Annotated in this window: 61 protein-coding genes (1 of these 61 only partly in view); 30 read left to right on the top strand and 31 right to left on the bottom strand. The window is 43.0% G+C overall.

Features of this window, described 5'->3' with window-relative positions; all coding sequences use genetic code 11:
• Nucleotides 1–50 precede the first annotated feature (50 nt).
• Together B6N13_RS00285 and B6N13_RS00290 are read left to right on the top strand one after the other, a co-directional pair.
• Entirely contained in the window at nt 51–440 is a 390-nt protein-coding gene (locus tag B6N13_RS00285; protein ID WP_169458091.1) for a VOC family protein, read from the top strand.
• Between the two features lie 227 nt (nt 441–667).
• Nucleotides 668–1,459 carry a class III extradiol ring-cleavage dioxygenase gene (locus B6N13_RS00290; RefSeq protein WP_169458092.1) on the top strand — a complete coding sequence of 264 codons (792 nt, stop codon included), beginning with the start codon at nt 668–670 and terminating at the stop codon, nt 1,457–1,459.
• On the opposite strand, the gene B6N13_RS00295 is transcribed toward B6N13_RS00290, so the two are convergent.
• The 3 genes from B6N13_RS00295 to B6N13_RS00305 all read right to left on the bottom strand — a co-directional run bounded on the left by B6N13_RS00295 (nt 1,456) and on the right by B6N13_RS00305 (nt 3,564).
• Nucleotides 1,456–1,791, bottom strand: coding sequence for a hypothetical protein (locus tag B6N13_RS00295; protein ID WP_011978205.1), 336 nt, complete (start codon nt 1,789–1,791; stop codon nt 1,456–1,458). The two genes, B6N13_RS00290 and B6N13_RS00295, sit on opposite strands and share 4 nt — an antisense overlap.
• 120 nt (nt 1,792–1,911) lie before the next feature.
• Nucleotides 1,912–2,793: a phytanoyl-CoA dioxygenase family protein gene (locus tag B6N13_RS00300; protein ID WP_169458093.1), complete on the bottom strand. Its 882-nt coding sequence runs from the start codon at nt 2,791–2,793 to the stop codon at nt 1,912–1,914.
• Between the two features lie 117 nt (nt 2,794–2,910).
• Nucleotides 2,911–3,564 (bottom strand): glutathione S-transferase family protein, encoded by a 654-nt coding sequence (locus tag B6N13_RS00305; RefSeq protein WP_169458094.1) that lies wholly within the window; start codon nt 3,562–3,564, stop codon nt 2,911–2,913.
• Between the two features lie 233 nt (nt 3,565–3,797).
• On the opposite strand from B6N13_RS00305, the gene B6N13_RS00310 reads away from it, so the two are divergent.
• Entirely contained in the window at nt 3,798–3,980 is a 183-nt protein-coding gene (locus B6N13_RS00310; protein WP_169458095.1) for a hypothetical protein, read from the top strand.
• A 37-nt stretch (nt 3,981–4,017) separates the two neighbouring features.
• Here B6N13_RS00310 and B6N13_RS00315 read toward each other — a convergent pair whose 3' ends face one another.
• Nucleotides 4,018–4,926: a LysR family transcriptional regulator gene (locus B6N13_RS00315; protein ID WP_169458096.1), complete on the bottom strand. Its 909-nt coding sequence runs from the start codon at nt 4,924–4,926 to the stop codon at nt 4,018–4,020.
• A gap of 182 nt (nt 4,927–5,108) precedes the next feature.
• On the opposite strand from B6N13_RS00315, the gene B6N13_RS00320 reads away from it, so the two are divergent.
• On the top strand, nt 5,109–5,837 hold the full coding sequence (locus B6N13_RS00320) for an SDR family oxidoreductase (RefSeq protein ID WP_169458097.1): 729 nt from the start codon (nt 5,109–5,111) through the stop codon (nt 5,835–5,837).
• 322 nt (nt 5,838–6,159) lie between these two features.
• Nucleotides 6,160–6,342 (top strand): hypothetical protein, encoded by a 183-nt coding sequence (locus B6N13_RS00325; protein ID WP_048813876.1) that lies wholly within the window; start codon nt 6,160–6,162, stop codon nt 6,340–6,342.
• Between the two features lie 106 nt (nt 6,343–6,448).
• Here B6N13_RS00325 and B6N13_RS00330 read toward each other — a convergent pair whose 3' ends face one another.
• From B6N13_RS00330 to B6N13_RS00355, 6 genes are all read right to left on the bottom strand, one after another.
• The gene (locus tag B6N13_RS00330; RefSeq protein WP_011978208.1) at nt 6,449–8,173 is read right to left on the bottom strand and encodes an ABC transporter substrate-binding protein; all 1,725 of its coding nucleotides are present in this window, start codon (nt 8,171–8,173) and stop codon (nt 6,449–6,451) included.
• A gap of 104 nt (nt 8,174–8,277) precedes the next feature.
• Nucleotides 8,278–8,550 (bottom strand): DUF2160 domain-containing protein, encoded by a 273-nt coding sequence (locus tag B6N13_RS00335; RefSeq protein ID WP_011978209.1) that lies wholly within the window; start codon nt 8,548–8,550, stop codon nt 8,278–8,280.
• 11 nt (nt 8,551–8,561) lie between these two features.
• The gene (locus B6N13_RS00340) at nt 8,562–9,455 is read right to left on the bottom strand and encodes a carbohydrate ABC transporter permease (RefSeq protein WP_248280178.1); all 894 of its coding nucleotides are present in this window, start codon (nt 9,453–9,455) and stop codon (nt 8,562–8,564) included.
• Nucleotides 9,456–9,464: 9 nt separating this feature from the next.
• Entirely contained in the window at nt 9,465–10,334 is an 870-nt protein-coding gene (locus B6N13_RS00345) for a sugar ABC transporter permease (protein ID WP_011978211.1), read from the bottom strand.
• The gene (locus B6N13_RS00350) at nt 10,324–11,478 is read right to left on the bottom strand and encodes an ABC transporter ATP-binding protein (RefSeq protein ID WP_169458098.1); all 1,155 of its coding nucleotides are present in this window, start codon (nt 11,476–11,478) and stop codon (nt 10,324–10,326) included. The genes B6N13_RS00345 and B6N13_RS00350 overlap by 11 nt, the downstream gene beginning before the upstream one ends.
• A 2-nt stretch (nt 11,479–11,480) precedes the next feature.
• Nucleotides 11,481–12,569 carry an ABC transporter ATP-binding protein gene (locus tag B6N13_RS00355; RefSeq protein WP_169458099.1) on the bottom strand — a complete coding sequence of 363 codons (1,089 nt, stop codon included), beginning with the start codon at nt 12,567–12,569 and terminating at the stop codon, nt 11,481–11,483.
• Between the two features lie 315 nt (nt 12,570–12,884).
• On the opposite strand from B6N13_RS00355, the gene B6N13_RS00360 reads away from it, so the two are divergent.
• Nucleotides 12,885–14,876, top strand: coding sequence for a sigma-54-dependent Fis family transcriptional regulator (locus B6N13_RS00360; protein WP_211172722.1), 1,992 nt, complete (start codon nt 12,885–12,887; stop codon nt 14,874–14,876).
• A 54-nt stretch (nt 14,877–14,930) separates the two neighbouring features.
• Here B6N13_RS00360 and B6N13_RS00365 read toward each other — a convergent pair whose 3' ends face one another.
• Together B6N13_RS00365 and B6N13_RS00370 are read right to left on the bottom strand one after the other, a co-directional pair.
• Entirely contained in the window at nt 14,931–15,332 is a 402-nt protein-coding gene (locus B6N13_RS00365) for a RidA family protein (RefSeq protein WP_011978215.1), read from the bottom strand.
• A 99-nt stretch (nt 15,333–15,431) separates the two neighbouring features.
• Entirely contained in the window at nt 15,432–16,319 is an 888-nt protein-coding gene (locus B6N13_RS00370) for a LysR family transcriptional regulator (RefSeq protein ID WP_169458100.1), read from the bottom strand.
• Nucleotides 16,320–16,430: 111 nt separating this feature from the next.
• On the opposite strand from B6N13_RS00370, the gene B6N13_RS00375 reads away from it, so the two are divergent.
• Entirely contained in the window at nt 16,431–16,958 is a 528-nt protein-coding gene (locus B6N13_RS00375; protein WP_169458101.1) for a hypothetical protein, read from the top strand.
• Nucleotides 16,959–17,124: 166 nt separating this feature from the next.
• Here B6N13_RS00375 and B6N13_RS00380 read toward each other — a convergent pair whose 3' ends face one another.
• Nucleotides 17,125–17,538: a hypothetical protein gene (locus tag B6N13_RS00380; protein ID WP_169458102.1), complete on the bottom strand. Its 414-nt coding sequence runs from the start codon at nt 17,536–17,538 to the stop codon at nt 17,125–17,127.
• Between the two features lie 51 nt (nt 17,539–17,589).
• A complete protein-coding gene (locus tag B6N13_RS00385; RefSeq protein WP_011978219.1) occupies nt 17,590–18,237 on the bottom strand; it encodes a hypothetical protein in 648 nt (215 codons plus the stop codon).
• 619 nt (nt 18,238–18,856) lie between these two features.
• Here B6N13_RS00385 and B6N13_RS00390 point away from each other — a divergent pair.
• Entirely contained in the window at nt 18,857–19,831 is a 975-nt protein-coding gene (locus B6N13_RS00390) for a DUF1852 domain-containing protein (RefSeq protein WP_169458103.1), read from the top strand.
• Nucleotides 19,832–19,888: 57 nt separating this feature from the next.
• Nucleotides 19,889–20,947 (top strand): methionine synthase, encoded by a 1,059-nt coding sequence (locus B6N13_RS00395; protein ID WP_169458104.1) that lies wholly within the window; start codon nt 19,889–19,891, stop codon nt 20,945–20,947.
• A 104-nt stretch (nt 20,948–21,051) separates the two neighbouring features.
• Here the strand turns inward: B6N13_RS00395 and B6N13_RS00400 are convergent, their stop codons facing one another.
• Nucleotides 21,052–22,101: a peptidase M42 gene (locus tag B6N13_RS00400; protein WP_169458105.1), complete on the bottom strand. Its 1,050-nt coding sequence runs from the start codon at nt 22,099–22,101 to the stop codon at nt 21,052–21,054.
• An 81-nt stretch (nt 22,102–22,182) separates the two neighbouring features.
• On the bottom strand, nt 22,183–23,133 hold the full coding sequence (locus B6N13_RS00405) for an AraC family transcriptional regulator (RefSeq protein WP_169458106.1): 951 nt from the start codon (nt 23,131–23,133) through the stop codon (nt 22,183–22,185).
• A 146-nt stretch (nt 23,134–23,279) separates the two neighbouring features.
• Between B6N13_RS00405 and B6N13_RS00410 the strand changes: the two genes are divergently transcribed.
• The 5 genes from B6N13_RS00410 (at nt 23,280) to B6N13_RS00430 (ending at nt 29,333) form a co-directional block, all read left to right on the top strand.
• Nucleotides 23,280–25,292: a TonB-dependent receptor gene (locus tag B6N13_RS00410; protein ID WP_169458107.1), complete on the top strand. Its 2,013-nt coding sequence runs from the start codon at nt 23,280–23,282 to the stop codon at nt 25,290–25,292.
• Between the two features lie 13 nt (nt 25,293–25,305).
• Nucleotides 25,306–26,349 (top strand): class I SAM-dependent methyltransferase, encoded by a 1,044-nt coding sequence (locus B6N13_RS00415; RefSeq protein WP_169458108.1) that lies wholly within the window; start codon nt 25,306–25,308, stop codon nt 26,347–26,349.
• The gene (locus B6N13_RS00420) at nt 26,349–27,581 is read left to right on the top strand and encodes an MFS transporter (protein WP_248280206.1); all 1,233 of its coding nucleotides are present in this window, start codon (nt 26,349–26,351) and stop codon (nt 27,579–27,581) included. The genes B6N13_RS00415 and B6N13_RS00420 overlap by 1 nt, the downstream gene beginning before the upstream one ends.
• A complete protein-coding gene (locus B6N13_RS00425; protein ID WP_169458110.1) occupies nt 27,578–27,856 on the top strand; it encodes a hypothetical protein in 279 nt (92 codons plus the stop codon). The genes B6N13_RS00420 and B6N13_RS00425 overlap by 4 nt, the downstream gene beginning before the upstream one ends.
• A 160-nt stretch (nt 27,857–28,016) precedes the next feature.
• Nucleotides 28,017–29,333: a PAS domain-containing methyl-accepting chemotaxis protein gene (locus tag B6N13_RS00430; protein WP_169458111.1), complete on the top strand. Its 1,317-nt coding sequence runs from the start codon at nt 28,017–28,019 to the stop codon at nt 29,331–29,333.
• A gap of 88 nt (nt 29,334–29,421) precedes the next feature.
• Here B6N13_RS00430 and B6N13_RS00435 read toward each other — a convergent pair whose 3' ends face one another.
• Nucleotides 29,422–30,540: a PA0069 family radical SAM protein gene (locus B6N13_RS00435; protein ID WP_169458112.1), complete on the bottom strand. Its 1,119-nt coding sequence runs from the start codon at nt 30,538–30,540 to the stop codon at nt 29,422–29,424.
• Nucleotides 30,541–30,705: 165 nt separating this feature from the next.
• Between B6N13_RS00435 and B6N13_RS00440 the strand changes: the two genes are divergently transcribed.
• Nucleotides 30,706–31,467: a helix-turn-helix transcriptional regulator gene (locus B6N13_RS00440; protein WP_169458113.1), complete on the top strand. Its 762-nt coding sequence runs from the start codon at nt 30,706–30,708 to the stop codon at nt 31,465–31,467.
• A gap of 23 nt (nt 31,468–31,490) precedes the next feature.
• On the opposite strand, the gene leuA is transcribed toward B6N13_RS00440, so the two are convergent.
• The 5 genes from leuA to pspF form a co-directional block, all read right to left on the bottom strand.
• A complete protein-coding gene (gene leuA, locus B6N13_RS00445; RefSeq protein ID WP_169458114.1) occupies nt 31,491–33,167 on the bottom strand; it encodes a 2-isopropylmalate synthase in 1,677 nt (558 codons plus the stop codon).
• A 135-nt stretch (nt 33,168–33,302) separates the two neighbouring features.
• A complete protein-coding gene (locus tag B6N13_RS00450; protein ID WP_169458115.1) occupies nt 33,303–34,361 on the bottom strand; it encodes an iron ABC transporter permease in 1,059 nt (352 codons plus the stop codon).
• A complete protein-coding gene (locus tag B6N13_RS00455; protein WP_169458116.1) occupies nt 34,358–35,341 on the bottom strand; it encodes an ABC transporter substrate-binding protein in 984 nt (327 codons plus the stop codon). The genes B6N13_RS00450 and B6N13_RS00455 overlap by 4 nt, the downstream gene beginning before the upstream one ends.
• A gap of 24 nt (nt 35,342–35,365) precedes the next feature.
• Complete coding sequence (locus B6N13_RS00460) at nt 35,366–36,217, bottom strand: ABC transporter ATP-binding protein (protein WP_011978237.1); 852 nt, start codon at nt 36,215–36,217, stop codon at nt 35,366–35,368.
• A gap of 234 nt (nt 36,218–36,451) precedes the next feature.
• The gene (pspF, locus tag B6N13_RS00465; protein ID WP_169458117.1) at nt 36,452–37,468 is read right to left on the bottom strand and encodes a phage shock protein operon transcriptional activator; all 1,017 of its coding nucleotides are present in this window, start codon (nt 37,466–37,468) and stop codon (nt 36,452–36,454) included.
• Nucleotides 37,469–37,684: 216 nt separating this feature from the next.
• Between pspF and pspA the strand changes: the two genes are divergently transcribed.
• From pspA to B6N13_RS00490, 5 genes are read left to right on the top strand one after another with little or no spacing between them, the layout of a single operon-like run.
• Nucleotides 37,685–38,356, top strand: coding sequence for a phage shock protein PspA (gene pspA / locus B6N13_RS00470; protein WP_011978239.1), 672 nt, complete (start codon nt 37,685–37,687; stop codon nt 38,354–38,356).
• Between the two features lie 43 nt (nt 38,357–38,399).
• Nucleotides 38,400–38,648 carry an envelope stress response membrane protein PspB gene (gene pspB, locus B6N13_RS00475; RefSeq protein ID WP_011978240.1) on the top strand — a complete coding sequence of 83 codons (249 nt, stop codon included), beginning with the start codon at nt 38,400–38,402 and terminating at the stop codon, nt 38,646–38,648.
• Nucleotides 38,649–38,699: 51 nt separating this feature from the next.
• A complete protein-coding gene (gene pspC, locus B6N13_RS00480; protein WP_248280179.1) occupies nt 38,700–39,146 on the top strand; it encodes an envelope stress response membrane protein PspC in 447 nt (148 codons plus the stop codon).
• A gap of 32 nt (nt 39,147–39,178) precedes the next feature.
• A complete protein-coding gene (locus B6N13_RS00485) occupies nt 39,179–39,361 on the top strand; it encodes a hypothetical protein (protein ID WP_048813878.1) in 183 nt (60 codons plus the stop codon).
• Nucleotides 39,362–39,384: 23 nt separating this feature from the next.
• Nucleotides 39,385–40,494 carry an MbnH family di-heme enzyme gene (locus B6N13_RS00490; RefSeq protein ID WP_169458119.1) on the top strand — a complete coding sequence of 370 codons (1,110 nt, stop codon included), beginning with the start codon at nt 39,385–39,387 and terminating at the stop codon, nt 40,492–40,494.
• 69 nt (nt 40,495–40,563) lie between these two features.
• Here B6N13_RS00490 and B6N13_RS00495 read toward each other — a convergent pair whose 3' ends face one another.
• Nucleotides 40,564–42,180 (bottom strand): methyl-accepting chemotaxis protein, encoded by a 1,617-nt coding sequence (locus B6N13_RS00495; RefSeq protein ID WP_011978243.1) that lies wholly within the window; start codon nt 42,178–42,180, stop codon nt 40,564–40,566.
• 229 nt (nt 42,181–42,409) lie between these two features.
• On the opposite strand from B6N13_RS00495, the gene B6N13_RS00500 reads away from it, so the two are divergent.
• The gene (locus B6N13_RS00500; RefSeq protein WP_169458120.1) at nt 42,410–42,877 is read left to right on the top strand and encodes an OsmC family protein; all 468 of its coding nucleotides are present in this window, start codon (nt 42,410–42,412) and stop codon (nt 42,875–42,877) included.
• A 47-nt stretch (nt 42,878–42,924) separates the two neighbouring features.
• Here the strand turns inward: B6N13_RS00500 and B6N13_RS00505 are convergent, their stop codons facing one another.
• Nucleotides 42,925–43,536 carry a glutathione S-transferase family protein gene (locus B6N13_RS00505; RefSeq protein WP_011978245.1) on the bottom strand — a complete coding sequence of 204 codons (612 nt, stop codon included), beginning with the start codon at nt 43,534–43,536 and terminating at the stop codon, nt 42,925–42,927.
• Nucleotides 43,537–43,603: 67 nt separating this feature from the next.
• Here B6N13_RS00505 and B6N13_RS00510 point away from each other — a divergent pair, with 67 nt between their 5' ends.
• Both B6N13_RS00510 and B6N13_RS00515 read left to right on the top strand, forming a co-directional pair.
• Complete coding sequence (locus B6N13_RS00510) at nt 43,604–44,512, top strand: LysR family transcriptional regulator (protein WP_169458121.1); 909 nt, start codon at nt 43,604–43,606, stop codon at nt 44,510–44,512.
• Nucleotides 44,513–44,613: 101 nt separating this feature from the next.
• Complete coding sequence (locus tag B6N13_RS00515; protein ID WP_169458122.1) at nt 44,614–45,342, top strand: hypothetical protein; 729 nt, start codon at nt 44,614–44,616, stop codon at nt 45,340–45,342.
• Here B6N13_RS00515 and B6N13_RS00520 read toward each other — a convergent pair.
• Together B6N13_RS00520 and B6N13_RS00525 are read right to left on the bottom strand one after the other, a co-directional pair.
• The gene (locus tag B6N13_RS00520) at nt 45,326–45,607 is read right to left on the bottom strand and encodes an antibiotic biosynthesis monooxygenase (protein ID WP_169458123.1); all 282 of its coding nucleotides are present in this window, start codon (nt 45,605–45,607) and stop codon (nt 45,326–45,328) included. The two genes, B6N13_RS00515 and B6N13_RS00520, sit on opposite strands and share 17 nt — an antisense overlap.
• Nucleotides 45,608–45,618: 11 nt before the next feature.
• Entirely contained in the window at nt 45,619–46,536 is a 918-nt protein-coding gene (locus B6N13_RS00525; RefSeq protein ID WP_169458124.1) for a DMT family transporter, read from the bottom strand.
• A gap of 157 nt (nt 46,537–46,693) precedes the next feature.
• Between B6N13_RS00525 and B6N13_RS00530 the strand changes: the two genes are divergently transcribed.
• Nucleotides 46,694–47,155 carry an Lrp/AsnC family transcriptional regulator gene (locus tag B6N13_RS00530; RefSeq protein ID WP_169458125.1) on the top strand — a complete coding sequence of 154 codons (462 nt, stop codon included), beginning with the start codon at nt 46,694–46,696 and terminating at the stop codon, nt 47,153–47,155.
• 22 nt (nt 47,156–47,177) lie between these two features.
• Here the strand turns inward: B6N13_RS00530 and B6N13_RS00535 are convergent, their stop codons facing one another.
• The 3 genes from B6N13_RS00535 to B6N13_RS00545 all read right to left on the bottom strand — a co-directional run bounded on the left by B6N13_RS00535 (nt 47,178) and on the right by B6N13_RS00545 (nt 49,946).
• Nucleotides 47,178–48,596 carry a HAMP domain-containing sensor histidine kinase gene (locus B6N13_RS00535; RefSeq protein WP_169458126.1) on the bottom strand — a complete coding sequence of 473 codons (1,419 nt, stop codon included), beginning with the start codon at nt 48,594–48,596 and terminating at the stop codon, nt 47,178–47,180.
• Nucleotides 48,526–49,215, bottom strand: coding sequence for a response regulator transcription factor (locus tag B6N13_RS00540; RefSeq protein WP_011978252.1), 690 nt, complete (start codon nt 49,213–49,215; stop codon nt 48,526–48,528). The genes B6N13_RS00535 and B6N13_RS00540 overlap by 71 nt, the downstream gene beginning before the upstream one ends.
• 122 nt (nt 49,216–49,337) lie before the next feature.
• Nucleotides 49,338–49,946, bottom strand: a complete 609-nt coding sequence (locus tag B6N13_RS00545; RefSeq protein ID WP_011978253.1) for a PepSY domain-containing protein — start codon at nt 49,944–49,946, stop codon at nt 49,338–49,340.
• Nucleotides 49,947–50,152: 206 nt separating this feature from the next.
• Between B6N13_RS00545 and B6N13_RS00550 the strand changes: the two genes are divergently transcribed.
• The 3 genes from B6N13_RS00550 to B6N13_RS00560 all read left to right on the top strand — a co-directional run bounded on the left by B6N13_RS00550 (nt 50,153) and on the right by B6N13_RS00560 (nt 51,622).
• Nucleotides 50,153–50,605 (top strand): MarR family transcriptional regulator, encoded by a 453-nt coding sequence (locus B6N13_RS00550; protein WP_211172723.1) that lies wholly within the window; start codon nt 50,153–50,155, stop codon nt 50,603–50,605.
• 137 nt (nt 50,606–50,742) lie between these two features.
• Complete coding sequence (locus B6N13_RS00555; RefSeq protein ID WP_011978255.1) at nt 50,743–51,165, top strand: organic hydroperoxide resistance protein; 423 nt, start codon at nt 50,743–50,745, stop codon at nt 51,163–51,165.
• A gap of 148 nt (nt 51,166–51,313) precedes the next feature.
• Nucleotides 51,314–51,622, top strand: a complete 309-nt coding sequence (locus B6N13_RS00560; protein ID WP_169458127.1) for a 4a-hydroxytetrahydrobiopterin dehydratase — start codon at nt 51,314–51,316, stop codon at nt 51,620–51,622.
• Nucleotides 51,623–51,667: 45 nt separating this feature from the next.
• Here the strand turns inward: B6N13_RS00560 and B6N13_RS00565 are convergent, their stop codons facing one another.
• On the bottom strand, nt 51,668–52,300 hold the full coding sequence (locus tag B6N13_RS00565; RefSeq protein WP_169458128.1) for a helix-turn-helix transcriptional regulator: 633 nt from the start codon (nt 52,298–52,300) through the stop codon (nt 51,668–51,670).
• A gap of 233 nt (nt 52,301–52,533) precedes the next feature.
• Here B6N13_RS00565 and B6N13_RS00570 point away from each other — a divergent pair, with 233 nt between their 5' ends.
• On the top strand, nt 52,534–53,550 hold the full coding sequence (locus B6N13_RS00570; protein WP_169458129.1) for an alpha/beta fold hydrolase: 1,017 nt from the start codon (nt 52,534–52,536) through the stop codon (nt 53,548–53,550).
• Here B6N13_RS00570 and B6N13_RS00575 read toward each other — a convergent pair.
• Entirely contained in the window at nt 53,547–54,596 is a 1,050-nt protein-coding gene (locus tag B6N13_RS00575) for an AraC family transcriptional regulator (RefSeq protein ID WP_169458130.1), read from the bottom strand. The genes B6N13_RS00570 and B6N13_RS00575 overlap by 4 nt on opposite strands.
• A 220-nt stretch (nt 54,597–54,816) precedes the next feature.
• Here B6N13_RS00575 and B6N13_RS00580 point away from each other — a divergent pair, with 220 nt between their 5' ends.
• Complete coding sequence (locus B6N13_RS00580) at nt 54,817–55,170, top strand: DUF805 domain-containing protein (RefSeq protein ID WP_169458131.1); 354 nt, start codon at nt 54,817–54,819, stop codon at nt 55,168–55,170.
• Nucleotides 55,171–55,183: 13 nt separating this feature from the next.
• Nucleotides 55,184–55,562 carry the 5' portion of a hypothetical protein gene (locus B6N13_RS00585; protein WP_169458132.1) on the top strand. The gene runs 197 nt beyond the window's last position, so only the first 379 of its 576 coding nucleotides appear in the window; the start codon lies at nt 55,184–55,186; the stop codon falls past the right edge of the window.

Genomic DNA, 55,562 nt, shown 5'->3' on the forward strand with positions numbered 1-55,562 from the left:
AAGTACTAAACTTTTAACGTGAAATATAAACAGCGAATAGGATTATCAGTATGGATCTTTCAAATTTCACCATCTTATATGTCGACAATGTACAACGCAGCGTGAATTTTTATCGCCCTTTATTTGAGCGCGAACCGGTAGAAGCTACCGAAAGCTTTGCTTTGTTTGTTTCGGAAACGGGCGCGAAGTTTGGTCTGTGGGTACGAGAAGATGTTTTGCCAACCGCTACGGATGTGCCCGCGGGCAGTATGGAAGTCGCGCTTTCTCTTGATAATTTAATTACTTTGCAAATTCACTATATCAAGTGGCGAGAGTTGGGCGTCGACATTATTCAAGAGCCAACAGTGATGGATTTCGGGACGACTTTTACAGCGCTTGATCCAGATGGTCATCGATTACGTGTGTACACCTACGAAAAAGCCGAGCAAGAGAAAGTCTAATGGCTGAGAAGTTACCTTCATAAATCAAATGATGAAGGTTTTCTTTTTTTAATCTAAAAGAAACTCAAATAGTCTTTTTTCTTGGATTATTGATTAAAATGAAATGATGGGTTAACTGGATGCATATTGATCAAGTTGAGCTGCAACCCTAAACTGATCACATCAAATAAAGCCAATTCAGTTTTTAGCGAATTGGCTAATTATTCTAGTTTTAGAGGTGAACAACTATGTTACCCACGTATTTTATTTCCCACGGTGGCGGCCCTTGGCCTTATATCCCAGACATGCGAGCCATGTTTTCTAATCTTGAAGCGTCTTTGGTTCGCATGACGGAAGAATTGCCTGAAAAACCAAAAGCGATTTTGATGATTTCAGGTCACTGGGAGCGCAAAACCTTTGGTGTTCAGTCTAACTCTGCACCGGGCATGGAATACGACTATTACGGTTTTCCGGCTCATACCTATGAAGTGAAATATCAAGCACCTGGTGCTCCAGACGTGGCCGCTCGCGTAGCTGAACTGATTAAAGGGGCCGGTTTTCCAGTAGATTTGGATGATAAAAAGGGCTTCGACCATGGTGCCTTTGCGCCAATGGCCGTGATGTACCCAGAAGAAGACATGCCGCTGATTCAGTTGTCCCTTAAATCGAACCTAGATCCAGAAGAACACCTAGCATTAGGGCGAGCATTGGCTCCATTGCGTGAAGAGGGTGTGCTGATTGTGGGGAGTGGTTTGAGTTTTCATAACCTTGGGTTAAGAGGCCCACAAGCCATCAAACCTTCTAATGCCTTTGATGCTTGGTTACAGGAAACCTTATTAGAAACGGCTCCGACAGAACGCAGTGCAAATTTGGTTGAGTGGGACAAAGCGCCGTATGCGCGAATTTGTCATCCAAGAGAAGATCATCTAATCCCTCTCATGGTGGCTCTTGGTGCCGCCGAAGATGGCAAAGCCACCTGTGTTTATCATGACGAAGGATTGTTTGGTGGTTGGACGGCCTCTAGTTTTCGTTTTGATTAAACGCTCTTAGGCTTTTTAGTCGCGTATTTTTTGGTGGCTCTGGATCGAAAGCCTGATCTAGCGCCAACCTGTTTGATTCGACCTTTCATCTCCAGCATGGCGATTTTGACTTTTTTGTTCGAAGCCGCCAGCCCCTTTAATTGCTCAATTTCTTTTAATGCCTCGGCAAATTGTTTCTGCTTCAGCAAGATGTCCACAATGGCCTGCATGTGACTGACTACTTCAGTGTGATCTTGTTCAAAGGTAGATAAGCTGACGGCAAATGCCTTTCGATTTTGTTCTAAGGATTCTGTGGGTTGCTCTAATGGATCTGTCTGTGTGAATGTGGCCATGAATACCTTACAAATAGTGAGTTGCGTCAGCCTTGTATTTTACTGAGAAATTCTAGCGAGTGCCTTTGTTATTCTTTGTTTGAGTCAAAAAGACTCGCTAGATGTTGATGGTGGCCGATATCATTGGCGTCTAAAATCGATCCGTAATAATTGTCGAGGAAGGCCAGAAACATTGGCGGAAAAAGTGTGAAGACAGCGTGGATCAAACACAATAATGTCGCCAGCGACGCCGGTTAAGGTGACCGCTTTTTGTTCAATATCATCCAGTGTACTGCCTTCTTTCATGAAGCGCTGGATGCGTTTATCAGCAGAGTCTTCCTTTAGCAGTGCCTGAAACCAAGGATCTTGTTGAATAAGAGGTTCTAACACCTGATCCATAGGTAAGAGTTTTACGTCTTTTGGGCTTTCAAAGAGTCCGCTATTAACAGATTTAAACGCGTCTATGAGCGCCTCGTTATGGCATGTTCCAAGTGTGTTTGCGAGGGAGGCTATACGGCGATGGGAGCCAGAAACGACGCTTGTTGCGCCCATTTCTGTTCTCACCTCATCGAGAAATACAAAGACAAACAGGCTCCAAGGATCGGCATCTCCGACAACCGTTGGTTCATCATTATGCCAAGATTTATGAGGCACATTCCAAGCCGATTCTGAGCCCGGAAAGCTCAATAAAGAATACCAAAGGTCGAGTGGTTGCCAAGATTGAGCGCCGAATACCTGATCAATAGCCGATTGAATTTCGCCTTCAATCTCATCTAATTTACCTGAGGCTTTGAGGTCTCGCATAATCGACCCCATTCCGTTTAGGCGCTTTGCACGAGCGTCTCCGATAGGATTGCTTGGGTTGGCAAACCATGTACTGGGTTCGTCGATATCAATGTTAAATTTGTGTTTTACTTCTTGCCAAAGAGAGCTTTGCACTTCGACAATTTTTTCCATATCGATGACATTGGAAAGCTTAAGAACACCCTTGTTCCGGAAGTCTTCTCGTTTAGATAATATCATCGAATTGATATCCCTTTCAGTGTTAGTGTCTTAGTGATTTTTATCTTAGACACATAATACCATTAGCCTTTGTTGAAAGAAGTCCTGTCATTAGAAAAAGCATGTTTCACAAAAGCATTAAACCGCTTCGCCTGTTTCAGCTTGAGAGACTATTTCCACTTCTGCCACAGAATCTTTAAACCAAGCTTGCATATCTGGGTGCGCTAGCATGGTTTTGCAGTAGGCGCTGGCGGCGTCTGACAGTGTGATTCCGTAGGTTGAAAAACGAAAGACAACAGGAGCAAAGAATACGTCAGCTAAGCTAAAAGTACCGAATAAGTAGTCGCCATTTTGGGCGTGTTTGCTGCGTAAATCGGACCAGAGGGCGTCTAGGTTAGCGACTTCCTTTTGCGCATTATTACTGAGCTCAACACGACGTTTCGCACGACAATTCATTGGCATTTCGTTACGAATACCAAATAATCCAGAGTGCATGTCGGCCACAATAGAACGTGCTATGGCACGGCTATTTTTGTCTTCGGGCCACCCTGTACCATCCAAATAGTTTTCATTGATGTATTCGCAAATGGCGAGAGAATCCCACACGCTCAGATCGTCATCCACTAAAACTGGCACTTTACCGGCGGGTGAATATTTGGCAAGTTCGCTATGAAACTCCTCACTAAACAGGCTGAGCTTTATTTCTTCAAATGGAATGTTAAAAGCTTTTAACGCCAACCAACCCCGTAACGACCAAGATGAGTAATTTTTATTTCCTATGATCAGTTTCATTATGCAAGGCTCCTTATTGGTGTCTGGTTCAATGTCTCTTTTTTTATAGCGCTCATTGTTGCAGTTTGTTTTTGTAATGACTAACGAATAGTTGAGCTGATTAATATTTTTTCTGAAAAGATAAGGTTAGTGATCTTTGAATAGTGAAAATCACCGTCATGATTTTGTAAGGCTGGGGGTTGAGTGAAAAGTACTTTGTTATGCTTGCCCATTCGAAGAATGAGGAGCTAAAAATGAGAGCCACTTTACTGATTATTGCCGTCAGCTTGGTATCGTTAACTGGTTGCGAGATAAACCGAGTAGGCGGAAAATTTGCTGGTATTGATATTGAAGCCAAAAGTGAAGGTGCGCATCAAGATGGCGGTAAAAACGGAGCATTTTGTCCGCCTGGTCAAGCTAAAAAAGGCAGTTGTTAGTTTTCTATTACGCCAGATAAGCATTTCAACTCATGCACTAATCAAATTTGAGTCTTTGCGAAAGGGCCTCCCAGATGCTGCTGGAGGCGCGACTGCGGTAGTTTTTTCCTAGACAAACAAGGTTGATTGGTTGGTTATCTGGATGTTGCCATTCGGTTAAGATTGGCACCAATTGTCGACTTTCGATTTCCGCTTTGATCAACAGAGGGTCGATCATAATAATGCCCAAACCAAGTCGTGCCATTTCCACTAAAGCGCGGCTGTCATCAGTACTTAGTTCAGTGTTTACAGGGATGCTTTTAATCTTGTTATCTGTTTGGCGAAAAGGCCAATGATCTAGGGTGATATTATTGTTTTTAAAGACAATACATTGATGTTCAGTAAGTTCATCTGGGTGTAGAGGAATGCCCTGCTTTTGGAGATAGTCTGGGCTTGCATACCAGCCCCAGCGCTTTTCTCCTATCTTTCTTGCGACTAAAGATGAATCTGGTAAATGGCCGATACGGATGGCAATGTCGATCTCTTGTTCTATCAAATCTACATACTCATCGCTCAGGCAAAGTTCCAATGAAATAGCTGGATAGGCGTTTCGCAGAGTGCTGATTAAGGGTAAGAGAAAATGCTGACCAATCAATGATGAACAGCTGATTTTGACTTTACCAGAAGGTTTAGTTTCATGTTCATCTATGACTCGTTGAGAATCTTCTAGTAATTTATTTAATGGGGCTGATGCGACTAATAAAGCGCGCCCTGCCTCGGTGAGACTCAGTTGACGTGTACTTCTTTGAATCAGGCGTTGGCCAATTTTATCTTCAAGTTGTTGGATCTTTTTACTCACCGAAGATCGCGGTAAACCATATTTTGTCGCCGCGGCTTGAAAGCTGCCCAGACGAGCCACGTTTTGGAACAAATACAAATGTGAAAGATGGTTATGCAGAGCGTCCATTGTGTTCACCGTACAGTCAAAAGCGAAAGAGTATAAGACAAAATAACACGAATAATTGTTTCTATAATAGAAACCAATTGTTTATTTTTTGGTATCTAATAAGAAACCATAGAGGGTAATAAGATGTTTGCATACTAAATCCTGTTCATCCTATCGGAGAGCACATCATTGGAGTAGATAACATGCAATCAAAAACCATCTTAATTACCGGCGCAACTTCTGGAATTGGTTTAGCCTTAGCAAAGAAGTGCGTAGCCTTGGGGAATCAAGTCATTATCACGGGACGAAATCAAACTAAGTTAGATCAGGTAGCATCGCAACTAGGGGTGAAAGCCTACTTGGCCGATAGTGCGGATTTGGCACAATTGGTATTACTAGGGGAAGCTTTGCAACAAGACGGTATTGTTTTGGATGGGGTAGTCCTTAATGCGGGGGTCTTTTATCCCAGTTCTTTTGTGGAAACCACAGCTGCAAATTTTGATGAAACGATAGGCATTAATACCAAGGGACCATTTTTTACCTTGCAGGCACTTTTGCCAAGCTTAGCGCAGCCTGCAAGTGTGGTGTTTATTTCTAGTATTGTTGTGACTAAAGGTTTTGCAGGCTGTTCAACGTATGCAGCCAGCAAAGCCGCATTTGAGGCGACAATCCGAGTGTTGAACATTGAATTAGCGGATCGTGGTATTCGCATAAACTCTATTCGCCCTGGTATTACGGCAACTGATATTCAGGCTAAAGCTGGAATGACGAAAGAGCAGGAAATGGCGTTATTTGAGAGTTTAAAGGCCACGCCAGTTGGTCGTGAATTAAACGCAGATGATCACCTTGGTGCTGCGTTATACCTTCTTGATGATGCGTCTCTTGCTTTGCGTAATGCCGTGATTGAAGTGGATGGTGGTTATACCCTGTAATAGAAAGTGGTTAATGTTATAAAAAACGAAAGCCATGATTAGCTTTCGTTTTTTATTTTGTTAGTCCATCCCATTGAAAAACATAGAATTTTATTGATGCCATCAAAGGCAATACTTAGAACAAGAGGATAAAAGCCTAACGATCTCATTTGCGTAGAGTAAACAAAGTGTAGGTGCTGTCTTCGCTGTATAAGGATGGTGAAACAACGGCTCCATTGATGATTGCTTCAATTTTTTACATAACTTTTCTTATTTATGACAGAGTAATTAGGAAAAGTTGTCTATGGTTAGAGGTCACCATGCATCTATGGAGAGAACCCGCATGAACAGAAAAGATGAGCGCATACAGCATTTAGTTAGTTTGCTCGAAAACTTAGAAAAAGTTTCGCTTCAGGATATTGCGCAAATACCACCGTCACAGCAGCATATATTGGCTGAAAAAATTGAAAGCTTACAGGATGAGTTAAAAGCCTTGATGTCGGACGATGAACCAATGACACATTAACTCGATTCTTCTATCTTTGTATCAAATACTTCTATCTAACTTTATCTACCTTCTCAAAAAAAGACCGGCCTAAGCCGGTCAAACGTTCAGAGAGTGTTGTGTGAGATTATTCCCAAGAACGAAGTAGGTCGTCGTAAGAAACCGTGACACCTTGTGGTTTCTCATTGGCCAATTTCGGTTTTGGTGCGCCAGGTTGAGCCAACCAGTAGGCTTCATCACGTGGCTTGTTCATTTTTGGTCCACAGATAGGTTGTACATTGGCGCGCTCTAAACGCTCCATGACTTTATCCTGCGCTGCGGCTAGACCATTAAGCGCTTCTTGTGGTGTTGCTTCTCCGCTTGCTGCTTGAGAAATATACTGCCACCAAAGCTGAGCGAGCTTAGGATAATCTGGTACGTTGATCCCAGTTGGCGACCACTCTTTACGCGCTGGCCCTTTGTAGAATTCAACCAAACCGCCCAATTTAGGCGCTGCAGCGGCCATTTCAGGTGAGTTGATATCGGATTCACGAATCGGTGTTAATCCCACTAATGTTTTCTTCAAAGAAACGGTTTTGGCCGTGGTGAACTGAGCGTACAACCAAGCTGCTAAGCGACGGTCTTCTGGTGTGGAGTTCATGAAAGTCCAAGCTCCAACGTCTTGATAACCTTTCTTCATACCTTCTTCCCAGTATGGCCCAACTGGAGAGGGAGCCATACGCCATTTTGGCGTGCCGTCTTCGTTGACAACAGGTAGGCCTTTGGCCGTCATGTCAGCGGTGAAAGCGGTGTACCAGAAGATTTGCTGAGCCACAGCACCTTGTGCTGGTACTGGGCCAGATTCAGAGAAGGTCATACCTTGCGCTTCTGGTGGTGCGTACTTACGTAACCAATCCACGTATTTGGTAGTGGCATAAACCGCAGCGGGTCCGTTGGTAGCACCACCACGGGACACACTTGAGCCAACCGGTGAACAGGCATCTTTGATACGAATCCCCCATTCATCCACAGGCAAACCATTCGGAATCCCTTTATCGCCCGCACCGGCCATAGAGAACCAAGCATCAGTGAAGCGCCAACCTAGAGAAGGGTCTTTTTTACCGTAATCCATGTGGCCATAAACACGCTCGCCGTCGATATTTTTCACCTTGTCTGTGAAGAACTCAGCGATGTCTTCATAAGCAGACCAGTTAACGGGAACGCCAAGGTCATAGCCATAGATGGATTTGAATTTCGCTTTTAGATCGGGGCGTGCAAACCAGTCAGCACGGAACCAATAAAGGTTGGCAAATTGCTGAGTGGGCAGTTGATAAAGTTTGCCATCTGGCCCTGTGGTGAAATCCAAACCAATAAAGTCAGCCAGATCTAAGGTTGGGGAGGTAAAATCTTTACCATCGCCTTGCATCATGTCAGAGATTGGCACCACTTTACCGTAACGGAAATGCGTACCGATCAAATCAGAGTCATTGACGTAAGCATCGTAAATATTACGGCCAGACTGCATTTGCGTTTGCAGTTTTTCGACCACATCGCCTTCTTGGATCAGGTCATGGTTGACTTTGATGCCAGTGATTTCGGTGAAGGCTTTTGCCAACACTTGAGACTCGTATTTGTGAGTCGTTAACGTCTCAGATGCCACGTTGATTTCCATACCACGGAATTTTTTCGCGGCTTCGGTGAACCAGTGCAACTCATCAAGCTGTTGTTGCTTGCTTAGAGTAGAAACGGTGAATTCAGTATCTACCCACTTTTCTGCTGCATCTGAATATGCGTCAGCCCATAACGTGGCTGAATGCATCATGACAGCAAAGGGTAAGGCGGCGAGTGCAATTTTTTTCTTATTGTAGTGCATGTTTTACCTCAACTAAGTTTGGTTTTTCTGTTTAAGTTTTTATATTTGGCTTCCTTGCCTTCTGTACCAGATGGTCCATCTGTGCTTACTGAGAGCGACGCTGACTAGCCCCAACGCATTAGGATAATCATCCAAAATGCACATAGGACGGTTGCCACCGCGATGTTCACATCCGTTAACGCAACGAATGCAAGGTGGATAAAAGCACTGCTAAGCAGGCCAATGAATAAGCGATCACCACGTGTAGTCGCCAGCGGCAAAAAGCCACGACGCTCTACACAAGGTGAGATCAGCTGCCATGTGGTCATACCAACTAAGATCACGGCAATACCGATAAAAAACAGGGCGGTAGGTAATGTCCAAGACATCCAAGCCATAATAATTCTCCTTACACTCGACCAAGGGCAAAGCCCTTCGCCACATGGTTACGAACGAAGTAAATGACCAACATCCCCGGTAGGATTGTCAGCACACCAGCTGCGGCGAGTAGCCCCCAATCCATCCCCGACGCAGAGACGGTTCGAGTCATGATGGCGGCGATGGGTTTGGCATCGACAGAGGTTAATGTCCGTGCCAACAGCAGCTCGACCCAAGAGAACATAAAGCAGAAGAAGGCCGTCACCCCGATCCCTGAACGAATCAATGGAATGAAGATGCGGACAAAAAATTTCGGGAACGAATAGCCATCGATATACGCCGTTTCGTCTATTTCTCGCGGTACGCCGCTCATAAAACCTTCCAAAATCCATACCGCCAATGGCACGTTGAACAGACAGTGCGCTAGCGCCACAGCAATATGTGTATCGAACAAACCCACTGACGAATACAGTTGGAAGAAAGGTAATAAGAACACGGCTGGCGGTGCCATGCGGTTAGATAGCAGCCAGAAGAACATGTGCTTATCGCCAATGAACTTATAGCGGCTAAAGGCATAAGCAGCAGGCAAGGCAACCACAAGGCTGATTACCATGTTCATGGAAACGTAGAAAATGGAGTTAACGTAACCCATATACCAGGTTGGGTCGCCAAAGATCTTGGCATAATTCGCTAAGGTGAAATTTTCAGGGAAGAAAGACAATCCGCTGAGAATTTCTGTATTGGTTTTGAATGACATGTTAACTAGCCAATAGATTGGTAGTAATAACAACACCACGTACAACACCAAGCCAAAGCGACCTCTAAGGTGAGCATTACGGGTTTTGCGTTCCGCTTTACTGTAGACCGGAGCCTGTTCTTTTTTTGCCGTGTTTTGGCGTGTCATTGTCGTATTTGATTGCGTCATGATCCGCTCCTACTTGTCTTTTTGCATGTTCATGATGGTGGTGTAGAACACCCAACACACGAGCAAGATGATTAAGAAATACACCAGCGAGAAAGCCGCCGCAGGACCAAGATCAAACTGACCGATGGCTTGCTGTACCAAGGACTGACTCAAGAAGGTGGTAGAGCTACCTGGGCCGCCACCGGTTAGTACAAACGGCTCGGTGTAAATCATGAAGGAATCCATAAAGCGCAATAACACACCAATAATCAGTACGTTAGTAAGCTTAGGTAGTTGGATATAGCGGAATACGGCCCAGCGTGATGCTTGGTCGATTCGCGCTGCTTGATAATAAACTTCAGGGATCGCCCGCAGACCGGAGTAGCACAGCAAGGCGACCAAAGGTGTCCAGTGCCACACGTCCATCAAGACCACGGTTAACCAAGCATCGGTAGGATCAGACGCGTAGTTGTAATCGACACCGATGCTGCTCATGAAGGCACCGAACAAACCGATGTCCGCACGGCCGAAGATTTGCCAAATGGTGCCTACCACGTTCCATGGAATCAGCAGGGGAATCGCCACCAAAATCAACGCCAAAGACGCGCCACGACCTTTGGTTGGCATCATCAAGGCCACGCAAATACCCAATGGCACTTCAATGATCAGAATGGTGAAGGAATAGATGAATTGGCGTAGCAAAGCTTCGTGCAAGCGGCTGTCTAGCATCACTTGCTTGAACCATTCTGTGCCAACAAAGTAGCGAGTATAAGGATCAAAAATATCCTGTACTGAATAGTTCACCACCGTCATCAGAGGAATGATGGCAGAGAAAGCTACGATGAGAAAAACAGGCAGAACAAGGAACCACGCCTTATTGTTTTCGACTTTAGTTTGCATGGCCAGTCTCCTTTTTTGGATCTTCTGAGTGGGCTTGATCACTTACATCAACCAGATACTCATCTACATAGACCTTAGTCCATTGCTCAGGGAAGCTTACGTAGATTTGCCCTGAAGGTACTTTCTGGTCTTCACTTAGGCGCGCTTTCATCACCTGCCCTTGGAATAAGAAAGATAGGATCTTGTATGTACCAAGGTCTTCCACATAATCCACATCGACTGAGAAAGCGTCGTCATTTTTGCCATCCCACACATGGACAAATTCAGGGCGAATCCCCAAGGTGACCTTGTTGGCACCCATGGCTTTTAAGCGCGTTAACATGGCGTCACTGACAGAAATTTCATGATCGCCAAACATCAGCGCTTCTTTTTCGCCTTGGCTTTTCAGTTCTGCTTCAAAAAAGTTCATACCTGGGCTACCGATAAAGTAGCCAACGAAGGTGTGGGCTGGGTTTTCGAATAACTCTCGTGGCGTGCCGAACTGGACGATTTGTCCGTTGTACATAACCGCGATTTTGTCGGCGAAAGTTGACGCTTCGAGCTGGTCGTGGGTCACATACACCATGGTGATGTTGAACTGCTCATGGATTTGCTTGAGCTTACGACGTAGTTTCCACTTCAACTGCGGGTCGATAACGGTGAGTGGTTCATCAAACAAAATCGCCGACACATCGTCACGAACTAAGCCGCGCCCCATGGATACTTTCTGTTTTTGATCCGCGGATAAACCCTTGGCTTTGCGCTTTAGTTGATCAGACAGCTCTAGAATTTCAGCAACTTCGTAAACTTTTGACTTCACCTTGTATTCCGGCACGCCAATATTGCGTAATGGAAAAGCCAAGTTATCGAACACTGTCATGGTGTCGTATACCACTGGGAACTGGAAAACCTGTGCGATATTGCGTTCTTCGGGTTTAAGCTCGTTCACACGTTTGCCATCGAACAAGACTTCCCCATGGGAAGGTTCCAGCAATCCTGAAATGATGTTCAGTAGGGTGGATTTTCCGCAGCCTGATGGACCGAGTAAGGCAAACGCGCCGCCTTGTTCCCATACGTGGGACATTTCGCGGATGGCGTAATCTTCTGGCTTGGTTGGGTTGTCAGTATAGGTATGCGCTAAGGCATTTAGAGTAATAGAAGCCATGATTATTGATCCCTCATTCTTGCTGGGGAATGCACCATCTTGCCTTGGGCGTCAAAGGCATAAAGCTTGTGCGTTGGAAAGTAGACCTTAATTTCTTGATCTACTTGGTAGGCATGAACACCAGATAGATGCAGCACCAAATCAAAATGTGGATTGTGAACATGTAGAAAGGTTTCAGAGCCACTGATTTCCGCTAAGTCGACTCGTACTGGTAGTTCTAAGTCATCATCAGAATGGGGAACCAAGCCGATGTGCGAGGCGCGCACACCAAACTGATATTCACCGGGCGTTAAGCGACGTAAATCGCTGTTTAAACGAAAATGTACGGTGTCGTCAAAGGTGACTTCTTCTTCGCTGACGCGGCCGGGTACCACATTGATAGGTGGTTCAGAAAACATTTCCGCGGTGATGATGTCTTTGGGCTGATGGTAAACCTCAGCGGTTGGTCCCATTTGCAGTAAACGCCCTTCGTTCAATACAGCTGTATTGCCACCCAAAGCTAAGGCTTCGTTAGGTTCGGTGGTGGCGTAAATGGCGATACAATTACGAGCTTTGAACAAGGCGCGCAATTCTTGGCGTAGCTCTTCGCGTAATTTGTAATCGAGGTTAACCAGTGGTTCATCGAACAAGATGATTTGCGAGTCTTTCACCAAGGCTCGCGCCATGGCTGTACGTTGTTGTTGACCACCAGACAATTGCAATGGCAAACGATCAAGAAAGGGGTCGATACGCAGCATGGCGGCGGTTTCACGCACACGGCGGTCGACTTCCTTTTCATCCATCTTGGCCAAACGCAGTGGCGAGGCGATGTTTTCGTACACCGTGAGGTTGGGGTAGTTGATGAACTGTTGGTACACCATGGAAATGTTGCGTTCGCGAACAGGAACACCTGTTACGTCCACCCCATTCATGAGGATTTTGCCTTTGGTTGGTCGATCAAGACCGGCCATTAGGCGCATAAGCGTGGTTTTGCCGGACAGTGTGCGGCCAAGCAAAACGTTGAAAGAGCCGGGTTCGAGGGACAAATTAACATTGTCGATCCACGTCTCGCCTTCAACAACGCGCGATACATTCTGCAGCGTCAGAGACATTGTAAGTACCTTTTTGTTGTTATTGTTTTTAGTGCCAATTCTTTCTAGCTTCTGAGAAGCTCAAAAATGAATGCACAGTAATCTTGTCTGTATGCGCTAAGTACTTACAAAAGCCATGCCAAAATTATTTTTATGTTCTTTATTAATTCTAAAATTTTGAAAAATAAAGATTTTATCGGTTTCTGTTAGTGTTTTTTATGGTTTTCACTTTCGAAAAAGGACTGTTCACGAGTGTTCAAAGTGTTTACAGTCTTGTAATTACAATGAACATTTCATGCACACTCTAGGGCTTTTTCCAGTGTGTTGGAGTTGGAAATGCAAGACGAAGAAAAGCAAAAACAACAAAAAAATGAGGCTGCAGCAGAGTCTGGTTTGACGCAAACGCATAAGGAACGAATTCAGGCGTCTTGGTATCGTTGTGAGCAGTTTGGCTTGGATCACAGCAGCCGTCCGGATTTTGCCACCCTGCCAAAGGGCACCTTGAATGATTTAATCGATCAACATCGAAGCTTGCTCGAAACCACTGAAAATGAAGTGCTGCCGTACTATGAAAATATTCTTAGTAATTCGGCGTGCATGATCGTTTTAGCAGACAGACAAGGTCATGTCCTCAACACATGGGGACAGCCTCGTTTTGGCAGTGCATCGCAACATGGCTTAGTTGGTGGAAACCAGTGGACTGAAATGGGCGTTGGCACTAATGCCATTGGTACGGCGTTGATTACAGGAGAGGCTATTCAGGTTGGTCGAGATGAGCATTTTTTACGAGCCAATCGCTTTATGGTTGGCTCGGCTTCGCCTATCTACAACACGAAGAACGATTTGGTTGGCGTGTTGGACATTTCCTCAGACGCTTATCTTCCACAAGATCATACCTTTGGCATGGTTAAGCTCATGTCATTGAGTGTGGAGAATCGACTGATATTTTCCGCTTTTCAACAAGAGCATTTCATTCTCAGTTTTAATACCAATGTGGTCAGTTTGGACAGTCATTGGTCTGGTATTTTGGTGCTTGATGAAAACGGCACGATTGTGTCGGCGAATCGTCGTGCAGAAGTGGTATTGGCACAGGATTTAGCCTTACTCAATATCAATCAAATATTTGATATTGAAATGCGTGAAATTAAACATCATCCCTATAGTTTGCCGATGAAGTTGATCGCCATGGGACGGTATCAATTTTATGTCAAAGTGATTCCTCCTGTGCAGCAAATAATGCGTATTCCTGATTTTCGTCAGCGTGCAGATTATGTTGCTCCTCCACAAGCAGAAGCCATTGTTATGAATGAAAAAAGTCCTCCAGTTGAAAAGGTGAAAAGACAGGAAAACGTGCCAATATCAACCATTCCCGATAACGTTATTCCTCTGGCAGAATTACAGCATGGCGACGAGCGAGTGGCGCGATTAGTACGCCAAGCCCATAAGATAATGGAGAAAGACATTCCTATCTTGATTCATGGTGAAACGGGGGCGGGGAAGGAAATTTTTGTGCGCAGTTTGCACTACCATAGTTCTCGCTCAAAAGAGATGTTGGTGGCGGTAAATTGTGCGGCAATTCCAGCTGAGCTGGTGGAGTCTGAACTTTTTGGTTATGAAAAAGGCGCATTTACTGGGGCACAAAATCGTGGCTCTATAGGCCTGATTCGTCGTGCCCATCACGGTACGCTATTTCTTGATGAAATTGGTGAAATGCCAATGGCGGTACAGTCCCGTTTGTTACGTGTTTTGCAAGAACGAGTGGTGACGCCGCTGGGCTCAACCGAAGCCTTTCCAGTGGATATCAAACTGATTTCTGCTACCAATCGAACTTTAAAAGATGAAGTGAAAGAAGGGCGTTTTCGTCAAGACTTATACTACCGAATTTCAGGTTTGAACATCGAATTGCCCGCATTACGAGAACGAATAGACAAAGCAGAACTAATCAAATACCTACATGAACGTTTACGCAAAGAAGAGCCTGGTCCTGCTTTGTCGCAAGCTATGCTGGATTTACTGGTGACTCATCCATGGCCGGGAAATATGCGCCAACTCGCTCATGTATTAAAAGTCGGCATGGCAATGGCCGATGAGGAAGAGTTGGAAGAATGGCATTTACCTGATGATTTCTTTGATGATCTTGATGTCATTACACAAGCAGATGATTCAGTGGAAGGAGGCTCTCAGAGAGAACAGGAAGAGCCACTAGAACAGTTGATTCCGCGATTACTGAATGAATTCAAAGGTAATGTTTCGCAAACCGCGAAAACAGCCGGTGTTAGTCGAAATACGGTTTATAAATATTCGAGGCCTAAAGGAAATGATGTCTAAGCTGATAATGTCGTTCCTGTTTTAAGCTCTGTGGTTAAAACAGGAATCGGAATATTATCGAGCGACTTTTGCGACCGCTTCAATTTCAATTAACGTCTCTGGAGAGGCTAAAGAGGCGACGCCAATTCCCGTTAATGCTGGGCGTGAAGTGCCTAATGTGCTGGCGATAATAGGGACAATTGCTTCCATATGGTCGGCAACCTCACCGCGAACGTAGACACGTAACTGCAAAATATTCTCGACTGAAGAATTTGCTGCTTTTAAAACCGTAATTAAGTGTTTTGCTGCATTGGCAGTTTGCGTTTTCATATCGTGATTATTGGTTTGAAAATCAGTGTCCCAATCGACTTGGCCTGAAATAAAAACCAACCCTGTGTCAGTATCGACCGTGGCTTGTGACATGCCAGTAGCTGTACCGTCATACAAAGATGGTGGGTTAATGCGTTTAATGGACATAATGACCTCTACATAGTGTTTAAAGTGACGCTAGAGTAGAGTTGAGTGGGTCGTTTGACTATAAAGCCTAGCTTGTTACCGATACAAGTTAAGGTCTCTTTAATTAGTAAACTTTTTCTGAATGCTATCCAGTAACCAGCTAATTAATAGATCATTTTTGGCATTTGGGTGATGGGCGGCTACGACTTGATAACCCGGTGGGTATTTTTCTAATGGAAGCTCAAATAGTCCTTCATACGGTAGAAGTCTAGAAGGAATGAATCCCACCATATCTGGATATTTTAAGATCTCTTTAGCCATATGAAAGGATGGGGCGGATACGGTAACTTGACGTGGAAAGCCTTGTTGTTCGAACCAAGTATCAGCAGAACCTATAAAACTACCAATGCCTGGCGAAACGATGACAAAGTCGTGTTTAGTTAATTGCTCTAGTGATAGGTCATGAGTACGTTTAATGGCTGTATTCGCTGTCACACATAAGTACTTCTCTGTAAATAATGGAGTGGAAATCAACCCTTCGGGAACATAGGCGCTGGTGGTAAAAACAAGGTCTATTGTGCCTAGATGGATTTTTTTGGTTAGATTGGCGTGTTCGATATTGGTAATGATCACTTTGATTTTTGGTGCATATTGTCTAAGTTCTTTAATTAGGTCTGTTACTATCACTTCTTGTGTGTAGTCTGTTGCACAGATAACCAAAGTCCTTTCTATTTGCTGTGGAGAAAGTGTCTTTGCCGGAGGGATGCTATTTATTTGAATCAATATCTGTTGAATGTGCGACTCTATCTCTTTGGCATAGGGCGTTGGAATCATTCCGTGGCCTGTTCTAACAAAGAGCTGATCGCCAAGAATGATTCTTAATTTTTTAAGTTGGAGACTGATAGCCTGTTGAGAAACGCTTAGATGTTCAGCAGCGACTGAAATATTGCTGAACTGATAGAGCGCATTTAATGTTCTAAGGTGATTTATTTCAAGTTTATCTATCATGCGCGTCTCGTTGGCTATTAGCGGTCTAAATAAGTTAGTAGATAGTATTAATAGCCGTTAATTGGTGGTTTTCAATGATCTTTCCGTTTAAAACACTCTGGAGTGAATGGTATGTTGCGTCAATGTCTCTTAGGAATTGTCTGTGTTTTGTTATTGGCATCTTGTAGTAGTTATTCTGTTAAAAATAAACAGGTGCCACAGAGCACAATCAGTTTACCTTTGCTGCATGGCTGGCATGAAGGCAAAGAAGTACTTTATATAACGACGGATGTTTCTGATCAGGCTGTGGCAAAAGCAAAAAATGCCAATTATGCGCCTCGTTTGCGTGACTCTGTGCCTTATTATCCTAAACCACCACAAGTGAAGACCGTGTTAGAGCGTGTGTATGCATTTCCGAATCAAGAGCAAGCGTGGAGCGTATTTGCTTCCGTTCCTGAACCATTGGGCTATGAGAGTCAAAATACGCATTACTCACCGCTTTGGTTGATGTACGTCGTGGTGTGGAAAGACCCAAGTAAGGCAACAGAGCTGAGGTCTGAAGAAGCAATTCTGACAGCGGAAGATCAGGGTTTGGTCACCATTGAAAGAACCGATATCGTGCTCAATTGTCCGGTTATTCCTTTTGTAAAAAAGAAATAAAAATGCGGCGTATAACACACACAAAACTAATTTTGGTCGTTTGATTTTTGCTGAGCTTCAAATAGCTGAGATCGATTTTGAATAGAAGGGGTTGAGGCGTTTTTCTATTATTAAGAAGATTAAAAGCACTACTCATTTATGAGTAGTGCTTTTAATAAGCTTTTAATTAAAGCGCGTCTTCTACAGTATCTTGTAGTGCTTTAGCGCGGTCTTCAATTTGATTTTCTGCATTGGCAATTGGTGAATGGTTTAATGTCAAAACACCATTGCTGTAAGAAGAATATTTATTAGCATTGCTGATGTCGCCAATGTTCTGAATAACAACTTTCTTCAGATCATCTTGGATTGCTTCTTGAGAGAAACTGTCTGCACACATTTTGCTAAATGCAATAATCATTGGCTCAAAGTAAATTTGAGTCCAAGTTTGGTTGTATAGGTGAGAGTAGTTGTCAACAGAGATACTATCCCAGTCAATTTCAATCTCAAATTCAAATTTAGCTGCGTCAAACACTTTCTTTTTAAGTGCTTCAAGATTATTTTCTTGAAAATCTCTAGCCGCTTTTTTCTCTTTAAGTCCCATGATCAATCCTTATTTTTGAGTTGAAAAGTACAAATTTAAAAAATTGAAAAATTAGAATGCGTCATTTATTCCATTTTCAATCTTTGTTTGAAGATCAGCGGGTAGCTCTTCTTCAAAATTGAATCTAACCAAAATAGTAGTATTTGTTTTTCTAAAACGAATACCATCTCTTGCTTCATTTTTTATATAAAAATCAGTTATTTGGCTAAGGTACTCTTTGCTGAAGTCATCACTGGCAACTTCCATTAAAGTGTCGCCCAGAGCTTCAAGAATGGCTTTGATTTTGTCGAGGTTGGCAGGTTTCACTTCATCGACAGTGAAGTTGAAATCAAGCGAGTGTGTTTTTTGAAGGGTCGACTTAAGCAGTGCTAAACAGTCTTCAACAGTGTCTGCTTTAAATGCGGACACTTGTTTAATTGGCTCTTGACCTAGTAGGAAACGTTCATGTTTTGCAAAGTCATAAATGGCAATGTTTACAATGCTGTCCGTATCAATAAAAGATATTTCATGTTCTTTGTCTGTGAGTAAAACAATTTTAAGCTCTGAATCAAACTTAACAAAGAAGCCTGAGTAACGATTATTGTATCTATCAGCAATTGTTATATGAAATTCTGTGCCATAGTCAGATTTACTTTGTTGAAATCTTTCTAATAACTGTTTAGGAGAGGATAAAACGATATCGTTAATATAGTTCTTCATAACTATCCATGTATTTTGAAATGTATAAACACTATTTTTCAAATGCAGTTTTCGACACGAAAATTCTAAGTGTAATTTTAAATAACTTGGAAAGATTTTACATCCCAAAAGTTAATAAAACAACACCTGAAATATGCATAAAATTCTCATCTTCGGTCATTTTTTTGTATTGGTGAAGTATTTGTTTGCAGTTCTTTGGGCTTCAAGCAGAGCCGAGCAAAGTAGAGTTGAGTTGTTAGCTTCTCAATACGGCGGTACCTTGATGATCTAAAAGTCAGGGCTTAGCACAATCGAAAGAACCAATATCGTGCTCAATTATCCGGTTATTTCATACTCTCTTTTTGATTAGCGTCCGATAAAATAGCGCTCTATCTAGGGTGTTATTACCTTCCAACAGCCTCTCTTACTCTTGCTTGAAAACTCCTATCTCAGAATATTGTTCGTTTTTTTATGAATAATATTCATGATTATTAAAATAAATTCATTTTTGTTCATGATTGTGATTGCGTATAACTGTACTCACTTAGTAACTAGGCTGATCGCCGCCAATCGAAAACTGGCAAGTGAAAACAAGGAATAGATCCTTATTTCACTTCAGAAAATAGGATACCAGATCACCATGAACAACAGCTTTACTTTTACCATTAAGAGCATTTGCTTCGATGAAAGCTACCGCCCTTCAGATAATACTCGCATTACAACCAATTTCGCGAATTTGGCCAGAGGAGAGCGACGACAAGAGAATTTACGCGACGCATTAAGGATGATTAACAATCGTTTTAATGCATTGGCGCATTGGGATAACGCAAAGGGAGATCGTTATTCTGTTGAACTTGAAATCGTTTCGGTTGATGTGGATATCGAAGGGAATGGCCAGACCTTCCCAACCATTGAAATTTTGAAGACGAATATTCTTGATCACCACACTGATCAGCGTATTGAAGGGATTGTAGGAAACAATTTCTCTTCTTATGTCCGCGATTACGACTTCAGCGTCGTGTTGCCAAACCATAACAAAGGTCAAAAAGAATTTAGCATTCCTGATAATTTTGGCGACCTGCATGGAAAGCTCTTTAAAAGCTTTGTGAAGTCAGACAGCTTTAAAGAAAAATTTACCAAGCCGCCAGTGATCTGTCTGAGTGTTTCAGACAATAAAACCTATCAGCGAACAGGAAATCAGCATCCAGTACTGGGGGTTGAATATCAGCCAAATAGCACGTCTTTGACCGAGCAATATTTTCACAAGATGGGCTTACAGGTTCGATACTTTATGCCTGCCAACAGCGCCGCACCATTAGCGTTTTATTTTGTAGGCGACTTGCTTAACGATTACAGCAATCTTGAGCTGATTGGCACCATCAGTACGATGGAAACCTTCCAGAAAATCTACCGTCCAGAAATTTACAACGCCAACGCGGTTGCTGGAAAGAGTTATCAACCGAACTTGAACAACTCGGATCATTCTCTAACACAAATTGTTTATGACCGTGAAGAACGCAGTCAATTGGCGAGTGAACAAGGCAAATTTGCTGAGCAGCATTTTATAAAGCCATACCAAAGGGCTCTTGAGCAGTGGTCTGCTAATTACGCATAGACGCAAGCCCCAATGGTTATTTTCCAACATTACATTTAATAGACGGCATTCTTTATTATGAAAACAGTTATTGAAAAAACAGGTACTAATAACACGCTACTACCAACATCAACGGCAGGCAGCTTGCCTAAACCTACATGGCTTGCAGAGCCAGAAACACTTTGGTCTCCTTGGAAGCTGGAAGGAGATCAACTCATTGATGGTAAACAGGATGCACTGCGTATCTCGTTACAAGAGCAGCAGCAAGCGGGCATTGATATCGTCAGTGACGGCGAACAAACACGCCAACATTTCGTTACCACCTTTATTGAACACCTTAGTGGCGTGGATTTTGAGAACCGTCAGACGGTAAGAATTCGTGATCGCTATGATGCGAGCGTTCCTACTGTCGTTGGCCCGGTTAGCCGCATCAAGCCCGTTTTTGTTGAAGACGCTAAGTTTTTACGTCAACAAACCAATCAACCGATTAAGTGGGCGTTACCAGGACCAATGACCATGATTGATACGCTGTATGATGATCATTACAAAAGCCGCGAAAAGCTCGCGTGGGAATTTGCCAAAATTCTCAACCAAGAAGCCAAAGAGTTAGAAGCAGCGGGTGTGGATATCATCCAATTTGATGAGCCAGCATTTAATGTGTTTTTTGATGAGGTCAATGATTGGGGTATTGCGACGTTAGAAAGAGCCATTGAAGGCCTTAAATGCGAAACCGCAGTACATATTTGTTATGGCTACGGCATTAAAGCCAATACTGATTGGAAAAAGACGCTTGGCTCTGAATGGCGACAATATGAAGAAGCCTTTCCTAAGCTGCAAAAATCCAATATCGATATAATTTCACTGGAGTGTCATAACTCTCATGTGCCAATGGAATTGCTCGAACTTATTCGCGGCAAAAAAGTCATGGTCGGCGCAATCGACGTGGCGAACCATGCCATAGAGACACCAGAAGAAGTGGCCAATACTCTGCGCAAAGCCCTGCAGTTTGTCGATGCAGACAAGCTCTACCCTTGTACTAACTGTGGTATGGCTCCGCTGCCTCGTGCGGTAGCAAGAGGCAAGCTACATGCCTTAACGGCAGGTGCAGAGATCATTAGAAAAGAGCTCTCTTTGTAGTATTGATTTGTTTTAATCTATAAAAAAATCCCGCTTCGTGTTCATGCATCGAAACGGGATTTTTATGTGTTGCTTCAGATAGTAATAAATAGAATCTGGAGAATCTAAATATTCGACACAACTTTTAGCATATCAATAAAGGCGTCCACCGATTCCACCGCTGCCGACTCGTGCATGGTGTGGTAACCAATGGTTGGGATTTGAATGGTCGTGCCATCTACCAAGCCATTTGATGCGGCGATAATGCGGCCAAGCTCTGTACTACCAAGGGAGCTTGGTGGTAAGCCTTGCTCAGCACGTTTGGCGTTTTCGTTCTCCACGTAACGGTTTTTATACAGGTAACTGATGTTATTTTTTTCACACAATTCTTCGAGGAGTTTTGTGCTGTCTTTATTAAATGTGGCGTTGGCGTCCTTCTCTCGCAGTACCAGCAGTTGTTCATTGGCAGCATCAAGATTCGGGAAAGGGCTGGTATCCACTACGAATAAACGGTTGGTCGAGCCACCAAAGCGACGGAACCATTCAAGCAAATAGCGCCAGCTTTTTCCGGCTTCTTCTTGCGCGGTAAAAAAGGCGGTGCCTTTAAAGCCATGATCAAAAAGATGTACCAAAGCCGCGGCAGAAATAACGTTATCAAGCTGGCCTTCCAAGCGATTGTCGACCACATGTAATTGGTCTTTAAAGGCGATTGGTGTTCCGGCCACAACACCTTCTAATCCTTCGGTTTCGAAAATTAAGTTGTTACGGAATTCACAAACGTAAGAGCTTTTAATGGTTCCTTTGCCACGGTATACGCCAGACCAAGGCTCGTAGGCGTAGATCTCTTCATGGTTGAAACGTTCTGTGACCTTGGTCATCAACTCTTCAGAAACTGAGTTGTTCAATAAGTCAGTGCGGTTTGCCGAAACAAACGCTGCGTATTGGAATTCATTTGGGCCAGTACACACCAAACCATGACGATCTATATGAGCTGAAAACATGGTACTAAACGGATCGCTGCCTTGGGCAACCAACAAACCTTCGTACCAAGTGACTTTTGCCCCTCGCTCTTCCAGTTCGCGTTGTAAAACACGGAAAAATGAATGCTCTGCGCCAACCACACTGGGTGCGCGAATGAGCAGTTTGAGCAGATCGATAAAGTCATCACTAGGCATGCAAATAGGTTCCAATAAAAAGGGGGAAATCGGAATCTTGTTTATAAACGTTAATGTGTGATTTACATAACGTTTTTTTATTTATTTTGATGAAGTTATAGACTTTGGTGGGCAGCCATAAAAGCGATTAAAAGCCGCGCTGAAATTGGATGGGTGTTCGTAACCTACTGCATAGGCTGTTTGAGCTACCTGATAGCCTGATGTGAGTAATTCCCATGCCTTGTGCATTCTGGCTTCTAATAGCAATTTATAAGGGCTGGTATTGTAAATGGCATTAAACCCTTGTTTAAGTTTGCTTTCGCTAATTCCAATTTTTTGACAGATAAAAGCAATGCTCAAAGGTTGGCTCATATGTTGAATCATGAACAACCGAGCTTGCGCGATTTTATGTTCATCCTCAAGGCTAGTGCCTAGACTTTGGGGTTCGATCATAGTGTTTGTTTGAAGTCGCTCAAGCTGTTCGCTAAGTAAGTTGAGCACCAGAATATTTTTTTCTAAAGGTCGTTCAGTATGAGCAGATAACGCTAGATGTATCAGTCTATTTATATAGTGTTGGGTATTTTTAGACGTTTTTATATGTTGATGTTGGCGAGGTAAAGGAATTTTGTCTGCCTGAAACTCGAATGGGATTTGGTAGCGTTTAAAGACACTACCGTCTACTAATATTCTTAATTGGCTGGTGGTTTTATTCGCGGTGTATACGCGTTTTCCCGAGCTATTACCAAAGGTAGTAATAGTGGTGTAATTGGGTTCAAAAATGAAATCTTCAGTATTGTTCTGCTTTGGCTGATAACGAGAATACCCTTCTAAACCATAAGTAAGACTAAGCGTCGATGAGTCTTTTTCTATGGTGCTTTCTTCAATTAAATCTTGCGTTGGTGTGTAACGAGAATAAGCAATAGATAGTCCAGGTTCTATAACAAACCGGTCTATATAACATTCACCTAATTGAGAAGAAATAGCCTGTCTTTGCCAACCAGATTGAAGGTTTGTGACAGCTGTTAATGCATTTTTATTCACTAGAAAGGCCATGATTTTTCCCGCTCTTTATGCAATTTGAACGTATTGAATATGAATTTTAACGAAATGAATAAGTAATTAAATGATAATCAATCTCAATCAATATTATCATCTTTCTCTATAGCGTAAAGAATTAATTACGAGAAAGAGAGATTGAGATGAAACAAAAAACATTATCCAAAATTGAGTTAATGATCGGTGCTTTAGCGCTGCTTCCTGTATCTGTTCTTGCTCAAGAAGATACAGGACAAAAAAGTACGACGTTGTTACCTGAATTGATGGTGACAGCGGATAAAAAGCAGCAAACCTTATCGAAAGCAACACCGCATGCAACTGTCTACGATACCGAAGTATTGCAGCAAGATGGCGTAGATAGCTTAGCGAAACTGGAAGGTCGAGTTGCTGGTTTGAGCTTTCAACCATTTGGGCAGTCTGGTATTAACTCGCCTGTTATTAGAGGCTTGACGGCAAATTTTAATGCGCTGTCTAGTTCTACTTTGCTAATGGTTGATGGTGTACCCACGTTAACAGCTCAGGGGTTCGAAAATAATCTTGTTGATATCGATCGAGTTGAGGTGCTGCGTGGCCCACAATCAACCGTGTATGGTCGCAATGCTGAAGTTGGTGTGATTTCTATCTTTAGTAATGATCTCGTTGGGGAAGATAGGACAATATTGGGCGTTGAAGCTGGCAGTCGAGATAAACAAAGGGTGCAGCTTTCAACTAGCCAGACCTTGGTTGAAGATGAGGTCTATATCAGCTTATCAGGGGAGTTTCTTAAACAAGATGGTTTTATTGATAATGCCACGAAAGGAAGCAAGGCTGATGATAAAGAACGGCGGAACTTAAATGCAGGACTACGTTGGTTAATCTCTGACAAGACAGACGTGGTTGTTCGTTATCGCCGACAAGCCTATGACGATGGTGCGATGTTATGGGGGGCACCCAGTGGAAAACGGGCCACAGTAGCATCAGCAACCGACAGCTGGAATCATTCGGTGGGTCAAACGTTCTCGATTAATGCCAATCATGAATTGCCATCAGGAGTGCGTCTTAACTCGGTCACGGCGTATAACGATTATAGAGATAAAGTACAGCAAGATACGGATTTTCAACCAGCAGAACGTACTTATATTGGTCGAGATCATCATCTTCGGACTTTATCCCAAGAGTTTCGTTTAGAAGGAAATTTGGGTGAAGCAGACTGGTTATTTGGTGCTTATTTAGAACGCCAAGATCATGATTTGCGTACGCTGTCCAAAACTTTTTTTGGTTTGAGTGATTTACAAGCCCAGCAAACGGGTAATTCCTATGCGCTTTTCACAAATTGGACAATGCCGATCAGCTCGGATCTTTCAGTTATTGCGGGTATTCGAGCTTCGCGAGACGAGGTAAAGCTAAATCCTTCTATCGCACAAGAAAAGTCTGAAAGTTGGACTGATCTAACGCCTCAGTTAACTCTAAAATACGATATTAATTCTGACCATATGCTTTACGCCAGCTATGCAGAAGGGATTCGCTCTGGTGGTTTTAATACTGTTTCTCCGGCCGTTAATTATTCATCTTATGATCCAGAAAAAAACCAAAGTTTTGAGCTTGGGTTAAAGGGCGATCTATCAGATAAACCGCTACGTTACACCCTGTCTGCCTATCATATGGATATAAAAAATATGCAAGTTAGTCAGATGCCAACCGTAGGTTTGATTTATTTGACTAACGCAGCTGATGCTACTTCAGATGGTTTTGAAGCCTCTCTTGAGTATTACTTCAATGAAAGTTGGAGCACAGAGATTGGTGTGGCTTGGAGTAAAACACGCTTCGATCGTTTTATTGATGGTAACAATGACTATTCAGGTAATCGAAATCCTTTTGCTCCTGAAATGAATGGCCATTTATCGCTGCGTTATGAGGATGTAGGTGGTTGGTCTGTGGCAGCTAGTTTAGTTGGAAGCAGTGCAGTCTATCTTGATGCGGCGAACAAGTATCAACAAAAAGGTTATGAGCTTGTCCATGTCTCCGCGAGTTATCCACTGACGGATAAGGCCTCTTTGTCAGCGTATGTTAATAATCTGCAAGACCGTCAATATGATGCTGTTGGTTATCAAAACGGCTACGTGACAGTTTACAGCCCGCCAAGAGAATATGGCGTGAAATTTACTTTGGAGCTTTAACGGAGGTATGGATATGACTAAGTTGGATTGTCATGAGTTGGATTGTCATGAGTTGCAAAAGTTTTGGGATCTGGCCGGTTCTCAAGTGAAGATAAAAGCGCTTGAAGTTGCGTTATCTCGATCTTTGTTTGATCTATTGTTAGAGCCTTGCTCGATAGAAGAGATAGCTCATAAATTGGCGATGCCATCAACGAATATCAAGGGATGGATAGACCTCTTATGGAGTATGGGCTGCGTTGATACAGCTATTGATAATAAATATATAACGAGTGCTTTAGCAAAACGTTATATGACGAGTGTTTCAGCAATGGATTGTTCGCAAGCTTTGCAATTTCGCTTTCAAACGTTAAGACACTTTACTGAACAATTTGAAGCACTACTGTATGTGCCAAAGAATCGTAACGCTTTATCTTCAGAGATGGCGCCATTATGGGCAAAAGCAGCTAAAGCGCAGATTTTTCAAGAGCAGCGTGCGGTGACTGTACCAGCGCTCGATCGTATTCTTGATCGTGTGCTAAACGTGACTATTGCTGAAGAAACACCACTGCATTTTTTAGATTTAGGTGGCGGACCTGGGTTGGTTGCTCTGTCACTTGCACGACGCTTTCCAAACTCCACTGGCGTGTTATTTGATTTCCCTGAAACGGTAAAAGTCGCATACAAAAATATCATGGCGGAAGGGTTGGAGCATCGTATTGAAGTGCAGGCGGGGGATTTGAATAAACAATCACCAAATGGGCAATTTGATTTGATTTGGTGTTCTTCTGTATTGCATTTTTTAGACGATGCTAATGCAGCGATAAAACGGATCTCGGCGTTACTTAAACCGAATGGCATCTTATTGATTCTTCATGCCGAGCAAACCGCTGAAAAGAAACAGTGTGAAGGTGTTTTACCCTTTTATTTACCTATGGTTATGAAAGGCAACTATCTACCAAAGCAAGGTGAAATTGCTGCGTTGTTAGATCAAAACGGGTTAGACGTTCTGCAATCAGAGGAAATAACAGACTTCCCAATGTCGTCTGTGTGGCTTTATTGTGGGAGAAAAGTACAGTGATGAAATCCCCTTACTTTTATCTCCATTGGGTTATTGGATGGTGTAATTTCACTCTGACGGCTTCATCAATTTACCTCTATCTTGGTGTGCCATTGATGATGAGAGAATATGGTTGGAGTGGAACAGAAATTGGCTTGTTTCAAGTATCAGGTCTGCCAGTCATGCTTAAATTTTTAATGGCATCGCCGATTGATATTTTTCGTTTTCGGCAGTCGAACTATCTTAAGTGGAGTGTATTGCTTGGTGGCGGCTTCATTGGTTGTCTGACGATGTTATCTCTAGCGGATATTGAAATAACAACTTTTAAGACACTGTTTGTTATTGCCGTGTGTACCACCTTGATAACGTCTTGGCTGGATGTGCCTATTAATGCGTTTGCTATTCAGCGATTCCCAGAAAATGAACGACCTAAAACAGGCGCTATACGTTCGGCTGTGACGGCATTAGCTTCGGTTGTTGGTGGGGGAGCCATGCTATTGGTGTACTCACGTTTTGGTTGGGCATGGCCATTTTATATCTTCGGCTTAATGGCTTTGCTTTGTGGTGTTCTGTTGTATATAGCCCATGTTCGTTATCCGCTGATAGAAAGTGAAAGTTTTAATTCAGAAAATCCCTCAACAGTTACATCACGAGGGTCGCTTTTTGTCATGTGGAAAGGTTATTTTCAACGACCCGATATGGTGATGTGGAACATTATCCTTGTGCTCTACTTTCCTTTTATTGGTGCTGCTTGGCTGTATCTTAAACCCGTTATGTTAGATCTTGGACTGAGCATAGATAGCATTGCATGGATTGCTAGTTGCAGTGGTGTGTTCGCAGCGATATCTGGTTTTTGTTATAGCCTGTGTATTGCTCGTATATCACCTTATCGAGCCTTATTCGCCTTTTCTGTGATGAATGTGATTGCATTGTTAGGAATGTGTCTTGCTGTCGCTATGGAGTGGTCGGATTGGCGTCTTATATGTGCTGTGTTTGTTGTGGCAATTGCGCTTGGCCTTTCATCTGGCGTGTTGTTTGGCTTGATTATGATTCACAGTCGTCCGCATTTGTCTGCCAGCGATTATGGCTTACAGACCAGCTTATTTTCTTTGTCTCGTATTTTGGTGCCTATTTCTGCTGGCATAATTCTCGATCGCACGGGGTATGTTGGCATGTTTACCTGGCTTGTAGCTGGGGCATTGGTAGCTTGCTGCCTGTCATTTTATTGGATGTTTAAAAAGGAAAAATCATGATAAACGATAAAAATAGTCAATTAGACTCATTGATGCTTAATGAACCAACAAGGCAAGAGTTAATGAAAGTTGCCCCTAAAAAATGGAAGATGATGTTACTCGTTTGGGTATCTATCTACCCACTATTGAATATTTTTTTCCCCTTACTAACTCCTTATATTAGCGACTTTTCTTTACCAATCAGACTCTTGATCATGACGATTGTTATAGTACCAATTATGAGCTTTATTTTGGGGAGTTTACAAAAACGCTTCTTTTTCTGGTTGCGTAAATAGAGTAAAGGCTTGGTTATGAACGAAATTAGCAGACGTACATAATGTATTAGTCCAAATAGGATTGTTTTTTTCTTTATGCGGAAAAAATAATGTCGTGTTCGTGTAAAACATCCGCTACTCTTTAATAAAAATTGAATTGAGATACTTAAGGAAGAAGTAAATGTTATTTGGTAACAATAAATTATTGACCCGAATTACTGAATTGGAAAAAGAACTTGTTTCCTTTCAAGAGACTCAAGCCGATCTTAGACAGGAAATGCTGTATTTCGCTATGACATCAGACGGAAAAATAGTCGATGCAAACTCGCTTTTCATAAAGTCCTGTGGTTTCGAAAAAGCTGAATTAACAGGTAAAAATATTCAAGATTTCATTCTTGGCAAGTCTTTAGACAAAGATCATTGTCAAAAAATGTTGGCTGCTATTAGTGGGAAGAAGCACTGGCATGGCGCTTTACAGCTAGAGACCAAAAAAGGTCATGAAGCATGGTATCGTTCGATTATCCAGCCAAGAAAACAAGCAGAAGATGGGCGCGTGATATTAGAAGTCTACTCTGCTGAGCTTACGCGAACGATTTCTCAATCTAAAGAAGTTGAAGACATGTTAGCTGCATTGAACCGCTCGTCTGCAGTGATCGAATTTAGTCTAGATGGCATCATCTTAAATGCTAACGACAACTTCCTTAATAGTATGAGCTATTCAAAAAGCCAAATTATTGGTAAACATCACAAAATGTTTTGTGATTCGAAAGAAGTTGAGTCTTCAAAATATCAGGATTTCTGGAAACAGTTGCGATCCGGTGTATTTGTTTCCGATCGGTTTAAGCGATTTGATAGCAAAGGTAATGTGGTGTGGCTAGAAGCTTCTTATAACCCTGTTCATGATGACAGCGGAAAATTGTACAAAGTCATCAAGCTAGCAACGGTGATCACCGAGCAAATGGAGAGGGAGTTTGCGATTTCTGAGACTTCCAAAATTGCCTATGATATTTCAAAGAAAACAGATGAAAATACGTTGAAAGGGATGAGTGTTTTAGAATCTACTATTCAGACCATGGATGAACTTTCAGTGCAAATGAGCAGTGCTAGCAAAGGAATAATTGAACTCAATACTCAGTCATTAAAAGTGGCTGCTTTGGTAGAAAGTATCCGCGGTATTGCAGATCAGACCAACTTGCTTGCTCTGAACGCTGCAATAGAAGCGGCGCGAGCAGGCGAGCAAGGCCGAGGCTTCGCTGTGGTGGCTGATGAAGTTAGACAACTTGCTTCTAGAACAAGCTCGGCCACCGAAGAAATTATCAAGGTTGTAGGTGAGAATAAACACCTGACAGAAAAAGCCGTATCTCTTATTGAAGAAAGCATGGATAAAGCTCATAAGGCATTAGACCTTTCTACCGAAGCGGGTAATGTGATGAATGATATTCAGATCGGTGCAAGACAAGTCGTTGATGCGGTGGGCCAATTTAACAACAAACTATAGTTGTTCTCGAAACAAAGACTCGACATTCAAATTCCCTTAAGAGTTATGCTCTTAGGGGAATTTTGCGTTAATCAGACTGCTTAAGTTACTAAAACAACGCCATCTGGTCGCCTTCTTTTGGCGGAACCGAAAAGTGGCGACAATCCAAATAGCTCAAGCGATGGTTATCCAGCCCATGTTTGCGTCGTGCGATATGAAATCGTTGATTAATTAAATCCGCGAAAATACCTTCTCCCGTCATGCGTTTGCCAAATTGGCTGTTGTAGAGTTTGCCACCGCGCATATCCATAAGGCGCTGCAAAACGTGTTCTGCTCTATCTGGGTAATGCTGGTGGAGCCAGTCCGAAAACAAAGGCGCAACCTCATGAGGCAAACGCAACATGATGTAATTGACGGATTGTGCGCCAACTTCCGCGCAAGCAGCGACGATTTCTTCAAGCTCGTTATCGTTGATAAAAGGAATCACCGGCGCGACAAGAACCGAAACCGGAATGCCTGCTTCTCGTAAGGTTTTAATCACCTGTAAACGTGTTTTTCCAGACGCTGTTCTGGGTTCCAAAATACGCTTTAAATCGTTATTGAGCGTCGTCACACTGATCGCTACATGAATCAGTTTTTTCTCTGCCATTTGCGTGAGCAAATCAATGTCTCTGAGTATCAAAGTGCTTTTGGTTATTAGCGAGATTGGCTGATGATGCGCCAAGGCGATTTCCAATAATTGACGAGTGATCTTGAGCTGCTTTTCAATGGGTTGATAAGCATCTGTATTGATGCCTAATGCAATGGGTTCACAGCGGTAATTAGGATGCGCCAGTTCTTCTTCAAATAAAAACGGAGCGTTCGTTTTAGCAACCAGCTTGGTTTCAAAATCCAACCCTGGCGATAAATCCAAATAGGCATGAGTGGGTCGAGCAAAGCAATACACACAGCCATGCTCGCAGCCTTTATAAGGATTCACCGACAGGCGAAAAGGAATATCAGGAGACGAATTGCGACTAATAATGCTTTTGGCGCGTTCATGACGAACCTCAGTCTTAGGCGAAGAGGTTTCCAATAAGGCAATAGCTTCGTCGTTTTCATCTACTTCAACCAGCGTAATAGCAAAGCGCCCCGCCATATTATTGGCTGTGCCGCGCCCCTTGATAGGATTATTTAAAGGAGATTTTTCGCCGTTTTGATCGCTGTTATTGGTAAAAGAAGCCGACATAAAAATACCCAAAATACTGTATATATAAACAGTATTTTGGGTGCTGGAATGCAATAAATCAAGCTTGTTATTGTGGTTTTTTAAATAGTCTAACAGCATGTGTTGAGATCTGTTTATTCACAGGTACACTCGATTGAATGATCGATGAGTTTCTAGGAGAGCTGCGTGTTGTTTCAAAACAATCATTTACCAAATAGTGTTGTGGCTTACGCACAAGATTATGAACATGGTAAATTTGAGCCTTATCATGCTCATAACTGCGCACAGCTGATTCACACGTTAAGTGGTGTGATACGTGTGGAGACTCGTTTGGGTAGTTGGGTTATTCCTCCAAATCGAGGAATGTGGATTCCAGCTGGAGTGGAACACAGTCTTTCTATGACCGGTTTGGTAAAAGTCAGAACCTTGTTTATTGATCCTCTTGCGCGGGCCGATTTGCCCCATGATTGCTCTGTCATTGATGTCTCTATGTTGTTAAAGGCACTGATTATTGAAGCGTTAGAACTTCCTGATGATATTGTTTCAGGGGGACGTGATGAGCGAATTGTTGAGCTGATTTTAGACGAATTACGGCGTTTATCGAACGTGTCTTTTTATGTTCCGTCGCCAAGTTCCGATGCTTTGGTTTCTTTGTGTGAGCACATAAGTCAGCGTATTGCTCATGATTGGACAAATGCCGATGGTGCTCATATTTTAGGGATCAGTGAGCGTTCTGTTACTCGAAAGTTCCAGCAAGAAATGTCGCTAACATTCGCTGAATGGTTGCGGCGGAAGCGCTTATTATTGGCTTTGGAGTATCTTGCTAGCGGCAAAAGCGTCTTAGATACTGCGATTCTGATTGGATACGATAGTCCTAGTGCTTTTAGTGCGATGTTTAAAAGTCGAGTCGGCGTATCACCGACTGACTATTTACTGCAATCTCAATAGACGTAATGAAAATTACCGCCTTGCTAAGCTTCTTTGTATAAAGGATGGCAAGCGTTGATTAAGGCTTGTAGCGAGGCTTTAGTTGAGTCTTCGTCAATGGCTACGCCAAAGCTTGGAGTAGCTTGATCGGATTCAATTTGAACATAGCTCACCGCTTTGCTTTTCGTTTGTTGTCCTAAGGTGTGTTCATGAAAGTCGCTGATGTTTATCTGCCAGTTAAAACGCTTTCTTAACGCATCAAGCATGGCTGATAACAATCCTTTGCCTTCGCCAACCAGTTGCCATGTTTTTTCCTGATAGCGTAATGTAGCGCGAATCTCCTGTAATCCGTTTGAGCTATGGCTGCGATAATCCATTAATTTCATTTGGCCTTTGTCATCTGGGTTCAGCCTGTAGGATTCTCTGAATAAACGCCAAACATCGGCTAGAGGCATTTCGTGACCAGTTTGATCCGTATGATTTTTGACTCTCTTGCTAAAGTCTATTTGTAATTTACGTGGTAAAAACAGCCCGTGATTTTCCTGTAATAACCAAGCGGCCCCACTTTTTCCCGATTGGCTATTTACTCGAATGACTTCTTCATAAGTACAGCCAATATCTTTCGGGTCTAATGGTAAATAAGGAATTTGCCAAACAGTCGATGAGGTTAATTTTTGTGCGGCAAAGCCTTTTTTGATCGCATCTTGGTGTGAACCTGAAAACGCCGTAAAAGCCAATGCGCCAGCATAAGGATGCCGAGGATGAACGGGAAGTTCATTGCATTCTTCGACCAACTCTACCGTGCGGCGCATGTCAGAAAAATCCAAGTTAGGATAAACGCCTTGGCTATAAAGATTCATTGCCAAGGTAACGAGATCGACATTGCCGGTACGTTCCCCATTACCAAATAGGCAGCCTTCCACTCTCTGCGCGCCAGCGAGTATTGCCATTTCCGCTGTGGCAACGCCAGTCCCTCTGTCATTGTGAGGATGAACACTGATGGTTATGTTCTCTAAGGAAGAAAAAGACGTTATAAAATGCTCAATCTGATCAGCAAATACATTGGGGGTGTTCACTTCCACTGTCGTTGGTAAATTCAAAATCATCGGACGTTCTAGACTCGGTTGCCATGTTTTTGCCGCTGCTTCACATACTTCTAAGGCAAAGTCAGGTTCGGTAAAACAAAAGGTTTCTGGCGAATATTGAAGCGTCCATTCTGTCTCTGGATATTGTTCACATAATTGGCGAATGTGTTTAACGCCTTGTACGGCTAATTCAAGGGTTGCTGGTTTGTCTTGGCAAAAAACAATTTCCCGAAATACCGGCGCAGTGGCGTTGTAAATATGCACTATGGCTTTTTTAGCGCCAACGAGAGACTGTATGGTGCGTTCAATTAAATCCACACGAGATTGTGTCATCACCTGAATCGTCACATCATCAGGAATATGCTTACCTTCTATAAGCAAGCGAACAAAATCAAAGTCCGTTTGTGACGCCGCAGGAAAAGCGACTTCAATTTCTTTAAAACCACACTCAATTAAATGCTTAAAGAAAGCCATTTTCTTCACGTGATCCATAGGGTTTGCAAGCGCTTGATTGCCGTCGCGTAAGTCAGTTGAGCACCAACGAGGCGGAGCTTTCAACTGCTTTGACGGCCAAGTGCGGGCTGGAAAATCGATAATTTTAGCTGGCTGATATTTTATTGAGGGTTGGGTTAGCATGATGTTTTCTCTTTAGCATTAAAAATTGAATCCTTATGCTAAAGAGAAGTTTTTTGGCTGTCTGAGCTGCACATGACAACTATCGTCGCTAAATGGACAGAGCCATCTACAAAAAAGCAATCCACAAAAAGCAGCTTACAAAGAGACGTTACGCTTTTGTCGCATCAAAAAGACGAAGGCGATACCACCGACTAGGCCGGTAAGTATGCCGATTGGCATGTCTTCAGGAGGCATGATGATTCTGGAAGCGATGTCGGCTGCTACTAGAAACAAGGCACCGACTAAGGCCGATAAAGGTAAGACTTTGCGATAATCGCCACCCACTAATAGACGTACAATGTGTGGCACCATCAGTCCGACAAAGCCAATCACTCCAGAAAAAGCCACCGCCGCGCCAGTAAGTAGGGCGCAGACCACAATGACGATCAGGCGGAAGCGTTCTACTGGAACACCCAAGGTGCTGGCGCTTTCATCGCCTAGTGTCATGGCATTCAAATAACGGGCGTTGTAAATCAGATAGCCGGAGCCAAGTACCAGTGCCACCAAAGGAAACCATAGTTGTCCCCATTGAGCCAGACCCAAACCACCAAGCATCCAGAATATCACCGTATGAGAAGAGCGGTGATCTCCTGTGAAAATGAAAAGGTTGCCTAAAGCTGTCAGCACAAAAGCCACGGCGACCCCCGCCAGAATCAAGCGTCCAGCACTGTGTGCTGAGGAAAAGTTTGCCACTGCCAATACTAAAACCATGGCTAATAAGGCACCAAGAAAGGCAAATACGGGAACGGTTACCACGCCTAAAATCATGCCGGTGTGAAGCAAGGCGATGATCGCTCCTAGCGCGGCACCAGAGGACACACCGAGTAAATGAGGGTCGGCCAAAGGATTGCGAGTGACGGATTGCAGCGCCGCGCCCACAATGGCTAAAGCGGCACCCACCATGGCGGCGAGCAAAGTACGTGGTAAACGCACGGCCCAGATAATGTTCTCGCGCCCCATCGACCAGCTTGGAGTGGTGTTGGTGATTGATAATTTGTGGCCTATCACACTCCACACGGTGGATTGTCCAATAGACACAGAGCCAACACCAATCGCCACGCCCATTAACAACAGTAGCGAGATACTTAGCATAATTAATAGCGCTGGTAAGGGAACTCGTCCCATGATGGTTAGCTTTTTGTGGGCAGGCTTCATAACGTCGTTCTAAAAGCCTCGGCTAAGCGCTTTATGGCTTTAATATTACGTGGCCCTGGTGTGGCTTCCACATACTCTAAGACCACGAAATGATTGTTTTTCACCGCTGGGATATTTTCGAAAGCGGGATTACTGCGTAAGAAATTAATTTTTTGTTCAGCTGTCACATCGCCATAGTTGACGATAATAATCACCTCTGGTGCTCGATCAATAACGGCTTCCCAACCAATTTGAGTCCAGCTTTTCTGCACATCATCGACGATGTTTTTACCGCCAGCAGCTTCGATCAGCGCTGTTGGCATGCCGAAGCGACCGGAGGTGAAGGGTTGTTCTTCACCGGAATCGTAAACAAAGACTTTTGGAGCGGTTTTTAATGGCGCTAGATTAGCTTGGAAATTAGCGAGATCTTCTTGATAGCCTTTTACCAAGCGTTGGGCTTGTTCTTCTTTGCCAAAAATTCGGCCTAAGTTGAGCAAGTCTACGTACAGGTCATCCATGGAAACTTTCGGTTTGTCCATGATGTGAATGCAGCTTTCGGTTAACTCGTAAACCTTGATGCCGAGTGGTGCCAAGGTATCAGGGGTAACGCCGCCACCGACGCGCATGCCGTAGTTCCAGCCTGCAAAGTAAAAGTCCGCATCTGCACCTAAAAGCACTTCTTTGCTAGGATATTTTGGTGACAATTCTTTTAATTCGCCGATGCCATTGCGCAGCGTTGGATCAAGGGTTTTCCAGCCTGAAACACCAGTAAATCCAGCCATGTGATCCTGCAAGCCAAGTGCTAACATCATTTCGGTTAAGTTCACATCGTTTGAGACAGCGGCTTTTGGTGCGTGATCGAAGGTCACTTGGCGATCGCAGCTTTGTACCGTCACAGGATAGCCAGATGCGCTGGCCAATCCTGTGTGTAAAATGCCAAATAATGCGCCGCTGATAAGTAATGAAGTTCGCTTGATGGTTGTTTTGACGTTCGCTGTCATGTGTTTATCCTGTTAATCATTCCGTTAATCATTAATAAAAAAAGAAAATCTGGGTCTTTGCGTGATTGGATGCTCATCAATGATGGTTTCCACATCAAATACTTGTTTTATGCGTTGTTTGGTAAACACATGGCTAGGTGGCGCGCAGGCTTGCATTTCACCTTCCAGCATTACTAAAACTCGGTCGGCATACGCTGAAGCAAGTGCTAAATCATGTAAGGACACGATCAGCGTACAAGGCAATTTTGATAATAAGGCAAGTACATCGAGCTGGTGGCGAATGTCTAGATGATTGGTTGGCTCGTCTAGAATCAATATGTCGGGGCGTTGTGCCAAGGCTCTGGCTATCATAACCCGCTGGCGTTCACCGCCGGACAAAGAATCAAAAGATCGTTCTGCTAAATGCGCCACATCAAGCAAAGCCAATGTGCTTTCAATAATGTGGGTGTCTTCTTCGGAGCGTCCCCAGACTAGAGACTTTGGTGTCAGACCTATTTCCACCATTTCGAAAACGCTTAGACCAAATTCGCCGCCAGTGTCTTGTAAAACCGTCGCGATACGTTGTGCACATTGGCGAGGTGACAACGACCATAGATCTTTACCATCAAGCAAGACAGTGCCGTTGCTCGGTTTATTGGTGCGATAAAGACAGCGTAATAGACTGGTTTTTCCTGAACCATTTGGTCCGACAATCGCAAGAAACTCACCTGGCTGGATATTCACCGTGATTGGTTTGAGTAACGCCTTGTCCCTATAAGGAGACCAAGCGACGTCCTTCAGCTGCATGCCAGCGGGCAGGCAGCCAGAAAAAAACGCGTAAGAAGCATCGTCTTTTTGTTTGTCATTTGGAGAGGTTGAAGGTGTTGCACTAATCAAGGCTAGTCAGGTTCCGTTGAATGTTTGTTACATAATAACATTTTATATTATAAATACAGTAAATCCTTCTTGTTGCGGAGGATAAATAGCATCAAAAAGTTGCTTGTATTAGAAAGCACAGACTATACGGAAGGGCGTTTAGCTCAACAAGGTTTGTTGGCTGGTGAATTTTCATCTTCACATGTGTGAATTGAATACAGTGAAACAAGAGGGTTTGCTCAAATAACTAAGAGGCTATTTTAGCTTCTTGAGCAAACCTCTAAATTGATCATAAGTGAGTCCCAGTGACTGTGCGGCGAGTCGCTGGTTGTGTTTATTTTCATTAAGAGCTTGCTGAATTAAGTGTTGTTGCAGCTGCAAGGTCTGCTCTTTCAAGCTCAAAGAGGAATTAAGGGAAAAGCCAGACGGTTTTGAATCTATTGTATTTGCCTGTGCCTGTGCGGCTTGTTTATTGATGAGGCTGTCGCTTGCTTCTTCATTTGCATGAGTAAAAGGATTAATTACGATTTTCTCAACGGGATCGGCTTGAAAGCCCCATCGATAAACGGAGCGCTCTACAACGTTTTTAAGTTCTCGGATGTTGCCTGGCCAATCATAATTTTTTAATGACGTTAGGGCTTTAGGGCTAAATCCTTGAAAATATTCCCAGCCAAGTTCCGTGCTGAGTTTCATCGCAAAAAAATTGGCCAATTCTTCGATGTCTTCTTTTCTATCTCGTAATGGAGGAACTTGAATGACATCAAAGGTAAGGCGGTCAAGTAGGTCTGCACGAAATTCGCCTTGCTTGCTAAGAGAAGGTAAATTTGCGTTAGTTGCCGCGACAATTCGAACGTTAACTCGTTGAGTTTTAGCACTGCCGAGGCGTTCGAACTCGCCATATTCAATAAGCCGAAGTAGCTTTTCCTGTACCCTAAGAGACATGGTGCCTAGTTCGTCAAGAAACAAGGTGCCGCCGTCTGCACGCTCAAATCTGCCTTGGTAAGTCTTGGTTGCGCCAGTAAAAGCCCCTGCTTCATGACCAAACAATTCACTTTCCATCAAGCTGTCACTAATGGCTGCGCAGTTGATGCTAATAAAAGGCTGATCCCAACGAGGGGATAAATAATGCAATCGCTCTGCGATGAGCTCTTTGCCGCTGCCTCGTTCACCACAGATTAAAATAGGCCGATTAATTTCCGCCAGAATCGAGGCATGATCAAGCGTGTCGGCCAGAGCTTGAGAGCTGCCAATAACTCGTTGGTTATTATTCATAAGCTTAATCTATACCTTTTACTTTGTTGGTAAAAATAACCATATATTGTGGTTAAAAATACTAATAAATGGTTATAAAAACCAATATAAATTTGTTTTTATAACTCTTTAAAAGTAATAATTCCATATTAATCATTGGGTTACAGGTTTTGGCACGATTGCTGTAATAGAGTGAGAAGATGTTTATTAGTGGTAAATCAAATAGGAGATAACGCCATGGGTATTTTTTCAAGAATGACGGACATTATTAATAGCAACTTAACTTCGTTGCTGGATAAAGCCGAAGACCCCAAAAAAATGATTCGCATGATGATTCAAGAGATGGAAGAAACATTAGTTGAAGTACGTTCTAGCTCTGCTCGCGTGATTGCCGATCGTAAAACCACAGGACGCCGTTTGGAGCGTATGCGCAGTGAAGCAGCTGAGTGGGAAAGCAAAGCTATGCTGGCAATTAATAAAGGGCGAGAAGACCTCGCTCGAGCCGCTCTTGCAGAAAAACAGCAAATAGAAAAAGAAATAGTAGCCATTGATAAAGAATTGTCTGCTTTGGATGAACATCTTGAGCATTTAAATGAAGAAGTAGGACAGTTACAAATCAAATTGAATGATGCCAAAGCTAAGCAAAAAGCCATGTTGTTGCGTCAATCCAGCGTAGAAAGCCGTATGCGTGTGAAGCGTCAGAATCATAAAGAAGCATTAGACGATGCTTTTGAAAAATTTGAACGTTTTGAGCGCCGTGTTGATAGCTTAGAAGGTCAACTTGAGTCTATGGATATTGGTATGCAGCCAAAAGCCGATTTGAAGTCACAAATTGATGCCTTGGCAGAAGATGATGATATCAATGATGAGTTGGCGCGCTTGAAAGATAAAATGACTAAGGCCAACTAAGCTAATTTGTACTGATAATATTTTATAAAAAAGGAATTTCGCTATGAGTATGGCTGTCTTTTTGTTTGTTCCTACCATCATTTTTATGACGGTGGTGGCACCTATTTGGCTGATATTGCATTACCGAAGTAAGAACCGTGCAGTAAAGGGATTAGATGAGGGTGATAAGCGGGAGTTAGAGTCTTTATTAATGCAGGCTGATAAATTGACCGATCGCGTACAAGCATTAGAAAAAATTTTAGATGTGGAAAGTCCTGATTGGCGTAGAAGAGATAATGATGAATATCGATGATCTTCGAGTAATTGAACAGAAGAAGATGAGTCAGTTCAGAGGAATAAAATGATGAAAGATAAAATAAAAGAAAGTATCAAAGCCAAAAAGTCTCATGGATGGGATTTGAATTTATACCGTAATAAGAAAAAAGGTTATTTGGGGGGAGTATGTGCTGGCTTAGCAGACCATTTTGATGTTGATACATGGGTAGTGCGGCTTTTCACCTTTGGTGGCTTTTTATTTCTTGGTAGCTTTGTGGTTATTGCTTATATCGCGCTTTGGTGGTTTTTGGATGTTCGCCCAAAAGGAGAAGATGGGTACGAATACGAATATGATGAGCGTCAGCAAAGTTATCGACCAAAGAAAATGTTCAAGTATGCGGATAGTGCGAACTCAAGATTACGTCGCGCTAAAGAAAAATTGGATGATGCGGCGAGACGAGTTACTGAGATGGAACGTCATGTCACATCCAAAAAATTTGATCTAGACCGTGAATTCTCAAAAATTAGGGACTAATCTTTAATCTATGCAAGTAAGGAGGCTGGTAAATGAAGATGAAAACTTCTTTTTTCCTCTTATTATTGGGAAACACCTGCCTATATTTGGATGCCGTATTCGCCTTTGTTTTGGCTGTGACAATGGATTGCCTACTGGTTTTGTTATTGAATATTCCCATTGCTGTTATTTTATACAGCTTGGGACGCTTATTATCAAAACGGTTTTATATTTAAAATAAAAGACCTTGGGAGGTTTGATGAGGGTCAAATGTGCTTATCTTTCATCCCTCGTTGGGCATCTTGCTTTGGGGTCAATATTGCTAGTTTGTACTCCCTACCTATATGCAGGTGATTATATTTGGGTATTGCCTGCATGGATGCCTGCACCTATCGTGCCTGTAGATAATCCAATGAGCGAGGAAAAAGTCAGGTTAGGTCAGCGGCTTTTTTACGATGCCAATTTGTCTGGTCCAGGTTACATGTCCTGTTCGACCTGTCATATGCCTGAACATTCATTTTCAGAGCCAAGACCCGTTTCTGTCGGTGTCACAGGGCAGTTTCATAGTCGTAATGCCATGTCGATTGTCAATGTGGCTTATATGAAAACACTGACTTGGGCGAATCCTGACGAGGTACGTTTAGAAGACCAAGCAAATGTGCCTATTTTCGGTACTCATCCCATTGAAATGGACACCAAAGGGCAAGAAGAGAAAGTAATTTTGTTTCTACAACGGGACCCTATTTATCCAAATTTATTTCATAAAGCCTTTCCTGATCAAGACAACCCTATTAGCTTTGACACGATTACCAAAGCGCTGGCTTCTTTTGAACGTACTTTAATTAGTTATCAGTCACCTTATGACGATTACAAATACAATCATAATGACAGTGCCATCAGTGAGGATGCTAAGCTTGGTGAGGCATTATTTTTTAGTGCGAAGTTGGGCTGTTCTAGCTGCCATGCTGGTGTGCATTTTTCCGATGCGACGCAAACACCAGCCTTCCATAACACAGGGCTTTATAACTTAGATGGTAAAGGTGCTTACCCAGAAGGCAACCAAGGATTGTTTGAACATACAGGGAAAGAGGCAGACAAAGGACGATTTAGAACACCAACGCTGCGCAATATCGCTCAAACAGCGCCTTATATGCATGATGGCTCTATCGCGACCTTAGAAGAGGTGATAGAGCATTATGCGGCTGGTGGACGTGCAGCACAGCAAGGTAAAGCGTCTCCATTAAGGTCTGATAAGTTACATCCGTTTGTATTAACCGACGATGAAAAGCGTCAACTTATGGCGTTTTTAACGAGTCTTACGGACAGCAAATTCATAGACAATCCGCACTTTACGACCCCATTTAGATAGCATGAAATACACAAAAACCGTCGTAATCAATGATTAAGACGGTTTTTTGGGCTTTTAAGAAGCGCTTTATTAAACCGTGAAGCGTTTCACTTGTCCGGCGAGTTCATCCGAATTGCTTAAGGTTTGATGCACTGAATGGCTGATACGCTTGGATATTTCCATCACATCTTTCGACATATCGGCAAGGTTTGAAAGGTTTTGGTTTATTTCGTCTGTTACCTTGCTTTGCTCTTCTGTTGCACTGGCGGTTTGAGCGGTAAAGTCATAGATTCGTCCGGCGGATGTTTTTACAACCGCAATGGATTCCATTGTTTTACGCGAAAGAGAGACGCTGGTGCCAGCCATATCTACGCTTCGAGTAATCGAGCTTACCGCATTACTCACGCCAGACTGCAAGTCATTAATCATCTGTTGAATATCTTCGGTAGAGGCTTGAGTTTTGCTGGCCAGTTCTCGTACTTCATCGGCGACTACAGCAAATCCTCGGCCTTGCTCACCCGCCCTAGCAGCTTCTATCGCCGCATTTAACGCGAGTAAATTGGTTTGCTCAGAAATGCCAAGGATGACATCCAGTACAGAAGCAATTTTATCGGATCGTTCAGAAAGTTGATTGATGACTCCTGCAGCACCTTGGATTTGCTCTGCAAGGTTATCAAGCTGGGAAATGGCATTGTCTAATTGTCTTACTCCATCATCTGCTGAACGATTTAATGCTTCAACCTCGGCAACGGTATCCGCTGCATTTTGCGCCACTTCTCGAGTGGCTCCGCCCATTTCTTCTACCGCTGTCACCACAAAATCCAATGATTGGTTTTGGCGTTCGCTAAGCTCTGCGGATTGGGTAGCGGACTCGCCTAAATTAAACATTTCTTGGCGTATGTGTTCACACCCGTTACGAACTTGTCCAATCAGGCTGCCAAGGCGAGCAACAAAACTGTCTAACTCTCGACTCAGGTCGCCTGTTTCATCGGTTTTAGTACTGTTAATTCGTCGCGTTAAATCTCCATCACCAGAGCTGATTTGCTGAACACCAAAAGTAACTTGTTTGATGGCTTTAGAGATGTTTCGCGGCGCGAACCATGCAAGCACCATACTTAAGAAGAGGGCGAATATAGCAAAGACACCAACTGTCATTTTAAAAATACTGGTGAATTCATTGATAGATTTATTCTCCTCTGCAGAGTACTTACTAATCAGCTCTTCCGAGCGATCATACAAGGATCGTAACTTAAGAAAATCGTTTTGGTTTTCACCAATAAAATCAATCATGGCGGAATCGGGTTTTTCCTTCACAGTCTGCATAATACGCTGGTTGCCATCAGACCAGTTTTTGTAAAGCGTATCGAAGTCGACTAAAAATCGTGATACTTCGTCTATATCAGCAGTGAGTTGTTTGAATTCCCTCATTCTATCCAAAGCCTGCTTGGCATTTAGTAATGCCGCGTCTTCTAAGGCTTTAGCGTTGTTCGTGTTTTTCTCGAATACCAAGGTAGCCAGAGCAAGTCGGGATTGATACAAGTCTCTGTCGGCATTTTGAATTAAGGAAGTTCCTGAGGCGTATTTGCCTATGCTGTTTTGTAGATAACTGACTAGAGTTTCAGTTGAAATGATAACCATTAGAAAAACTAATGCTAAACCGCCAAATATTAAGGTATATCGACCTCTTATTGTCTTTAATATCTTCATGAATCTTGTCCCTGCGTCTGAAGTCTATAAAGTCTTGCTATACCGCTATCCTAGGTTAAAACAACATCCATAGGACAATAGCCCACATTTAAAAATGGCACTGGATAGGGAAGTTCGCAAGCTGTACCTATGCTGTTTTATTAACAAATTGTAACTTTTTGCAACAAACTCTCTGTTAGCGAAAGCTGAGCAGGTCAAGATGAGTAAAAATCAAAAGGAGTAAATCGATATGTCAGAATACTATGCCACGGTCGAGTGGAAGCGCGGTACGCAATTATTTTCAGATAAAAAATACAGTCGTGCACATGAATGGCAGTTCGAAGGCGGCGTGGTTGTGCCTGCTTCGTCTTCACCGCATATTGTCCCTTTACCTATGTCTGTGGCGGAAAATGTTGATCCGGAAAAAGCCTTTGTCGCTTCGCTATCCAGTTGCCATATGTTGTTTTTCTTGGACTTTGCTTCACGTAAAAAGTTAATTGTCGATCAATATACAGACAAGGCCATTGGCACCTTAGCTCTGGGGGCGAACGGTAAACAAATGATGACCGAAGTAATATTGCGTCCAACGGTGACATTTGTTGGAGATAGACCTAGCTCAGAGGAAATCAAAGCACTCCATCATCAGTCCCATGAGGCGTGCTTTATTGCCAACTCAGTATTGACCAACGTCCGTGTCGACGAGGCTTTCTGTGTTTGATCAGTAACAGAAGCGACTCATTGATTGAGTCGCTTTTTAATTACTTATCAAGCTTGAGTAATGGGGATAAACCAATCCAAAGCTTCGATGTCTTTAATCCAGCGTTGGATATTTGGATATTCAGACAACTGATAAGAACCGCCTTCTTCGGCCACATGGGTATAGGGGAAGAGACAAATATCCGCTAGTGTCATGGTGTTTCCCGCCAAAAAGGCCTGTTTCGCTAATGCCTCATCCATGAGTTTTAACGCGGCGCAACCTTGTTCAATACGATCTGGCAGCATTTGCTTTTTCAACTCTGTCATGGCGTTATGAGTTAGCCAAAAACGTGGCGAGGCAATGTTGGGTTCGTGGCTGTATTGTTCCCAAAACAACCATTTATAGACTTTGGCCCTAAGAATGGCATCAGTCGGTAACAAGGCAGATTTGTGTTGTTCTGCAAGATAGAGAAGCACAGCATTACTTTCGCTCAAGCATTGTCCACCATCTAATTCCAACACCGGAATTTTACCATTTGGGTTCATCGCCAAGAAAGACTCGGTGTGCGTTTCGCCCTTGGTGATGTCATATTGTTTCAACGTCACTTTTAAACCTAAACAAGCGCATAACAAACGGATTTTATAACCGTTTCCTGAGGGCAAGAAATCGTGCAGAATCATGAGTGTCTCCTTCTTAGTTGATGTTTTGATCATCTGACAAACAGCTCACGGAAAAAAGCGAATTAAATTGACGGCTGGCTTAACGCATTTTGATGAATCCCTAAAAGAGAAAATAGTATTGGATACGGAACTATTAAAAACCCTTGTGGCGATTGTTGATCATGGCAGTTTTCAACGCGCCGCTATGCAAACCTTTCGTACTCCCTCAGCCATCAGCATGCAAATGAAGCGGCTGGAAGAGCAAGTCGGCACAGACTTGTTTTGTAAGCAAGGTCGAGATCAAGTGCTTACCGAAGACGGCCAGCAGCTTGTGCATTATGCGAGACAAATTTTGCAATTGCAGGAAAGCGCCCTGCAATCCATCAAAGGACCACAGCAGGGTGTTTTGCTTAATTTAGGCTGCCCTAATGATTACGTGGCGAATTTATTGGTCGTCATTATGTCTGTCATGGAAAGCATGCTGCCCAATATCCGCTTTCGAATTCGCACTGGCACATCCTCTGAACTAAGAGAATTGATGGACAAAGGCGAAGTGGATTTAGCCCTAGTTACGCGAACACCAGACAGCGACGAAGGCTTAACCTTGTTCCAAGACAAAGGCGTTTGGGTGGCGAAAAAAGGCTTTGATTGGACGACACTGAACCCTTTATCACTGGCCTTATATGAGTCTAGCTGTAAGTTTCATTCCAGCGCCGTTGATGGTTTGCAGAAAAAAGGCACGGATTATCAACTCTATTGCGTGACCGCCAATCTCACTCTGATTGAAAGCCTGTTGATGGCCGAAAAAGCCATTTCCGCCATCGCCAGCATCAGCGTGAATGACTCACTGGAAATCATCGCAAGTGATTTATTACCTAGCCTTCCTGCGGTAGAAATCGCTTTTTCTCGCTCCGCCTCCGCACCCGATTGGTTAACCGTTTCATGGATTGAAGAAGTGATTGAGCGAGTGATTAGAGAAACGGAAAGGGTAGGTTAAGGGTTGGCATAGTGTTTTTAATTTTTGTATAGATACAAAGGCTTATATTGTTGATGAAGATTTTTTAAAAAAGATATATTTTCACATAAAAGGAATACATTTTGAGTTGGAAAATAAAGCAATTGAAAGATGACGTTTGCCTGCTGTTTGATGAAGAGCAAACCAAAAAACTGAGTCCCTCATTAGATTCAATATTCGAGAACCAAGATTTTTCTCGTTTTCATTATGGTGAAATTCAGCGGCTTATTGAAGAGCATATGAAAGATAAAAAATCGGCTAAAGATTATATGAGATTGGTAATAACAAATGATGTTGATGTATTAAATGCTGAGCATGAGTTCAAAACAGGTTGTCGCGCGCATATTTTTGCACTTCTAAAAAACCTTCATAGCATTACTGATTTCTTAGCACATGTTTTATATTTTTCGTTTGGCTTAGATCGATTAAAAACAACAGAGATAGCCCCTAAAAAGTTAAACCTTTATACCGTAAAAGATAAAATGAAAAAGCATTTTAATACTCCTAGGCTACTAGGTTTAATTGAACGGCTTACGTCTAATTCTGATTATGAATATCTTCGAGATATTGTAAATCATAGCAAGCATAGGTCTAACATCATGTCTCAACTTACATACGATTCACTCAAGCAAGGGAAAGATATCTATCTGCTTTCAATATTTGCTTTTTCTATTGATGGGAAAAGCTATAACGCTAGAGACGTCAGTGATTTTCTCAATAGTGAGTACGATAGACAAAGTGAGCTTGTCATTGAAATAGGAAATGAGATTAATAAAACTGTTACAAACATGTTGGCTAATCATCCTCAGTAATTGTATAAAACCGCTCAACATTTTTTGTCACTTCACCCCAATGAGAGGTTTTTACTCTGGCTTGGTGCCTTTCAAACGCCGCTTTGTCGGTGAATTCTTCGTACACATCAAAGCGTTGTGGGTTGTCTGAATCTTGGGTCACGGTAAAGGTGATGCAGCCCGCTTCTTGATGCGTTAGGGCGATATGGTTTTGCAGCTCAGTTAACACCGCATTTAGGTCTTCTTTTGGCACTTCAATATGGCCGCTTAAAGTTATTTTTGCCATGGTCGTTCGTCCTATCGTTTCTGTGTCAGTGGAAGTGACCAATTAAATTTCACGGCGCTGACGGCGAGTAATATCAATATCACACCCAATATTTGCGTTAGGCTGATGTGGGTCGAAAAGGCAAAGTGGTCAACAAACAAAGCGGTGATCGGATAGATAAACGACAGTAGTGCAATCAAGCTGGTGGGTAACTTTTGAAAGCTGTCATACATGATGATGTACATAAATCCGGTTAGCACGGCACCGAGAATCAATAAATCGATCCACTGACTGGTTTGCGTTGGTAAGTTGTCAAAATCGGCAAAAGGCAAAAGCATAAAGACACCAACGATCACCTGTACCAAGGCCACAAAGGTGGAGGGCACTTGGCTGACTTTTTTAGTGACAAGCGTGGTCACGGTATAAAGTAACGCAGCGCCCAAGGCGAGTAGTAAGCCAAATAATGCAGAAGAACCGTCGCTGCTTGTGTCGCCAGAGAAGAGTGCGCTTATCTCGCTCAGGTCTAATTCCACGATTAAAAACAACCCGACAAAGGCCAGCGCCAACCAAAATAACAAACTGCCAGACAGCTTTTCTTTAGTGAGTAACGCGCCCGTTAGGACTAAAAATAACGGCTGCATATGGTAAGCCACAGTGGCGATAGAAAAGGGGATGTAATTGAATGAGGCAAATAGAAATATCCAGTTTCCTACTAAAGTAATGCCGCCCAAAATAATCATCAGCAAGACGTTGCGCTGGAAGTATTCGCGACGAAGTAATCCCGCATAGTAGGCGTAACTTCCCAGCACCAGCGCACCTATCACACAGCGAAACAGCACCACATTCCAAAAGGCTTGGCCTGAACTAATGACAAAATAGCCGATAGTGCCAGACAGCATCATAGCCAAGATAAGTTCGATACTACCGATAGTATTGCTGGAACGATTCATGTGGGATTCCTCAAATAGTCCTCTTAGTAAAGTGTTCAGCTGAATACCTTTTTTCGAGGAAGTGTTCTATGGTGAATAGAATAGATCCGAAAGCCTAACTTTGGCAGATATAAAAATAGGTAAAAACCATAAAACACTGTCTATATCGGAGGTAAAAGTGCGAAATAACCTAAGAAAAGAAGAGTATGCCTTAGACGGTATCGATACTAAGCTTATCGAGCTGCTTTATGGAAATGCCAGAACCCCTGTTACCGAGCTAGCGCGTGCTGTTGGCATGACCGCTCCCAGTGTCAATGAACGGCTTAAACGTTTGGAAGAAAGTGGCGTGATAGCGGGTTATCGAGTGGAAGTGAACCCTAAGGTGCTGGGTTATAGCTTGATGGCGATTGTGCGTATGCGTCAGCTGCCGGGCAAATTAAAAGCGTTAGAGGCGTTAATCAGTTCGATACCGGAATTTGTTGAATGCGATAAAGTCACCGGTGAAGATTGCTATGTCGCGCGTTTATATTTGAAAGACATCAGTGAGCTAGATCCTATTCTTGATCGAGTTTCTGAGCTAGCTGATACCAATACTTCGATTGTGAAATCGACGCCAGTGACACGACGTTTGTTGGTTTAAAGCGTGTTTATCTCAATCTGTGTCAATCACTCGTCTCTGTTCCAATAAGTCCATTACCCTGATGTCGAGTGTTAAGAGTCACGTCTACTTGTAGGCCTGGATGATTGTCTTGAAGTTCTAGCTTCCCTTGATGAAAGTGTGCGATGGCTTTGATTAATGGGAAGCCTAGTCCATATCCGGGGCTTGTGCGGCTTGATTCTAGGCGAAATAAACGTTGCAAGGCTTTGTCTTTAAATTCATCAGGTATGCCTGGGCCGTTGTCTTTGACAATGAAGCCTGAGGTGGTGGTAATTAGTTCAATAGCGCCACCAGAACCTGTGTATTTGCAGGCATTTTCTAGGGTATTAAACATGGCGCGGAAAATAAGCGTTTTATCACCCTTAATGTGGGGCTGAGCAGTGGCAATAAATGACAGAGTTTGCTGCTTATCTTGAGTCAACGGTTGTATTAGGTCGATAACATCTTCTGCGATTTGATTAATATTCACAGTGTCAAAGTGGGAGTCGGTTTGCTTATGTTCTAGCCTGCTTAACTCTAGCATGGCGCTAAACGTCGTTAGAATATGATCCAGCTCTTCTAGCATTTCTTGTAACTGGGATTCGTTAATAGGTGCTTCATCTAAGGTGTTTAGATGGCTTTCGAGGCGTAGGCGCAGTCTGCCAAGTGGTGTACGAAGATCGTGGGCGATGGCATCAGTTACGCCTGAGACAGCATGGAAAGAATCTTCCAGTTGATTGAGCATTCTGTTTATGTAGTTAGCAAGTAGGTCGAATTCATCTTTGCGATGGCTAACGGTGACCCGTGCACCTAGGTCACCGGATTGTATGACCTTGGCGGTGTCGTTGATGTTTTTGATGCGGCTGAGGAGTTGTGTCGATAAGTAGCGTCCAGATAGCAGACCCAACCCAAGGGTTAGTAGCAAAGCCAATATGCCGGCCCGAAGAAATTGCGTTTGCAAGAAATATAAGTTTTCATCATCAAACGCGACCAATAAGCGTCCATGGGTGAGTGTTGTAATACAGCCTATGTAAAAGCGCAGATCGTTAGCACTGTCGACAAAAAAGGTCGTTTGCGCAGGGCAAGTTGCGAGGCTGGTTGGTAAGCGCGAGAGGTTGCCGTAGGTCTCATGCGCATTTTCATAGGCAAGCACTAGGTTGTTAACTTGCTTGGCCTGACTGGTAAATTGAAGCAGGTATTCATCTTCGTTCATTTGTTGGTTGAACAGGCGTTGTTGCTGCGTAATAAGCTGAATTTGCTGCTGATAGCTGCGGCTTATCTCCCCTACGCTGAGTTGATAGAGCACAAAAAAAGCCACCGCCATTAAGGTGATTAATAGGGTCGTGTAAAGCAGAGTAAAACGCCAAGCAAAGCTAGCTCGTCGCTTTTTCAACCAATCGATAACCAACGCCGCGTATTGTTTCAAGGATCGGGGGAAGGTCATCGGTTTCTACCTTTTTTCGTAAGCGTGCCACGTGAACATCAATGACATTGGTCTGTGGGTCGAAGTCATAATCCCATACAGCCTCAAACAATAAGGTGCGGGTAACGACTTGTTTAGGGTGTTCCATTAAATAACGTAGGATTTGGAACTCTTTTGGCTGCAGGCTGATTTCTCTTCCTGCCCGCCAAACCTGTCTCGTAAGTAGATCCATTTTCAAGTCTGACACTTGTAACAAGGTACTTTGTTGCACAGCTGCCATGGGTTGTCTTCTGATGAGTATTTCAACGCGAGCTAGAAGCTCGGCAAAGGCGAAGGGTTTGACAAGGTAATCGTCTCCGCCTTCGCGTAGCCCTTTGACTCGCTCATCAACAGAATCTAATGCGCTGAGTATTAAAACGGGTAAGGTTTTTTGGGCGCTACGCAATGTATTGAGAACTGTCATACCATCTAATTTTGGAAGCATGCGATCCAGGATAATCAGCTGATAATCCCCTTCTAATGCTTGGAACAGAGCATCTTGTCCATCACTGGCGACGTCCACTTGATAGCCCTGTTCTGTGAGGCCTTTTTTAATAAAACCTTGTGTGACGATATCGTCTTCAACTACCAAAATTCGCACTATTTGTTCCTATCATTGTGAGCCTGCCATTTTTGTTGCTATTGCGGCGGCTGTTCTTATGTTAAGCAAGTTTGTTCAATGCTGGAATAGAGGGATGGCTCATTTTCAGAAAAGCGACGCATTTAGCGTCGCAGTGAGGGAATCACTTCACCTGATTTGGCGTCCATTAATATTTTTGTCGAACCAGATGGCCCTAGCAATTCGACTTCATAGAATGTTAATCCACGTTTGTGTTCTAGCTCGATGGATTCAATATAAGAACCTTCTTGTGGATTAGAAAGCGCTATTGCATTTTTAATGGAAACGCCTTGTTGTAGTGCTTCCAGTGCGGCTTGATCATTGTCATCTAATTTATTAAAGCCCATGAAACGTAGGGATTTAGAGTGTCTATCTATTTCCTCACCGCTGTACAGTGCATATTTTGCTTTGTATCTTACTCCTTCTTTTAGGTCGATCCCTTTGATTTCATACACCAGAATGTTGTCTTCGTCATCCAGTTCGATTTCCATCACAGTAGAAGGGAAATCAGCTTGGAACTTTTCTAGGAGGCTATCCAAAGAAACTTTGCTAGATTTTAGTGCCTGTAGCATAAGTTGATCTTCTTGATAGTCATCGCTGTCTTTTGCGTGCACCGTGCTGCTCATCAAGATAGCGCTTGTGCATAAGGCAACAAATGTACTTATCGAAAAAAAGGTAGTGAAAATAACGCTAAGCTTTGTTTTAAGAGTCATGATTATTAACCTATATAGTGTGGTTGCTTGAATGAGTATGACGACACTATAGCTAGGTGTTATTAACGACAAGATGGCCGCAACATTAAACTTTGTTCATCTTGAGTGAAGGCTTTTTATCTAGCGATATACGGTTACCTGCAAAACAGTGTAGAATTTCTAATTATTATCGCTATAACTATTCGCGCAACTATCAATGAGAACTTATGACTTCTGACAATTCTATATTCCCCGACAACCCATTATTACTCGACAATCAGTTGTGTTTTGCCTTGTATTCGACTTCTCTTGCAATGACGCAGTTCTACAAAGAACCACTTTCTGCCATCGGTCTGACATATCCGCAATATACGGTAATGTTGATTTTGTGGGAACAAGACGGAGTAAGTTTGAAGTACATCAGCGATGCGCTTGGGCAAAAATCTGGCGCGCTAACGCCGGTTATCAAACGTATGGAAGTTGATGGTTTAGTGCAGCGTTTACGTGGTGTGGATGATGATCGAAGTTTAAGTATTGCCTTGACTGAAAAAGGTAAAAAGTTGCGCGAACAAGGTTTAGAAGTGAATCGCTGTGTTGCTGAGGCCTGCGGAATCGATATGGATGAAGTTGTGGCTTTACGTGAGCAGCTAGTAGCCCTTAGAAAAAAACTTGTAAAATAGTGCTTGCGCAATAATAGTTATTGCAATAACATAAATCCATCAGCTCAGGTAACTGAGCTTTTATTTAATTATATAGTTATCGCGATAATTATTATTTGGATAACATAATGCAACGATGACATTTTAGGAGCAATATTATGCAAGCAATTTATAGCGCAACAGCAACATCCACTGGTGGCCGTGATGGTCGCTCTGTTTCATCTGATAACAAATTGGATCTTGCTCTAAGCACGCCAAAAGAATTGGGCGGCGCTGGCGGTGAAGGTACTAACCCAGAGCAGCTTTTCGCAGCAGGTTATTCTGCTTGTTTCATTGGTGCATTGAAGTTGGCTGCATCTCAACAGAAAGTAAAAGTGCCTAATGACGTTAACGTCACAGCAACTATTGGCATCGGCGCAAACACCAAAGGTGAAGGTTTTACCATCAGCGCAGATTTAGAAGTGAATGTTCCAGGCGTAGAAAAAGACGTTGTTGAGAAATTAGTAGAAGCTGCTCACAAGGTTTGCCCATATTCAAACGCAACACGTGGCAACATTGATGTGAACTTCACTATCAAGTAATGGTTTTCCATTAAATCGTTAGTCTCAAGAATCCCTTTTGCATGAATTTGCAGAAGGGATTTTTTTGTTGCGTTTTAATCATAGTCTTAACCGACTACACTGGTGATTGATACACTACATTTTCTGATTTAAATAGAGGTGAAAAAGCATGACACATCGAAAGCTCGAACAGCATGAGATAGAGCAAGCCCTTAACCAGTTAAACACAGAAGCGTCACAAGACTGGGCGATAGAAGGCGAAAAGCTCAGTAAAACCTTTAAATTCAAAGACTTTCAGCATGCTTTTGGTTTTATGAGCATGTGTGCTCTCTACGCTGAAAAGCAAGACCATCATCCAGAATGGTTTAATGTTTACAACAAAGTCAGCATTCAACTGACGTCCCACGATGTATCTGGCATTTCGGATAAAGACTTTGATCTTGCGAAGAAGATGGAAGCCTTTGCATTGTCTGCGTAACAGATAATTCGCGACAACACGCAGGCTTCTGGTTTCGAATATGCGCTAATTAGTTAGAATAGCCGCCAGTAGTTGACTGGAAGTCGGCACTAATCCCACTTTAATCTCGAAAGGTTTGAACACCTTATTAATGATTTCTGCGGTGTAGTTGCCTTTGTCGTTTTCGATTTCGGATAAGGTTTTACGAGAGACGCCACACAGCTTGGTATAAGCGTCTTGTCTAATGCCCAGAACGCCAACGCGTAATTCTCGCAGTGCGGCGCCTTGTGTCATTTCATCCAACAATAAACTTTTGATGATCTGATTAATCGCGATTAGCTGCTCTTCTTTTGTCATCGGCTCTAAGCTTTTTGACGCACGCTGACGAGTGCTACTTGGTGATTCTGGCGCGTCAGCCTCAATAATAATAGGGCTTTCAGCAAGGTTTTTAATAGAGTCATCAATAGTACTTTCTATCGCTTTTTTGGTTTTGCTTTTCCTCGGCGTTTGGGGATCTGTGGTAGACAATTTCACAACTTCAGTAGATACGATCACTTCAGGCTGAGAATCTTTTTTTTCTTTAGAATGTTTCTTGGTTTCTAGTTTGTCCTGCTTCTTCTTTTTTTGCTCATTTTTCTTTGATTTGGCTTTATGCTTCTTCAATGGTTGAGCGCTGTCTAACTGTCCTTTCATCTTCATTTTGTCGTCTCCGTAGGCCTTATAAAAAAGCGAGGTTGAATACCGCGAATGAAATGAGAGTACAGAGCTAATATGACAGATAAGTAACAATAACGCCGAAAACGATTTTATTTTCTGAGTGTGACTATTTGATTGTCTTGATATAACGTCCTCCATCCTGTTCTAGGACGCTTTACTCGCATTTTCTTTGCATAGTGATTTCTTTTTAAAGCATTTTGAAGAGGAATTACATCATGAGAGGATTTGCGAGTTTCATTCTATTGGTGGCCTGCTGGGCGTCGAATGTGCTTGCTCAGTCAGTGGGCTTTGATCAAGTGCTCCTGTATGCAGATAGTGACAGGCCTTTGAAGGCAAGCGTGTGGTATCCGTCTCAAACTCAGATTCCACAAGAGCGCATCGCTGAGAATGCGGTTTTTGTCGGTACGGATGTGGTGCGTTTGGGGACGCCTTCACAAGGGGAGTTCCCTGTGGTGATTCTTTCCCATGGTTACGGTGGCAATTGGCGTAATGAAAATTGGCTGGTAACGCGACTCGTGCAAGATGGCTATATTGTGGCCGCATTGGATCACCCAGGAACTACCACGTTTGATCACAATCCTCTGGCAGCATCACAATGGTGGCGACGTGCGACGGATGTGTCTCGCTTGCTAGATTGGCTGCTCGAACAATCCTATTTAGTGAAACATATTGACGACGCTAATATCACGGCGATAGGGCATTCATTAGGCGGGTGGACGGTGATGTTGCTAGCTGGTGCTGAATTTGATCGCAACCAGTTAAAGCAAGAATGTGAGATTTATAACAATCCACGCACCTGTGGTTTGATGACGGAATTGGGTATGGATCAGCCGCAAATAGGTGAGCCAGCCAATGGTCTAAAAGACGCTCGTATTAAGCGGGTGGTGACGTTGGATCTGGGCTTGGCAAGAAGTTTCTCTCGCCAGAGTTTACAAGCGCTTACCACACCGACCTTAATTCTTGCAGCGGGTGTCGATATTGGTGACTTGCCGCAAGAAAAAGAATCTGGCTTTCTCGCCCAGTTTATTCCGAAGCAAAATCGAGACTACATTGTCTATCCTGATGCCGCGCACTTTAGTTTTATGCAGCTGTGTAAACCCAATGCTATTGCTATGCTAGAAGAGGAAGTGCCGGGCGATGGCATTATTTGTCGAGATGGTGATTGGCGCTCTAGAGAAAAGCTTCATCAAGCCATGTATCTGGATATTATTCACTTTCTCCAAGCCTCTTAACTCTTCATATTGGCGCGACGAAAGGCACTTGGCGTTTGTTGCATTACCCTTGAAAACTCTCGATGGAAGTTAGATTTCGTCTGAAAGCCAGAGTCCAAATAAATTTGGGTGATGGCTTTGTCGGTTGTGAGTAAAAGCGTTTTTGCTCGCTCAATGCGATATTCATTCACCACTTGTGAGATGTTTCGACCATAAGTTTGATTGATGGCGGCAGATATCTGTCGTGCTGGAATGCAGGCTTTGCGCGCAAGCCTATCAAGTGTGAGATCAGGGTCGAGAAACGCTTCTTTGGTGCTAAGAAGCACTTCTATTTTGTGCACTATGTCTTTCACTTCATCGTCTGTTAATGGGGGATGAGGCTTGTCTTTTGATTCTTCTACAGGCGTTGTTTTTTCATTTTGATCGGATGATTCATTAACGCTGGGTGCAATGCTTAGGCTCATCATAATGACGGCAATTGACAGTACTGGCAGTAATACCGCGTGACCAATAGCGAGGATAATCAGCGCATGCTCGCCAGCAAAAAAAGTAAAATCGACCGCCAAAGCGCCATCAATCATGGCGGACATTAATAGCATGGCACCCGCAATACGTTCGGCTTTTAGAGCATTATCGATATCGGATAAGCGTACTTGTTCAGGAAGATCCGACGCTTTAAAAGAGGCTCGAATCAGTGCAACGCCATAACCTATATAAAGCAGTGTTAAAACAGGGTCCAAAGGCGGTCGCCAGAATGGATAAGTAAAAGACGCCAAGGTGACAAAAACAGGCGGTAAGAAATGCCAGATTTTTAGTTTATAGCGTTGGTGAGCACTCGAAAAACAGTACCAAGCAGTGACGGGAATACAAGACGCCAAGATAGGTTGCAGCAACCGAAATAGTGGGTAATCAAAGGTCCAGCGTAGACCAACCACTGTCGTCGTTAGCGCACACAAAGCAATAAAGACAAAGGCTGATTGCGTAGTTTCTTCTCGGCGAATGAACAACAAAATTGCCAAGATAGAAAGTAATAGGGCAACCACAAAAGGTAATGGAATAGCGATCATCTTGGCTCCGCCTTATTTATTGTGAAATAGCTCAGATCTGAACTCCGTTGTATATGTATCACTTTTATCAACATCATGCCCGCCGTTATTTTTTAGAAAGCCATTCTGTCCTAAAAAGCCATCAAGGACGTCCTAGAACCTGATCTAGGACGTAAATCTTTTCTTCGCCACGTACTTTTAAGCCTTCAATGTCCCTAGGGATTAGTCAAAGGAGAAAAGTATGAATTGGTATTTTGATGCGTGGAAACGTTATGCGCAATTTTCGGGACGAGCACCGCTAGAAGCATTTTGGATGTTCTTTTTGGTGAATTGTTTGATCTCGGTAGTGTTTGTCGTGTTGGAAAGCTTTTTTCAAGCAATATGGAAGATAGAAGCGCTTTATAGCGTGTTAGTTTTCTTGCCCATGCTTTCTTTAACTGTACGCAGGTTACATGACACTAACCGCTCCGCTTGGTGGTTGCTGGTGGTTTTGCTTCCCGCAGTAGGCATGGTGGTTTTGCTGGTGTTATTAGCTTTACCAAGTGAGCCAGACAGCGATTTTTCTAATTATCCACAAAACAACGCGATGCTATAAACAGGAGCTAAACATGAAAGATGTTAATAACTTACCCCACTTATCCACCATGTTATGCTCAATTTTACTACTTTTGTCGGTTTCTGCGTGCAGCAGTGAAGCAAAAAACACGAATGAAAGTAACTTGGCATTTTCAGATAATATAAAAGCTGTGGTCTACATCGAATCGCCGAAAGTTGGGACTTTATTGCAGCTGCGAGGTATCGCAGGAAAAGGTGTGCTTATCGCCAAAAAAGACAATCGACAAGAAGGGCAAACAACTTGTGTTTCTTCACCGATTCGACTCGCAGCAGGTGACTTCGGTGGTGACAGTATTGGTATTCAATCCGTTGAACCTATTCGACTGCTTATTTACTCCAACAAGGTCGCAGAAAAATTGATCGCCGGTGATG

The sequence above is a fragment of the Marinomonas sp. UCMA 3892 genome, assembly GCF_012726345.1.
Lineage (GTDB): Bacteria > Pseudomonadota > Gammaproteobacteria > Pseudomonadales > Marinomonadaceae > Marinomonas.

Excerpts from the sequence above, each read along its gene's own strand:
- B6N13_RS00285 (WP_169458091.1), top strand. The coding sequence starts at position 51 with ATGGATCTTTCAAATTTCACCATCTTATATGTCGACAATGTACAACGC.
- B6N13_RS00290 (WP_169458092.1), top strand. The coding sequence starts at position 668 with ATGTTACCCACGTATTTTATTTCCCACGGTGGCGGCCCTTGGCCTTAT.
- B6N13_RS00295 (WP_011978205.1), bottom strand. The coding sequence starts at position 1,791 with ATGGCCACATTCACACAGACAGATCCATTAGAGCAACCCACAGAATCC.
- B6N13_RS00300 (WP_169458093.1), bottom strand. The coding sequence starts at position 2,793 with ATGATATTATCTAAACGAGAAGACTTCCGGAACAAGGGTGTTCTTAAG.
- B6N13_RS00305 (WP_169458094.1), bottom strand. The coding sequence starts at position 3,564 with ATGAAACTGATCATAGGAAATAAAAATTACTCATCTTGGTCGTTACGG.
- B6N13_RS00310 (WP_169458095.1), top strand. The coding sequence starts at position 3,798 with ATGAGAGCCACTTTACTGATTATTGCCGTCAGCTTGGTATCGTTAACT.
- B6N13_RS00315 (WP_169458096.1), bottom strand. The coding sequence starts at position 4,926 with ATGGACGCTCTGCATAACCATCTTTCACATTTGTATTTGTTCCAAAAC.
- B6N13_RS00320 (WP_169458097.1), top strand. The coding sequence starts at position 5,109 with ATGCAATCAAAAACCATCTTAATTACCGGCGCAACTTCTGGAATTGGT.
- B6N13_RS00325 (WP_048813876.1), top strand. The coding sequence starts at position 6,160 with ATGAACAGAAAAGATGAGCGCATACAGCATTTAGTTAGTTTGCTCGAA.
- B6N13_RS00330 (WP_011978208.1), bottom strand. The coding sequence starts at position 8,173 with ATGCACTACAATAAGAAAAAAATTGCACTCGCCGCCTTACCCTTTGCT.
- B6N13_RS00335 (WP_011978209.1), bottom strand. The coding sequence starts at position 8,550 with ATGGCTTGGATGTCTTGGACATTACCTACCGCCCTGTTTTTTATCGGT.
- B6N13_RS00340 (WP_248280178.1), bottom strand. The coding sequence starts at position 9,455 with ATGACGCAATCAAATACGACAATGACACGCCAAAACACGGCAAAAAAA.
- B6N13_RS00345 (WP_011978211.1), bottom strand. The coding sequence starts at position 10,334 with ATGCAAACTAAAGTCGAAAACAATAAGGCGTGGTTCCTTGTTCTGCCT.
- B6N13_RS00350 (WP_169458098.1), bottom strand. The coding sequence starts at position 11,478 with ATGGCTTCTATTACTCTAAATGCCTTAGCGCATACCTATACTGACAAC.
- B6N13_RS00355 (WP_169458099.1), bottom strand. The coding sequence starts at position 12,569 with ATGTCTCTGACGCTGCAGAATGTATCGCGCGTTGTTGAAGGCGAGACG.
- B6N13_RS00360 (WP_211172722.1), top strand. The coding sequence starts at position 12,885 with ATGCAAGACGAAGAAAAGCAAAAACAACAAAAAAATGAGGCTGCAGCA.
- B6N13_RS00365 (WP_011978215.1), bottom strand. The coding sequence starts at position 15,332 with ATGTCCATTAAACGCATTAACCCACCATCTTTGTATGACGGTACAGCT.
- B6N13_RS00370 (WP_169458100.1), bottom strand. The coding sequence starts at position 16,319 with ATGATAGATAAACTTGAAATAAATCACCTTAGAACATTAAATGCGCTC.
- B6N13_RS00375 (WP_169458101.1), top strand. The coding sequence starts at position 16,431 with ATGTTGCGTCAATGTCTCTTAGGAATTGTCTGTGTTTTGTTATTGGCA.
- B6N13_RS00380 (WP_169458102.1), bottom strand. The coding sequence starts at position 17,538 with ATGGGACTTAAAGAGAAAAAAGCGGCTAGAGATTTTCAAGAAAATAAT.
- B6N13_RS00385 (WP_011978219.1), bottom strand. The coding sequence starts at position 18,237 with ATGAAGAACTATATTAACGATATCGTTTTATCCTCTCCTAAACAGTTA.
- B6N13_RS00390 (WP_169458103.1), top strand. The coding sequence starts at position 18,857 with ATGAACAACAGCTTTACTTTTACCATTAAGAGCATTTGCTTCGATGAA.
- B6N13_RS00395 (WP_169458104.1), top strand. The coding sequence starts at position 19,889 with ATGAAAACAGTTATTGAAAAAACAGGTACTAATAACACGCTACTACCA.
- B6N13_RS00400 (WP_169458105.1), bottom strand. The coding sequence starts at position 22,101 with ATGCCTAGTGATGACTTTATCGATCTGCTCAAACTGCTCATTCGCGCA.
- B6N13_RS00405 (WP_169458106.1), bottom strand. The coding sequence starts at position 23,133 with ATGGCCTTTCTAGTGAATAAAAATGCATTAACAGCTGTCACAAACCTT.
- B6N13_RS00410 (WP_169458107.1), top strand. The coding sequence starts at position 23,280 with ATGAAACAAAAAACATTATCCAAAATTGAGTTAATGATCGGTGCTTTA.
- B6N13_RS00415 (WP_169458108.1), top strand. The coding sequence starts at position 25,306 with ATGACTAAGTTGGATTGTCATGAGTTGGATTGTCATGAGTTGCAAAAG.
- B6N13_RS00420 (WP_248280206.1), top strand. The coding sequence starts at position 26,349 with ATGAAATCCCCTTACTTTTATCTCCATTGGGTTATTGGATGGTGTAAT.
- B6N13_RS00425 (WP_169458110.1), top strand. The coding sequence starts at position 27,578 with ATGATAAACGATAAAAATAGTCAATTAGACTCATTGATGCTTAATGAA.
- B6N13_RS00430 (WP_169458111.1), top strand. The coding sequence starts at position 28,017 with ATGTTATTTGGTAACAATAAATTATTGACCCGAATTACTGAATTGGAA.
- B6N13_RS00435 (WP_169458112.1), bottom strand. The coding sequence starts at position 30,540 with ATGTCGGCTTCTTTTACCAATAACAGCGATCAAAACGGCGAAAAATCT.
- leuA (WP_169458114.1), bottom strand. The coding sequence starts at position 33,167 with ATGCTAACCCAACCCTCAATAAAATATCAGCCAGCTAAAATTATCGAT.
- B6N13_RS00450 (WP_169458115.1), bottom strand. The coding sequence starts at position 34,361 with ATGAAGCCTGCCCACAAAAAGCTAACCATCATGGGACGAGTTCCCTTA.
- B6N13_RS00455 (WP_169458116.1), bottom strand. The coding sequence starts at position 35,341 with ATGACAGCGAACGTCAAAACAACCATCAAGCGAACTTCATTACTTATC.
- pspF (WP_169458117.1), bottom strand. The coding sequence starts at position 37,468 with ATGAATAATAACCAACGAGTTATTGGCAGCTCTCAAGCTCTGGCCGAC.
- pspA (WP_011978239.1), top strand. The coding sequence starts at position 37,685 with ATGGGTATTTTTTCAAGAATGACGGACATTATTAATAGCAACTTAACT.
- pspB (WP_011978240.1), top strand. The coding sequence starts at position 38,400 with ATGAGTATGGCTGTCTTTTTGTTTGTTCCTACCATCATTTTTATGACG.
- pspC (WP_248280179.1), top strand. The coding sequence starts at position 38,700 with ATGAAAGATAAAATAAAAGAAAGTATCAAAGCCAAAAAGTCTCATGGA.
- B6N13_RS00485 (WP_048813878.1), top strand. The coding sequence starts at position 39,179 with ATGAAGATGAAAACTTCTTTTTTCCTCTTATTATTGGGAAACACCTGC.
- B6N13_RS00490 (WP_169458119.1), top strand. The coding sequence starts at position 39,385 with ATGAGGGTCAAATGTGCTTATCTTTCATCCCTCGTTGGGCATCTTGCT.
- B6N13_RS00495 (WP_011978243.1), bottom strand. The coding sequence starts at position 42,180 with ATGAAGATATTAAAGACAATAAGAGGTCGATATACCTTAATATTTGGC.
- B6N13_RS00500 (WP_169458120.1), top strand. The coding sequence starts at position 42,410 with ATGTCAGAATACTATGCCACGGTCGAGTGGAAGCGCGGTACGCAATTA.
- B6N13_RS00505 (WP_011978245.1), bottom strand. The coding sequence starts at position 43,536 with ATGATTCTGCACGATTTCTTGCCCTCAGGAAACGGTTATAAAATCCGT.
- B6N13_RS00520 (WP_169458123.1), bottom strand. The coding sequence starts at position 45,607 with ATGGCAAAAATAACTTTAAGCGGCCATATTGAAGTGCCAAAAGAAGAC.
- B6N13_RS00525 (WP_169458124.1), bottom strand. The coding sequence starts at position 46,536 with ATGAATCGTTCCAGCAATACTATCGGTAGTATCGAACTTATCTTGGCT.
- B6N13_RS00535 (WP_169458126.1), bottom strand. The coding sequence starts at position 48,596 with ATGACCTTCCCCCGATCCTTGAAACAATACGCGGCGTTGGTTATCGAT.
- B6N13_RS00545 (WP_011978253.1), bottom strand. The coding sequence starts at position 49,946 with ATGACTCTTAAAACAAAGCTTAGCGTTATTTTCACTACCTTTTTTTCG.
- B6N13_RS00550 (WP_211172723.1), top strand. The coding sequence starts at position 50,153 with ATGACTTCTGACAATTCTATATTCCCCGACAACCCATTATTACTCGAC.
- B6N13_RS00555 (WP_011978255.1), top strand. The coding sequence starts at position 50,743 with ATGCAAGCAATTTATAGCGCAACAGCAACATCCACTGGTGGCCGTGAT.
- B6N13_RS00560 (WP_169458127.1), top strand. The coding sequence starts at position 51,314 with ATGACACATCGAAAGCTCGAACAGCATGAGATAGAGCAAGCCCTTAAC.
- B6N13_RS00565 (WP_169458128.1), bottom strand. The coding sequence starts at position 52,300 with ATGAAGATGAAAGGACAGTTAGACAGCGCTCAACCATTGAAGAAGCAT.
- B6N13_RS00570 (WP_169458129.1), top strand. The coding sequence starts at position 52,534 with ATGAGAGGATTTGCGAGTTTCATTCTATTGGTGGCCTGCTGGGCGTCG.
- B6N13_RS00575 (WP_169458130.1), bottom strand. The coding sequence starts at position 54,596 with ATGATCGCTATTCCATTACCTTTTGTGGTTGCCCTATTACTTTCTATC.
- B6N13_RS00580 (WP_169458131.1), top strand. The coding sequence starts at position 54,817 with ATGAATTGGTATTTTGATGCGTGGAAACGTTATGCGCAATTTTCGGGA.